This window comes from Flavobacterium sp. SOK18b, assembly GCF_014156605.1.
In the GTDB taxonomy this organism is placed as follows: Bacteria; Bacteroidota; Bacteroidia; order Flavobacteriales; family Flavobacteriaceae; genus Flavobacterium; species Flavobacterium tiangeerense.
Genome location: NZ_QKNZ01000030.1, coordinates 1 through 54,990, shown reverse-complemented (window position 1 = coordinate 54,990; position 54,990 = coordinate 1). Strand labels below are relative to the sequence as shown.

At 33.5% G+C, this 54,990-nt stretch carries 44 protein-coding genes; 17 read left to right on the top strand and 27 right to left on the bottom strand.

What is annotated here, in order from left to right:
* Positions 1 to 211 precede the first annotated feature (211 nt).
* The 6 genes from DNC80_RS06605 to htpG form a co-directional block, all read right to left on the bottom strand.
* Complete coding sequence (locus tag DNC80_RS06605; protein ID WP_182650290.1) at positions 212 to 985, bottom strand: DUF3667 domain-containing protein; 774 nt, start codon at positions 983 to 985, stop codon at positions 212 to 214.
* 211 nt (positions 986 to 1,196) lie between these two features.
* Positions 1,197 to 1,895, bottom strand: a complete 699-nt coding sequence (locus tag DNC80_RS06600) for a carboxypeptidase-like regulatory domain-containing protein (protein ID WP_182650288.1) — start codon at positions 1,893 to 1,895, stop codon at positions 1,197 to 1,199.
* Positions 1,896 to 2,027: 132 nt separating this feature from the next.
* Positions 2,028 to 2,696 (bottom strand): DUF6624 domain-containing protein, encoded by a 669-nt coding sequence (locus DNC80_RS06595; RefSeq protein ID WP_182650287.1) that lies wholly within the window; start codon positions 2,694 to 2,696, stop codon positions 2,028 to 2,030.
* A 141-nt stretch (positions 2,697 to 2,837) separates the two neighbouring features.
* Positions 2,838 to 3,503 (bottom strand): hypothetical protein, encoded by a 666-nt coding sequence (locus tag DNC80_RS06590; protein WP_182650285.1) that lies wholly within the window; start codon positions 3,501 to 3,503, stop codon positions 2,838 to 2,840.
* Positions 3,504 to 3,667: 164 nt separating this feature from the next.
* Positions 3,668 to 4,624, bottom strand: a complete 957-nt coding sequence (locus DNC80_RS06585; RefSeq protein ID WP_182650283.1) for a hypothetical protein — start codon at positions 4,622 to 4,624, stop codon at positions 3,668 to 3,670.
* Positions 4,625 to 5,034: 410 nt separating this feature from the next.
* Positions 5,035 to 6,921 (bottom strand): molecular chaperone HtpG, encoded by a 1,887-nt coding sequence (htpG, locus tag DNC80_RS06580; RefSeq protein WP_182650281.1) that lies wholly within the window; start codon positions 6,919 to 6,921, stop codon positions 5,035 to 5,037.
* Positions 6,922 to 7,102: 181 nt separating this feature from the next.
* Between htpG and DNC80_RS06575 the strand changes: the two genes are divergently transcribed.
* From DNC80_RS06575 to DNC80_RS06565, 3 genes are all read left to right on the top strand, one after another.
* Entirely contained in the window at positions 7,103 to 7,579 is a 477-nt protein-coding gene (locus DNC80_RS06575; protein WP_182650279.1) for a lipocalin family protein, read from the top strand.
* A gap of 13 nt (positions 7,580 to 7,592) precedes the next feature.
* Positions 7,593 to 8,288 carry an OmpA family protein gene (locus tag DNC80_RS06570; RefSeq protein ID WP_182650277.1) on the top strand — a complete coding sequence of 232 codons (696 nt, stop codon included), beginning with the start codon at positions 7,593 to 7,595 and terminating at the stop codon, positions 8,286 to 8,288.
* Between the two features lie 103 nt (positions 8,289 to 8,391).
* Positions 8,392 to 9,339, top strand: a complete 948-nt coding sequence (locus DNC80_RS06565) for an ABC transporter ATP-binding protein (RefSeq protein ID WP_182650291.1) — start codon at positions 8,392 to 8,394, stop codon at positions 9,337 to 9,339.
* Positions 9,340 to 9,440: 101 nt separating this feature from the next.
* On the opposite strand, the gene DNC80_RS06560 is transcribed toward DNC80_RS06565, so the two are convergent.
* The gene (locus DNC80_RS06560; protein ID WP_182650275.1) at positions 9,441 to 11,852 is read right to left on the bottom strand and encodes a S9 family peptidase; all 2,412 of its coding nucleotides are present in this window, start codon (positions 11,850 to 11,852) and stop codon (positions 9,441 to 9,443) included.
* 271 nt (positions 11,853 to 12,123) lie between these two features.
* On the opposite strand from DNC80_RS06560, the gene DNC80_RS06555 reads away from it, so the two are divergent.
* Together DNC80_RS06555 and DNC80_RS06550 are read left to right on the top strand one after the other, a co-directional pair.
* A complete protein-coding gene (locus DNC80_RS06555; protein WP_182650273.1) occupies positions 12,124 to 13,131 on the top strand; it encodes a 3-oxoacyl-ACP synthase III family protein in 1,008 nt (335 codons plus the stop codon).
* Between the two features lie 131 nt (positions 13,132 to 13,262).
* Positions 13,263 to 14,258, top strand: coding sequence for an isoaspartyl peptidase/L-asparaginase family protein (locus DNC80_RS06550; protein WP_182650271.1), 996 nt, complete (start codon positions 13,263 to 13,265; stop codon positions 14,256 to 14,258).
* Between the two features lie 203 nt (positions 14,259 to 14,461).
* Here DNC80_RS06550 and DNC80_RS06545 read toward each other — a convergent pair whose 3' ends face one another.
* Entirely contained in the window at positions 14,462 to 16,870 is a 2,409-nt protein-coding gene (locus DNC80_RS06545) for a TonB-dependent receptor domain-containing protein (protein WP_182650269.1), read from the bottom strand.
* A gap of 294 nt (positions 16,871 to 17,164) precedes the next feature.
* Here DNC80_RS06545 and argS point away from each other — a divergent pair, with 294 nt between their 5' ends.
* The 8 genes from argS to xrtN all read left to right on the top strand — a co-directional run bounded on the left by argS (position 17,165) and on the right by xrtN (position 27,336).
* Positions 17,165 to 18,943: an arginine--tRNA ligase gene (gene argS / locus DNC80_RS06540; protein WP_182650267.1), complete on the top strand. Its 1,779-nt coding sequence runs from the start codon at positions 17,165 to 17,167 to the stop codon at positions 18,941 to 18,943.
* Between the two features lie 135 nt (positions 18,944 to 19,078).
* Positions 19,079 to 20,440: a signal recognition particle protein gene (gene ffh / locus DNC80_RS06535; RefSeq protein ID WP_182650266.1), complete on the top strand. Its 1,362-nt coding sequence runs from the start codon at positions 19,079 to 19,081 to the stop codon at positions 20,438 to 20,440.
* A gap of 74 nt (positions 20,441 to 20,514) precedes the next feature.
* The gene (locus DNC80_RS06530) at positions 20,515 to 21,396 is read left to right on the top strand and encodes a bifunctional 5,10-methylenetetrahydrofolate dehydrogenase/5,10-methenyltetrahydrofolate cyclohydrolase (RefSeq protein WP_182650264.1); all 882 of its coding nucleotides are present in this window, start codon (positions 20,515 to 20,517) and stop codon (positions 21,394 to 21,396) included.
* 218 nt (positions 21,397 to 21,614) lie between these two features.
* Positions 21,615 to 22,541: a magnesium transporter CorA family protein gene (locus DNC80_RS06525; protein ID WP_182650262.1), complete on the top strand. Its 927-nt coding sequence runs from the start codon at positions 21,615 to 21,617 to the stop codon at positions 22,539 to 22,541.
* 92 nt (positions 22,542 to 22,633) lie between these two features.
* Positions 22,634 to 23,248 carry a hypothetical protein gene (locus DNC80_RS06520; RefSeq protein WP_182650260.1) on the top strand — a complete coding sequence of 205 codons (615 nt, stop codon included), beginning with the start codon at positions 22,634 to 22,636 and terminating at the stop codon, positions 23,246 to 23,248.
* A 2-nt stretch (positions 23,249 to 23,250) separates the two neighbouring features.
* Positions 23,251 to 23,544 (top strand): transcriptional regulator, encoded by a 294-nt coding sequence (locus tag DNC80_RS06515; RefSeq protein WP_182650258.1) that lies wholly within the window; start codon positions 23,251 to 23,253, stop codon positions 23,542 to 23,544.
* A gap of 61 nt (positions 23,545 to 23,605) precedes the next feature.
* Positions 23,606 to 26,104: an XrtN system VIT domain-containing protein gene (locus tag DNC80_RS06510; RefSeq protein ID WP_182650257.1), complete on the top strand. Its 2,499-nt coding sequence runs from the start codon at positions 23,606 to 23,608 to the stop codon at positions 26,102 to 26,104.
* Positions 26,035 to 27,336: an exosortase N gene (xrtN, locus tag DNC80_RS06505; RefSeq protein ID WP_370628710.1), complete on the top strand. Its 1,302-nt coding sequence runs from the start codon at positions 26,035 to 26,037 to the stop codon at positions 27,334 to 27,336. The genes DNC80_RS06510 and xrtN overlap by 70 nt, the downstream gene beginning before the upstream one ends.
* A gap of 64 nt (positions 27,337 to 27,400) precedes the next feature.
* Here xrtN and rluF read toward each other — a convergent pair whose 3' ends face one another.
* The 4 genes from rluF to DNC80_RS06485 form a co-directional block, all read right to left on the bottom strand.
* Positions 27,401 to 28,213, bottom strand: coding sequence for a 23S rRNA pseudouridine(2604) synthase RluF (gene rluF / locus DNC80_RS06500; protein ID WP_182650253.1), 813 nt, complete (start codon positions 28,211 to 28,213; stop codon positions 27,401 to 27,403).
* A 179-nt stretch (positions 28,214 to 28,392) separates the two neighbouring features.
* Positions 28,393 to 29,238, bottom strand: a complete 846-nt coding sequence (locus DNC80_RS06495; protein ID WP_182650251.1) for an alpha/beta fold hydrolase — start codon at positions 29,236 to 29,238, stop codon at positions 28,393 to 28,395.
* Between the two features lie 36 nt (positions 29,239 to 29,274).
* Positions 29,275 to 30,054, bottom strand: coding sequence for a zinc ribbon domain-containing protein (locus tag DNC80_RS06490; protein WP_144893198.1), 780 nt, complete (start codon positions 30,052 to 30,054; stop codon positions 29,275 to 29,277).
* A 3-nt stretch (positions 30,055 to 30,057) separates the two neighbouring features.
* Positions 30,058 to 31,152: a Nif3-like dinuclear metal center hexameric protein gene (locus DNC80_RS06485; protein WP_182650249.1), complete on the bottom strand. Its 1,095-nt coding sequence runs from the start codon at positions 31,150 to 31,152 to the stop codon at positions 30,058 to 30,060.
* Between the two features lie 117 nt (positions 31,153 to 31,269).
* Here DNC80_RS06485 and lpxK point away from each other — a divergent pair, with 117 nt between their 5' ends.
* Together lpxK and DNC80_RS06475 are read left to right on the top strand one after the other, a co-directional pair.
* A complete protein-coding gene (gene lpxK, locus DNC80_RS06480) occupies positions 31,270 to 32,295 on the top strand; it encodes a tetraacyldisaccharide 4'-kinase (RefSeq protein ID WP_182650247.1) in 1,026 nt (341 codons plus the stop codon).
* Positions 32,267 to 33,079, top strand: a complete 813-nt coding sequence (locus DNC80_RS06475) for a purine-nucleoside phosphorylase (protein ID WP_182650245.1) — start codon at positions 32,267 to 32,269, stop codon at positions 33,077 to 33,079. Before lpxK ends, DNC80_RS06475 begins: the two co-directional genes overlap by 29 nt.
* Here the strand turns inward: DNC80_RS06475 and DNC80_RS06470 are convergent, their stop codons facing one another.
* The 3 genes from DNC80_RS06470 to lipA all read right to left on the bottom strand — a co-directional run bounded on the left by DNC80_RS06470 (position 33,080) and on the right by lipA (position 37,241).
* Complete coding sequence (locus DNC80_RS06470) at positions 33,080 to 35,248, bottom strand: ATP-binding protein (RefSeq protein WP_182650243.1); 2,169 nt, start codon at positions 35,246 to 35,248, stop codon at positions 33,080 to 33,082. It lies immediately after the preceding gene.
* A 25-nt stretch (positions 35,249 to 35,273) separates the two neighbouring features.
* Positions 35,274 to 36,269, bottom strand: coding sequence for a type I glyceraldehyde-3-phosphate dehydrogenase (gap, locus tag DNC80_RS06465; protein ID WP_182650241.1), 996 nt, complete (start codon positions 36,267 to 36,269; stop codon positions 35,274 to 35,276).
* Positions 36,270 to 36,341: 72 nt separating this feature from the next.
* On the bottom strand, positions 36,342 to 37,241 hold the full coding sequence (gene lipA, locus DNC80_RS06460) for a lipoyl synthase (protein WP_182650240.1): 900 nt from the start codon (positions 37,239 to 37,241) through the stop codon (positions 36,342 to 36,344).
* Between the two features lie 260 nt (positions 37,242 to 37,501).
* Here lipA and DNC80_RS06455 point away from each other — a divergent pair, with 260 nt between their 5' ends.
* The gene (locus DNC80_RS06455; protein ID WP_182650238.1) at positions 37,502 to 38,338 is read left to right on the top strand and encodes a M48 family metalloprotease; all 837 of its coding nucleotides are present in this window, start codon (positions 37,502 to 37,504) and stop codon (positions 38,336 to 38,338) included.
* A 57-nt stretch (positions 38,339 to 38,395) separates the two neighbouring features.
* On the opposite strand, the gene DNC80_RS06450 is transcribed toward DNC80_RS06455, so the two are convergent.
* Entirely contained in the window at positions 38,396 to 39,214 is an 819-nt protein-coding gene (locus DNC80_RS06450; RefSeq protein ID WP_182650235.1) for an energy transducer TonB, read from the bottom strand.
* 222 nt (positions 39,215 to 39,436) lie between these two features.
* Positions 39,437 to 42,613: a TonB-dependent receptor gene (locus DNC80_RS06445; RefSeq protein WP_182650233.1), complete on the bottom strand. Its 3,177-nt coding sequence runs from the start codon at positions 42,611 to 42,613 to the stop codon at positions 39,437 to 39,439.
* Positions 42,614 to 42,872: 259 nt separating this feature from the next.
* Between DNC80_RS06445 and DNC80_RS06440 the strand changes: the two genes are divergently transcribed.
* Entirely contained in the window at positions 42,873 to 43,625 is a 753-nt protein-coding gene (locus tag DNC80_RS06440; protein ID WP_182650230.1) for a glycerophosphodiester phosphodiesterase family protein, read from the top strand.
* 75 nt (positions 43,626 to 43,700) lie between these two features.
* Here the strand turns inward: DNC80_RS06440 and DNC80_RS06435 are convergent, their stop codons facing one another.
* The 10 genes from DNC80_RS06435 to DNC80_RS06390 all read right to left on the bottom strand — a co-directional run bounded on the left by DNC80_RS06435 (position 43,701) and on the right by DNC80_RS06390 (position 54,843).
* Positions 43,701 to 44,249, bottom strand: coding sequence for a sigma-70 family RNA polymerase sigma factor (locus DNC80_RS06435; protein WP_182650229.1), 549 nt, complete (start codon positions 44,247 to 44,249; stop codon positions 43,701 to 43,703).
* Positions 44,240 to 45,346: a glycosyltransferase gene (locus DNC80_RS06430; protein ID WP_182650227.1), complete on the bottom strand. Its 1,107-nt coding sequence runs from the start codon at positions 45,344 to 45,346 to the stop codon at positions 44,240 to 44,242. The genes DNC80_RS06435 and DNC80_RS06430 overlap by 10 nt, the downstream gene beginning before the upstream one ends.
* A 109-nt stretch (positions 45,347 to 45,455) precedes the next feature.
* The gene (locus DNC80_RS06425) at positions 45,456 to 46,070 is read right to left on the bottom strand and encodes an FMN-binding negative transcriptional regulator (protein WP_182650225.1); all 615 of its coding nucleotides are present in this window, start codon (positions 46,068 to 46,070) and stop codon (positions 45,456 to 45,458) included.
* Between the two features lie 46 nt (positions 46,071 to 46,116).
* Entirely contained in the window at positions 46,117 to 47,130 is a 1,014-nt protein-coding gene (murB, locus tag DNC80_RS06420) for a UDP-N-acetylmuramate dehydrogenase (RefSeq protein ID WP_182650223.1), read from the bottom strand.
* Between the two features lie 47 nt (positions 47,131 to 47,177).
* Positions 47,178 to 49,025, bottom strand: a complete 1,848-nt coding sequence (asnB, locus tag DNC80_RS06415; RefSeq protein WP_182650221.1) for an asparagine synthase (glutamine-hydrolyzing) — start codon at positions 49,023 to 49,025, stop codon at positions 47,178 to 47,180.
* Positions 49,026 to 49,031: 6 nt separating this feature from the next.
* The gene (locus tag DNC80_RS06410; RefSeq protein WP_182650219.1) at positions 49,032 to 50,093 is read right to left on the bottom strand and encodes a glycosyltransferase family 4 protein; all 1,062 of its coding nucleotides are present in this window, start codon (positions 50,091 to 50,093) and stop codon (positions 49,032 to 49,034) included.
* Position 50,094: 1 nt separating this feature from the next.
* Positions 50,095 to 50,766, bottom strand: coding sequence for a DUF2461 domain-containing protein (locus tag DNC80_RS06405; RefSeq protein WP_182650217.1), 672 nt, complete (start codon positions 50,764 to 50,766; stop codon positions 50,095 to 50,097).
* A 5-nt stretch (positions 50,767 to 50,771) separates the two neighbouring features.
* Positions 50,772 to 51,473: a thioredoxin domain-containing protein gene (locus DNC80_RS06400; RefSeq protein WP_182650215.1), complete on the bottom strand. Its 702-nt coding sequence runs from the start codon at positions 51,471 to 51,473 to the stop codon at positions 50,772 to 50,774.
* A gap of 142 nt (positions 51,474 to 51,615) precedes the next feature.
* Positions 51,616 to 53,736, bottom strand: a complete 2,121-nt coding sequence (locus DNC80_RS06395) for a hybrid sensor histidine kinase/response regulator (protein ID WP_182650213.1) — start codon at positions 53,734 to 53,736, stop codon at positions 51,616 to 51,618.
* Positions 53,737 to 53,763: 27 nt separating this feature from the next.
* Complete coding sequence (locus DNC80_RS06390; RefSeq protein ID WP_182650211.1) at positions 53,764 to 54,843, bottom strand: DNA replication/repair protein RecF; 1,080 nt, start codon at positions 54,841 to 54,843, stop codon at positions 53,764 to 53,766.
* Between the last annotated feature and the right edge of the window lie 147 nt (positions 54,844 to 54,990).

Here is a 54,990-nt window from a genome sequence, read left to right as displayed (position 1 = left end):
ATTACAACTAATTATAACTAAAATTAAAAATAACAATGATTTTTTCATCTAAATCGATTTTTTTGGCAACATTGCCTGCAAATTGTAATTACTCGTAACAAACACTCCCAATCAACATCTAGTCTAACTACAAACATGTGTATAGCAGTTCAAAAATTAAAGAACGTTTTTTTTAACACTCCGAACATTAGCGACAATAGCAGAAATATTTTTATAAATTGAGATGTAAATTTATGGATGTAGTATTAGTAACGATTTTTGCAATAAGTGACATTATGACTACAATTTCAAAAAACAGAAGTGTATAAAACACAATTATTCTCCACATAAACCCTATCATGGAATACCTTTTATAGGCCGCATTGAAATACACCCAAAAAGGAAACAAAACAATCAAGAAAAAATATACAATTTTTAAAATATCTACAAAGGATTTAATGTCCTCAAAGACTCTCAAAAGTGACAACAAGTTGGCAAATAAACACAAAACCAATATTCCCAACAAATTTATTCCTGCAATGATGAAATGCTCCGCTAGGTTGATTTTCAATCTTTTGAAAATCAGAAAAGCATTAACCGCAATTAACGGGACGAATCCAAATAGAATCAATTTTACATTATTCGATAAGAAGTTCATTAATTGGATTCCCTCATTTGTATTTTTAGAAACTGATGGAGGATTCAGGTCATGATAATAATGCACCGTTAGAATATTCAAAGCGATTATTATTAAAGAGAGTGCAAAAACATTGTAGTAGTTTACTCTTTTGCCATGAATGTAATCCAAAGCTGCTTGCCCAGGTCTTGTAAATGTTTCTTTTAAAGTAAATAAGATTCCTCTTTCTAAATGGAACACACCGTGTATGATATCGTGGGCAAAAAAATGCTTTAAGGTTATGGCATGTGTATTGCTTTTTTGGCCGCAATTCTGACAATAATTACCAGAAACATCTTGTTCACAGTTTAGGCATTGTTTGTTCTCCATGGGTTACTATTTTGCTTTTTAGAATAGGTTATATTTTGTAAGTAAAAGTAATAATTTATTGTATCTAAATAAAAAAGCTTTCAAGTATATTACCTGAAAGCTTTATTAAAATTATTTTGTCTAGTCCTGAAATAGCGATACATAAAAAGTACTGTTATAGAAAATCATCAAGAAATAGCAGTGATTGCTAAAACAATAAATCATTTAAAAATTAACGAAATATACTTCTAATCCTATCAAAGATATTTCGCTTACGGACAATAACGACCTCTCCCATCATCATTTCAGTTGGAATCATTTCAATTTTAAGATTGTTTGTTGTTTTGATTACTTCAATTTCTTTACTTTCCATTCCGATGTAATGAACAAGTAGCAACTTCGATTTTGAATAATCTTGCACTGGTATCTTAATGGTAAATGTCCCGTTAAAATTAGTTGTTACGCTTGTTTTAGATTTTTTATGCTCAATCACTGCTCCGGGAAGTGGTGTGCTTGTTTTAGCATCAGCGGTTAATTTTTCTAAAACAATACCTGAAACGGTTATAAAAGAGGTTTCTGTTTGTTCTACAATAGCAGAGCTCAATTGTGAATCAATAACTTCTATTTTCGCTTTTTCTTTTTGAGCCACTACTGGCATTGCTGTCAAAAGAGACGTAATACTAAAAAGTACTCCCCAAAAAGGTGTTGGTGTAGGATTTGAATTTGTAAATTCTGTATTGATTTGATTTTTAGATAATCTACCGCAAACGGTAGTTTTACTCGAAATTTTACTCAAAATTTGAGCATTGGTGTGTAACTCAAAATTGATGACCTCTTTTTTACAGCTTGCGCAAAATTTACCTTGATTTGTAGCACTCATGGAATTCCAATTTGCGTGGCATGGTTTGGGTATTTCTAGTTTGTATTTCATCTTATACTACAAAGTTTAAAATTCAACAATTTGACGGTTTGACTTCTTAATTCTTCTTTTAGGTTTACGAATCTCTTTGACTGCGCATCGCAAGGTATAGCATATAGCTGAAGACATTCACACAGCAGCGCTTTATTGATATAGTTTTGGTTCTTTCATTCCTTGTTTTACATAATAATCTTTATTCATTTCAAAGTGACTTGTCGTCATCTCATTATAATATTCTTTAAATGAAGATAAATTATATTTTAATCTCAGATTATCAATATTTAATGAATCAAGTAATCCGTTTTTTGGAATTGCTTGTCCTACTTTATTGTATGTAACTTGCGAACCAAATCTCTGCTTTTGGTTAAGATTAATTGCAATTCTGTCCTCAAGCATTGCATAATTAGATTTTTCTGCATTATTTTTCTCGATTTCTTTTCCTAATGCTTTAAGCATTTTCTGTTGGAACTTAATATCATTGTCTGCGTGTTGGATAGTAATCCAGAATTTTTTCGAGTATTCTTGACCAATTTTATCATATCCCAAATAACCATATTCTGAATATATTTTTTTAATTTTTTTTTGATTATCAAGATCAACACTATCACTTTTTATCTCAAAAATTTTCCACGCTTCATTTTTTCCAAATTTTTTAAGGAGGTCTTCAGAAGGAGTTGCAAAGCTATATTTTTGGTCAATAGTAAATATGTAATCCAGTTTAGCAGTTATTTTTTCTTTCTCGGAATTCGACATTTCTTTAGTTGGATTACAACTAATTATAACTAATATTAAAAAAAATAATGATTTTTTCATCTATTTCGATTTTTTTGGTAACATGGTCTATAAATTGTATATTAGTAAAAAAACTTCCCAAACACGAACCAGTCTAGCTCGAGACATTCGCACAGCAGCTCAAAGTTTTTAAGAAAGTTTTTTTTTAAACACTTCGATTACCTAAGGTAAATTAGATTTATAATTAGATTCAATACTTTCGCTAAGTTTAAGAAGTTGTTTGTAAAAACTGTCATGTAGAGTATTGCTACTTGATATAAAAAGCATTTGCTCAACATGAGGAGATATTCTGGTAACATATAGCATATGGATTAATCTTAAAATATATTTTTTTTGTGTATTATCGACTTCTGCAGAATCAATTATTTCTAAAAAGATTTTAAGACTGCCAAGGAGAAAGATAAAGTCTTTAAAAAAAGAATTTTTCTTAAAGTCTGCACTTGTTTTTCTAGCTGAAAATGTTTCAACGAATACTGACAAAGCTTTTTGTCCTTGATACATGAATCCATTGTTAACTGATCTAGAAGCAAAAATTATGTTTCTAAAATCATCTTTCTGATCTTTGTATAATTCGTGCAATAATTCAAAATTATTTTGGTTAGTTTGAATCTTATTCGCCTTATTCTGCTCTAAAAAGCTAACATAAATTAGGATTGATCCTATGATGTTGATGATAGGTGAGGTTATACCTCCGATTGTATCACCAATTTCGCCGGTGTTAGATAAATCCCAACTTTGGAAAACATTTTCTCGTGTGAGCAAATATATTGACGCAAATAAAATAAGAATAAGCCCGATTGTAAGAAATGCAATATTTTTTAATTTCATTGTTGATTGTTGTTTCGAGTTTTTAGAATTTTTCTTCAACGTTACGGTGCCCGTAGAGGTTTGCGACTTACAAAGTTGAGTATTTTCGGCTAGATGAAATACGATATAAAACGGTAATTCCATAAAATCCACAAATCGCTACAGACTTATGTTATATGCCGTCTTTATTTTTTCCGTGTTTCCATTATTCCGGCAGGTTTGTAATGTTCACAATAAACATCTAAACCAAATCTTATTACCAAGGCTGCTGCAGTTACAATTAAGGCATGAAAACCTATACTTATAGAAGATAAAGCCGCAGCAACTGCACCAATAATATATTTTGAATTTACTACTGAACCTACAACTTTATCATTCCACATTTTATATACAGCACTATTTTGGTCGCAAATTGAATTATAAATAGTTCTTTTAAAAGATTTAAAAACCGTTTTTCCTGTTTCCTCGTCTTTTATGGCATCTTGTGGAGACGTTAAAAGTATTCTTTCTGCTGAAGGAAGTTGATTTTTCGCAAAGCTATCAACTTCAAATAATAAAGATTTTGTTGTTTCAGGGACATTATTTCCTAAAAGTTTAAATAATTCATCTTCAGTTTTTGTGCCAACTAGCAAACTTACTTCATTCTCTAAAGTTTCAAGCGTATAATCTGACTTAATATTATATTTATCTTTCAAACTATATAATGCAACTTCTTCATCAAAACGTTGAATTATATTTTTGTTAAAAAGTCGTCTTGTCCTTTCAGTTTTAATAACATGGTTGTTATTTAATACTTCTTTTATTAATGGTTTTGCTTTTTCTACGTTTGAAAACCTCAGATAACATATTGCAAGTAATGCACTAGCTTCTAAATGGATTCTTGTATTTTTACTAACTGATCTCCTTACACTGATAAATCCACTTTCAGCAAGAGCATATTGGTCAGTATCTAAAGCTAATTCGAAAAACCAATTTCTGTATTGCGCTAACAAAGTTGAATGATTATTTAAATTTAATGTAGATTGAATATCATTTAAAACAATTTTTGCGGTTTTCAAATCCTTACTAAAAATAGCTTTTTCGAATTGTGGTTTCAAAATTGACAATCTTCTTTTTTGTATATCGGTTAATTTTATTGACATAAATTATTATTTATTAGTTGTTGTCACAGCTAAAATGAGATACAACTTGTTCATTGATATAGCAAAACCTTCGCAAACACCACCCAATCAAGCGGAATTAAAAAAGTTTCATCTCACCATATTCATTTCTCAAATATATTAAAATAATCTTACAAATTGTGTTTTAAAAAAACGACCTTGTAAATATTATCCGTCTCAAATAGCCCCGATAGCAGCGGAAATCCTTTGCGATGGCGGCAGCCAAAAGCAAAGATTACAGCGTATAGCGGGAGTACACGCCTGCTGAAAACGGTTGATCTGCTTCAAAAAAAAAGCCGCCCCAATTGGGACAGCTTTTAGGAGGTAAGTTTCCGAAGCAAGTTCGGAATAAGCGATTCACGCCATTTTAGATTATAAAATGGGTTGGCTACTTATTTAATTAGCTCGAAACTTCTTTTTACAAATGCAGTTAAGGCTTCGCCTTTTAGCAAGTTTTGAGATAGTTTGGCTAAGTCTAGCGCTTGTTTTACTAGGCTTTCTTGAGCGTCTTTGTCTTTGTTGTTTAGGATGCTGCTGGCCAATTCAGAGTTAGTGTTTACTACTAAATTGTACATTTCTGGCATGTTGCCCATCCCGAACATTCCACCGCCACCGCTTTGACTCATTTCTTTCATACGGCGCATGAATTCTGGCTGTGTGATGATAAATGGTGCCGAGTTGCTGTCTAGCGCTTCTAGTTGTACGCTATACGTTTGTTTTGGTACAATGGTTTCTAGAACGGTTTTTAGGCTGGTTTGTTCTTCATCTGAAAGTTTTGAAATAGTAGTTTCGTCTTTCTTGATCAAATTGTCAATATGATCCGAGTCTACACGTACAAAAGTCAGGTTACTGTTGTCGCCTTCAATTTTCTGGATTAAGTGCGAGATAATTGGAGAGTCTAGCAATAATACTTCGTATCCTTTGTCTTTGGCTGTAGCAATGTATGAGTGCTGAGCATCCTTGTTTCCTGCGTACAAAATAACCAGTTTACCATCCTTATCAGTTTGTGTGGCAGCTAGTTTTTCTTTTAATTCTTCGAGCGTGTGGAATTTGCCATCTACGGTTGGGTAAAGTACAAAGGCGCCTGCTTTTTCATAAAACTTGTCTTCGGATAACATTCCGTATTCCAAGACAATTTTAATGTCGTTCCATTTTTGTTCAAAATCTTCACGGTTTTCTGTGAACAATGATTTTAATTTATCGGCAACTTTACGCGTGATGTAATTAGAGATTTTTTTAACGGCAGCGTCAGCTTGCAATCCTGAACGCGATACGTTCAACGGAATGTCTGGCGAGTCTACCACACCTTTTAACATCATTAAAAATTCAGGTACAATTCCTTCTACGTTATCGGTAACATAAACTTGGTTTTGGTACAACTGAATTTTGTCTTTCTGGATTTGCAAATCAGATCCTAGTTTTGGGAAATACAAAATACCAGTTAAGTTGAACGGGTAATCTACATTTAAATGAATGTGGAATAACGGCTCGTCAAACTGCATTGGGTACAACTCGTGGTAGAAGGTTTTGTAATCCTCAGCAGCCAATTCTGTTGGTTGTTTGGTCCAAGCTGGATTTGGGTTGTTGATGATGTTGTCTACGGTAATGGTTTCGGCAACGGCATCTTCTGGAGCATCTTCTGGCTTAGGAAGTGTTTGTGTTTTAGTTCCAAATTTAATTGGAATAGGCATGAATTTGTTGTACTTATTCAACAATTCTTTGATTTTGGCGTCTTCTAAAAATTCTAAAGAATCTTCAGCAACGTGCAAAATAATTTCAGTACCACGTGTGGTTTTATCAGCTGGTTCTAAAGTGAATTCTGGGCTACCATCACAAGTCCAGTGCGCAGCAGGCTCGTCTTTGAATGATTTGGTGATGATTTCTACTTTCTCAGCTACCATGAAAGCAGAGTAAAAACCAAGACCAAAATGTCCGATAATTCCAGAATCTTTAGCGGAGTCTTTGTACTTGTCCAAGAACTCTTCGGCTCCTGAAAAAGCGACTTGATTGATGTATTTTTCAACCTCATCAGCAGTCATTCCTAAACCTTGATCGATGATGTGGATTTTCTTTCCTTCTTTGTCAATTTTTACCTCGATCATTGGGTTGCCATATTCTACTTTGGCTTCGCCAATACTGATCAGATGCTTTAATTTTAAGGTGGCATCGGTACCGTTCGAAATCAATTCTCTCAAGAAAATTTCGTGGTCGCTGTATAAAAATTTCTTGATTAAGGGAAAGATGTTTTCTACTGAAACATTAATTTTACCTGTTGTCATATTTTTTAAATTTTAAAATTAAATTGGTTACCAATCAGGCTTTCAAATAGAATACCAATTGTAAAAAGGGTGACAAAATGGCGTAAGCGTTAATTATGATACAAAATGTTAAAATTGTGAAACATAATTTCAAAAATGCATAGTATCTTTGTGTAAGTATTAATTCATTAAATGTATCAAAATGAAAAAAATTATTTTAGTGTGCGCTATAGCCGTTTTGATGTTTGCTTGCAAGTCAACATCAGCTACGAGTACCAAAACAGATAGAAAATCGCAAGTTGCCATCAAAGGAGACTGGGTTATTAGCTCAGTAACATATCCAGGATCTCAATATGTAAAAGTAAATAGCTTTCAGTTGGCTGACTCGGAATGTTTTGTAGGTAGTACTTGGAAATTTGTATCAAACAATAACAAAGGAACTATGGCTTTGACCAAAGCAAATTGTGTTGCATTTAGTTCTCCAATTACTTGGTTTGTAAACAATGAAGGTCAGTTTGTTTTAAAAGTTTTAGACGCTGGCGAAAAAGCAAGAAAAGTGAGAGATGGTTATATTTTAGGTCTTGCTAATCAAACGGAAACTTCGTTTCAACTAGTAGATAAAATAGATGTAGCGGGAAAAATGACTGATGTAATATATCAGTTTCAAAAAACTAACTAAAAAATAAGATAACATGAAAAAGATTTCAGTAGTTGCTATAGCAACAATAATGGTTATAGGTTCAATTTTTACAAGCTGTGAGGCTGTAAAAAACACAAACAAAACTCAAAGAGGAGCAGGAATAGGTGCTGTTGCAGGTGCTGTTCTAGGTGGAGTTCTAGGTAACAATTTAGGAAAAGGTGGTAATGGTGCTATGGGTGCTGTACTAGGAGGAGTTATTGGTGGTGTTGCAGGTGGTGCTATCGGTAACAAAATGGACAAGCAAGCACGAGAAATTGATGCTGTTCTTCCAGGTGCTGAGGTAGTACGTGTTGGAGAAGGGATTAAACTAGTATTGAATGAAAATGCAGTACGTTTTGATACGAACAAATCTACATTGACTGCTGCTGCAAAAGCAAACCTTGATAAATTAGTTCCTGTTTTTGGAGAATATCCAGACACTAACATTACTATCTACGGATACACAGATAGTACAGGTCCAGCAGATTATAACTTGAAACTTTCAGGGGATAGAGCTGCGGCGGTACGTAATTACTTGTCAAGCAAAGGAGTTTCTTCTGCTAGATTTAAAGTAACAGGTATGGGTATTGCTGATCCTATTGCTTCTAATGAAACTAATGAAGGTAGAAGCCAAAACCGTCGTGTAGAGTTTGCTATTACGGCTAACGAAAAAATGATCAAAGATGCTGAAGCTGAAGTGAAAAAATAAGCTTAAAGTACTTTAAAAACAAGAGCTGTTTCTTTTTAGAAGCAGCTTTTTTTGTGCTTAAAATTGATTTAAAGATTGTAAATTTGCACTTTAATTTTTGATGATGCTAGAAATAAAAAATATACACTTTTCTTATAGTGATAAGCCTGTAATTACAGATATTAATTTTACTATTGAGAAAGGGCAAAACATTGCTATTATTGGGGAAAGCGGTTGCGGAAAAAGTACCCTGCTCAAACTTATTTATGGTTTACTAGATCTCAATAGTGGATCAATTAGTTACAACGAAAAACCAATACTGGGTCCCAAATACAACTTGATTCCTGGCGTTGCTTATGCTAAATACCTGGCTCAAGATTTTGATTTAATGCCCTATACTACCGTAGAGGAAAATGTGGGGAAATTTTTGTCGAGCGCTTTTTTACCTCTAAAAAAACTCCGAATTCAAGAGCTACTCGAAATGGTGGAGATGACGGAGTTTGCCAAAGTGAAAGCCAAAGATTTAAGTGGTGGGCAACAACAAAGGGTAGCCTTGGCCAAAGCTTTGGCCCTCGAGCCAGAAATTTTATTGCTAGACGAGCCCTTCAGCCATATTGATAATTTTAGAAAAAATGCTTTAAGACGCAACTTGTTTGCCTATTTAAAGAAAAAAGGAATTACCTGCATCATAGCCACACATGATAGTGTGGATTCCTTGTCATTTGCTGATGAAACTATTGTGTTGCAGCAAGGACAAGTAGTGATCAAAGGTGCTTCAAGAGCTTTGTATGAACTTCCGGCAAATAAATATGTAGCGTCTCTTTTTGGTGAAGTCAATGAGTTTATGCTGTCACAAATTATAGACATTGACCCCGCTGATGACGAATATTTATTGTTGTATCCGCACCAATTAAAAGTAGTAGACAATGCAAAAATGACAGCGGTTGTCAAGCAATGCTATTTTAGAGGCAGTCATTTTTTAGTTAAAGCTGCTTTTGACAGAAGAGCTATTTTCTTTGAGCATGACACGGAGTTAGACTTTAATCAAGAAGTCAATTTGATGTTAGCGTAAAGTTGGATTTCTTTCCCTTCAGATATAAAAAAACAATCCCCGAAACCAGATTTGATTTCGGGGATTTTTGTGTTTAAAAACTTCGCTTGAATAAGCTGCGTTTAGTTTTTCAAATATTTCTCTAAAAACTGATCTTGTTCCCATAGCAGGTGCAAAATATTTTCTTTGGCTGCATAACCATGACTTTCTTTTGGTAAAATAACCATTCTTGCTGGAGCTCCAAGCCCTTTTAGTGCTTGAAAGTAGCGTTCGGTTTGCAAGGTGAAAGTTCCTGGATTGTTATCCGCTTCACCGTGTACAAGTAACATTGGTGTTTTCATTTTTCCAGCATTCATAAACGGAGACATTGCAGTATACACTTCTGGACTTTCCCAGTAATTGCGTTGCTCACTTTGAAAACCAAAAGGAGTCAATGTTCTATTATAAGCGCCACTGCGGGCAATTCCGCAAGCAAATAAATTAGAATGTGTTAGTAAATTAGCTGTCATAAAAGCTCCGTACGAGTGTCCGCCCACAGCTACTTTTTTACGGTTAATGTATCCTAAAGCATCAACTGCATTAATAGCAGCCTCGGCATTATCAACAAGTTGTGTAATAAAATTGTCATTTGGTTCTGTAGTTCCTTCACCAATGATTGGGAAAGCAGCATCATCCAGCACCACATAACCTTTGGTTACCCAGTACACAAACGAACCGTAATTTGGAAAAGTGAATTCATTTGGGTTTTGCGTGCTTTGACCTGCTGAATTTTTGTCCTTGTATTCTGCTGGGTAAGCCCAAATCAACAAGGGCATTTTTTCTTTTTTAGCCTTGTCATATCCTAAAGGTAAATACAAGGTTCCAGATAATTGAACACCATCTTTACGAGTGTATTTGATAACTTCTTTACTCACGTTTTTAATACTTTCAAAAGGATTTTGAAAAGTGGTGATAGGTGTTAATTTGTTTTTTTGTTTGATGTTTCTCAAGTAGTAGTTTGGATATTCGTTTTTAGACTGAATTTGGACCAAAACCGTACCTTCTTTTAAGTTTTCAATTTCAAGAATATCTTCTTTTTTGTCCGTGTACGATGAGGTGTATAGTCTCTTAGTTTGCAATGTTTTTAAATCCATTTCACTAATAAAAGGGAATTGTCCGTTCTTAGTAAAACCAGCACCTATTAAAAAAGTTTTGTTGTTTTCTATAGCCAGTACATATCTGTTGAATTCGTTTTTGCGCGTTTCAAAATTTCCAGGATCTGCATACACATCTTGAGAATTTCGGTCAAAAATTACTTTAGGTGCTTGTTCAGGAGCTGCAGGATTGATGAGGTAGGTTTTTGTGTTTCTCGTATCATACCATTCATCCATAAGTACCGCTACATTTTCAGTACCCCACATGATGCCGCTAAAACGTTGCGGTGTTTTTACAAGCGTATTTGCAGGAGTGGTAAAAGGTGCGTTCCATAGCAGGACTTCATCTCTAAAATCAACTTTATTCGCTGGGTCACCACCATCAAGTGCTTCTACATAAACTAGTGTAGCTGGTTTATCTGCTCTCCAGCTCATGTTGCGTTTGCCTTTGCGAACTGCCATAAAACCTTTCGGGATAATTTCGGTCAACGGAACTTCGTTTACTGTTTTTACTTCATTTCCGTCTTTATCAAACACTACTGATTTTGATGGAAAACGGCTCAACGGAACTATATAAGAAAACGGTTTTTGAATAGTTGTTAGCATCAAGTAATTTCCATCAGGGGAGAAACTTTCACCCGCGTACATAGCTGCTTTTTTAAATAGAGTAGCTGTACCATCTAAATTAATTTTGTATAATTCGGATGTCATAATGTTCTCAAAATTGATCTCATCATTGGCGTTTTTTAACATGTCAGGATACGTTCTGTTTTGAGATTTAGATCCATCGGCATTAGAAATAATTGGTCCAGTAGGCAAATCTTTTTTAGAATCTAGCAAAGCTGCTCTATTTTTAGGAAGCATTTTTACAAGAAGTGTATTGTTATCTTTCATCCATACAAACGGACTTCCAATATTGGCGTTTAAGTTTGCCTCTGTGATTTTTTTGGCTGTAGCCAATGCCACATCGATAGTCCATAACTCAACACCAGTTGCGGCAGTATGCGTAAATGCAATTTTTGAATCATTAGGTGACCAAGAAATATTACTGATACGTGGGTTTTGAGGAAGCCCAGCAACTTGCACTTCATTTTGATCCTTTACTTTTCTAATTTTTAAGTTGTTCACATAGGTAACCGTACTTGAAATATTTGTAGTAGGATTGATACGTAAACCTCCTAGTCTAAGTTCGTCTTGATTCAAATCGTCAAGCGACTTGTAGGTATTGCGATAAGATAATAAAAGGTATTCTTTTTTAGTATCCATTGACACGGATGGAGCTCTTTCATAATCAGCAAGAGTCAAGATAGAGGGAGATGGTTTTTGGTAGGTTACGTTTTCCTGTGCAAAAGTCTGTAAACTCATGCCAAGGAAAAGGAGTAAGGACATTTTTAATTTCATAATTTTAATGATTTTAAATTAGCTTGAATAGTATCTATTTTTAGTCTGCTTAACTGCAATGTTGTTACATTTGTTGTGTAAAACTTTACAAGAAACTTCTTTTTTAATAGATACTGTCAATTTAAATTTCATTTATGATAATTGAGTTGACGGTTTGCAAGGCCTCAAAAAGCTTAAAACTTGTAATTTGCTAAAAAAGTGGTATTTTAGCACCCTGAATTTTAGAGTTAGTTCTAAATTTGCAATCTGATTTTAATAAAACAATAATTATATGTATCATTCAAGAATAGCAGGATTGGGTTATTATGTACCCGAAAACGTGGTTACAAATGACGATTTATCTAAGATTATCGATACCAATGATGAATGGATTCAAGAGCGTACCGGTATAGAAGAGAGACGCCACATCATAAAAGGAGAAGATACGACTACATCTATGGGTGTAAAAGCTGCTGAAATAGCTATTGAACGTGCTGGTGTTGCCAAGGAAGATATTGATTTTGTAGTTTTTGCAACGTTGAGTCCTGATTTTTATTTCCCTGGTCCAGGAGTTCTAGTACAGCGTGATTTAGGATTAAAAACAGTTGGTGCTCTTGATGTTCGTAATCAATGCTCTGGTTTTATTTATGGTTTGTCTGTTGCAGATCAATATATTAAAACGGGAATGTATAAAAACATTTTAGTAATTGGTTCAGAAGTACATTCTACTGGATTAGACATGACTACTCGTGGTCGTGGCGTTTCAGTAATTTTTGGAGATGGAGCAGGCGCCGCTGTATTAAGTAGAGAGGAAGATTTGACTAAAGGTATTTTGTCTACACATTTACACTCCGAAGGGCAACACGCAGAGGAGTTAATTGTAAAAGCACCCGGAATGGGAGGTCGCTGGGTAACAGATATTTTAGCAGATAATGATCCAGACGACGAAAGTTATTTCCCTTACATGAACGGACAGTTTGTGTTTAAAAATGCTGTAGTTCGTTTTAGCGAAGTGATTAATGAAGGATTGCAAGCGAATAACTTGCAAGTTTCTGATATTGATATGTTGATTCCTCATCAAGCAAATTTGAGAATCTCTCAATTCATTCAAAAGAAATTTGATCTTACGGATGACCAAGTGTACAACAACATTCAAAAATATGGTAACACAACCGCAGCTTCTATTCCAATTGCTTTAACTGAAGCATGGGAAAAAGGTAAAATAAAATCAGGAGATACCGTGGTTTTAGCGGCTTTTGGTAGTGGTTTTACTTGGGGAAGTGCTATTATAAAATGGTAAATAAACCCTATATTTATAAGGTGAATACATAATAAAGTAAAAAGTCTGTACAAATTTGTACAGACTTTTTTTTTGGAAAATAAAAGCTATTTTTATACACTAGTTATTTCAAATACTAAACCTTTTTAATTATGGCAAACCGCAGAAATTTTTTAAAAACAACAGCTCTTGCCTCAGCAGCTTTTGCGTTGCAAGCATTCAAAGGCAATGCGAAAACAGAAAATAGTATTGAACCCAAGAAAATCAACAAACCAATTGTACTTTCGACTTGGAATTTCGGTATGCAAGCGAATGTGGCTGCTTGGGAGGTTTTAAAAAATAATGGGAAAGCGCTGGATGCTGTTGAGGCTGGCGTAAAAATTCCCGAAGCTGATCCAAAAGAGCGAAGCGTAGGTTATGGCGGTAGACCAGATCGCGATGGCCGAGTAACTCTGGATGCTTGTATCATGGATGAAAATGCTAATATTGGATCTGTGGCGTGTTTAGAGTTTATTAAGCATCCTATTTCTGTGGCACGTGCAGTAATGGAAAAAACACCTCACGTAATGCTGGTAGGAGATGGTGCCCTTCAATTTGCTGTTTCGCAAGGGTTTGTCAAGGAAAATTTACTAGTAGCTGACTCAGAACGGGAGTGGAAAGAATGGCTAAAAACCAGTGATTACAAACCTATTGCTAATATTGAAAATCACGATACCATTGGCATGATTGCGCTTGACGCAAATGGAGATTTATCTGGGGCTTGCACTACAAGTGGCATGGCGTTTAAAATGCATGGCCGTTTAGGAGATTCGCCTATCATAGGCGCAGGTCTATACGTAGATAACGAAATTGGCGCTGCCACTGCTACAGGTCATGGGGAAGAAGTAATACGTATTACAGGTTGTCACTTGGTGGTAGAACTAATGCGACAAGGGAAGTCTCCACAAAAAGCATGTGAAGAGGCAGTCATGCGTATTGTCAATTTGACCCAAAAAAGAAATAAAAATCTAAAAGATATTCAAGTTGGTTTTATAGCCTTGAACAAAAAAGGGGAGTACGGATCATATTGTATTCAAGGTGGTTTTAATTATGCGGTACATGATGCAACAGGAAATCGCTTGATTGATGCGTCCTATTTTTTAAAATAATAACACTTACTGAAAATAAAAAATTCGGAGTGGCATGCTCCGAATTTTTTGGGTAACAAACTATTAAAACTAATTTTTTAGAATTGGAAAAGCATTTTCGAATTCAAAAAAAAACTAGACAATTGAGTTGATAAAATATGCAACTGACTCATCATGTTTTTTATATACTATCAAAAATTAAAATTTTGTAACACTATTTTTTTCTAGAACAAACCTCCGCCTTGTTTGGTATTGTCTTCTCTTTGTTTGCGCTGCAGGTTTTTAGTTTTACCTCCGCCAAAAGCATAATTGAAACCTACAAATACGGATTGACTTTCCCATCTAAATTGACCTCTTTGTGGATACGGATTTTCACCGTCAAAACCTGCTTTCATGGTGTTGAAAATATCATTGAATCGGATGCTTAATGTAGCCTTGTCTTTCAAGAAAGAGTAGCGTCCACCAGCGTCAATTTTGTACATTTCTTTGTTGTTAAATTGAACACCATCAACTCCAGATCTATAAAAACCAAATAATAGAAAACGTAGACTTTTACTAGCTTTGAAATTGCTATTAAAACGAGCATTAAATGCTGCTGCAGCAACTTGTTTGGTAACCAAATCGAATGAATTTGTAGCAGTGTTTATTTGCGATACAAGTCCTTTCTGGTTGATGTTTGAGTAATCTATTGCAGGTTGAATATCCCACCAACTATTAATTTTATAATTCATAGAAACTTCAAATCCATAGGCAGTATTGTTGTCAAAGTTGTCAAAACTTAAAATTTGTTGGTCTTGATTTTGAGGATCAGGATAAATGATTCGGTTAATTTCGTTTTGAATGCTTCTTACAAACAATCCGGTGGTTAATGATCCCTTTGAAAGTGTCTTCGTGTAATTAAATTCTATTGAGTTTGTAAATTGCGGGTCTAATTCCGGATTTCCGATAGAGGTTAATCTAGGCGAACTAAATTCTCTCAGGGGTTTTGTTTGATCTATTCCAGGTCTGTCTACACGTCTACTAAAACTGATTTGGAGTTGGTTTTTCTCAGATGGGGAGTAGGTCATAGACGCTGATGGATACACTGTAAAATAATCATCTTTGTAAGCAACGGTGCCGTTTAGCACTGCTTTTACATGATAGCTTTCAAAACGTGCACCCAATTGGTAACCAATTTTTTTGAATTTTTGTCCATAGGTTGCATAAGCCGAATAAATGTCTAAATCATACGTGTATTTTGAATTTGTCAAAGCAGCGTTGTTAGTAGCATAATCGTTATCGGTGCGTAAATTTCTACTTTCTGCACCAAGCTCTAAATTTGTTTTTTCGTCAAGCGGATTTGTGTAATCAAGATTTACAATCGTGCTTTTTCTTTTTTCGCCAAGGGAATCATCGTAAGCGCTACTTGGGATGCTTGGATTGGTATACGTGGTGCGAAAACGTGCTATTTGATCTTCAGAGAAAATGCTGTGATTCACCTCTAAATCAAGTGTTTCTCCTTCTTTACTTGTTAGGTGTTTTAGCGCAACATTATAAGTTCCATCGGTATTGTCAGTGAGGTAGTTCGATTTTAATCCAATATTTTGAGAAGCGTTAGGATTAACGACACTAATATCAATTATACCATCACTCTTAAAAATATTTTGATTGGTATAAGCAGACAATGTGTTTTTATCGTTGATGTAATAATCCATTCCAAATTTCACAAGATGTGACTTGTTATCATTCTTTATTTCAAAAATTTGATTGGAATTATCATCTAATCGTGATATCATGCCTTCATTAAATCGGATGCCAAAATTATTTCCATAAGTCGAGAAAAAATTCACTTTTCCTGTTCTGTAGTTCATGTTCAGGGTGTTGGAAATCTTTGGAGTTTGGGCAAATGTTAATCCAGAATTGATGCTGGCATTCAGGCCGTCATTTGCATTTTTATGTAAAACAATGTTGATAATCCCAGACATTCCCTCAGGATTGTATTTTGCGCTTGGGTTTGTAATCAGTTCAATTTTTTTGATAGAGGCTGATGGGATTTGTTTTAATAATTGCGAAGCCTCAATGTTACTGGGTCTGCCGTCAACTAAAACACGTACATTTTCATTACCTCTCAAGGAAATTTTGCCATCTTGATCTACATTTACAGAGGGGATGTTACTCATAATCTCTGATGCGGTGGCTCCTGCGGTAGTCAAGTCTTTACCCACATTAATCACTTTTCGATCTATTTTTTGTTCAATGGTTGAGCGTTCCGCTATAATTTCTACTCCTTTAAGTTGTATAGCGTCTTCTTCTAGAATTATGGTATTGAGATTGGCCGATTTTTGATCTGTAGAAAGTACAACTGGTTTAGAAACAGTTTTATATCCCATAAATTGAATTTCAACGGTATACTTTTTTAGAGGTAAATTTTTAATGCTAAAAAGTCCTTTCTCTGAAGTAATTTCTCCGGTTAGCACTTTGCCGTCTTCCTTAACAACTACATTTACATATCCAAGCGGTTCATTAGTTTGCTTGTCGATTATTTTTCCGGTGATTAGTCCAGAGTTTTCAAGTGGCGAGATTTTACTTGAAGTTTGTGCTTGTACAGTAAACAGCGTTACCATAAAGCAGATAATTGATAGTTTCAATTTCATGATTAATTTGATTTGATTGATTTGATTGATGAGGCAAATGTATTCTTTTAAATAATACTATGTTAAACATAATACTGTTTTATGTGTTATTTAACATTTAATTAATATTTGGAACACAGTAACCTTAATAATAGACTGTTTTGAAGTATAATTGTTACATTAATTTCTAAGTAATTTTGATTTGTTTTGTATTTTTTACTTTATCAGTCTGATTGTGAGTTGTAAATTATGTTGGTATCCAATTTTCAATTTCCTTGATTATGACTATATTTGCTGTCTCAAAAAAAATATAAAATGACTTTACCACAAGTTCTTACACCCGCAATAGAAAACGCAATAAAAACCTTGTTTGACGTGACCATTGAAAAGGTGGAGTTTCAAACCACTCGTAAAGAGTTTGAGGGAGATATTACCATGGTTATTTTTCCGTTGTTGAAACTAGTAAAGAGTAATCCTGTAGAATTAGGAAATAAAATTGGAAATTATTTAGTCGAAAACCTAGCTGAAGTAAGTCGTTTCAATGTAGTTTCGGGTTTCTTGAATATTGTAATTGCCGATCAATATTACTTAAATCTATTTGCAGGAATAAAAGATAATGCTACCTATGGTTTTGTGACGCCTTCGGCAAATGATAAAGCCGTTATGGTCGAATATTCCTCTCCAAATACCAATAAACCTTTGCATTTAGGACACGTTCGTAATAATTTGCTAGGATATTCAGTAGCTGAAATCATCAAAGCTTCGGGTAAAAAAGTATATAAAACTCAAATCATTAATGATAGAGGAATTCATATTTGTAAGTCCATGTTGGCTTGGCAAAAATTTGGTGAAAATCAAACTCCTGAAACATCAGGCTTAAAAGGAGATAAGTTAGTTGGTAACTTTTATGTGGCATTTGATAAGGCCTACAAAGAAGAAATTAATCAACTAATGCAAGCAGGTAAAACAGAAGAAGAGGCTAAAAAACAAGCTCCTATTATTCTTGAAGCCCAAGAAATGCTCCAAAAATGGGAAGCTGGTGATGCTGAAGTGAAAGCTTTGTGGGCTAAAATGAACCAATGGGTTTACGATGGTTTTGCCATTACATACAAGAATTTAGGAGTCGATTTTGATCGTTATTACTATGAGAGTGATACCTATTTACTAGGGAAAGATGTTGTCCAAATTGGTTTAGAAAAAGGAATTTTCGAAAAAGATCCAGACGGTTCTGTTTGGATTGACTTAACTGACGAAGGTCTTGATCGTAAAATTGTGTTGCGTTCAGATGGTACGGCTGTGTATATGACTCAGGATATTGGTACGGCAATTCAACGTGTGAAAGACATGCAAGATGTTGGCGGAATGGTTTACACTGTAGGAAATGAGCAAGACTACCATTTTAAAGTATTGTTTTTGATTCTGAAAAAATTAGGTTTTGATTGGGCAAAAAACTTATACCACTTGTCATACGGAATGGTAGATTTACCATCAGGAAAGATGAAATCTCGTGAGGGAACTGTTGTAGATGCCGATGATTTAATGCAGGAAATGACCGCTACGGCTCAAAAAATTGCAGAAGATTTAGGGAAATTGGATTCGTATTCACCTGAAGAAAAAGCTAATTTGTACAGCACCATCGGTTTGGGAGCATTGAAATACTATATTTTGAAAGTAGATCCTAAGAAACGAATCCTTTTTAATCCAGAAGAGTCTGTTGATTTTGCTGGAAATACGGGACCGTTTATTCAATATACCTATGCACGTATTCAATCTATAATTCGTAAAGCAAATTTTGATTATTCAACTAATGCGCAAATAGATATTTTACATGAAAAAGAGAAAGAATTGGTCAAACAATTGGAGCTTTTTCCTGAAGTAATTCAAAATGCAGCCCAGCATCACAGTCCGGCGCTTTTGGCAAATTTCACTTATGATTTAGTTCGCGAGTACAATTCGTTTTACCAAGCCGTTCCTATTTTAGGGGAAGAGGATTTAGAAAAGAAAAAATTCAGAGTACAACTGTCTAAAAAAGTAGCCGAGGTTATTGCTTCATCATTTAAGTTACTGGGAATTAATGTTCCTGATAGAATGTAAATAGTAGAAAACGGCTTCAAAATGAAGTCGTTTTTTTGTTGGAATATACAACAAAAAGAGGTGCCAATAATCTAATTATCTAATTGCCTAATTTCCTAATTAGTTTATCTTTGCATTTCAAAATAAATCAATACTATGTTCGATAATTTAAGCGAAAAACTAGATAAAGCCTTCCATATACTAAAAGGTCACGGAAAAATAACTGAAGTAAACGTAGCAGATACTTTAAAAGAAGTTCGACGTGCTTTACTTGACGCCGATGTTAACTTTAAAATTGCCAAAGATTTTACTACAAAAGTTAAAGAAAAAGCAATTGGTCAGGATGTACTAACAACGCTTCAACCAGGGCAATTATTAGTTAAGTTAGTCAAAGATGAATTGACTGAATTAATGGGTGGCGATGTTGCCGGAATTAATTTATCGGGTAATCCATCTGTTATTTTGATGTCTGGATTGCAAGGTTCTGGAAAAACTACTTTCTCTGGAAAATTAGCCAATTATCTATTAACTAAGAAAAACAAAAAACCATTATTAGTTGCCTGTGATATTTACCGTCCTGCAGCGATCCAGCAATTATATGTAGTTGGAGATTCTATTGGTGTTGAGGTATATTCAGAACCAGAAAATAAAAATCCAGTTGAAATTGCTCAAAACGCAATCAAACATGCTAAAGCAAATGGGTTTAATGTTGTCATTGTCGATACCGCTGGTCGTTTGGCTGTGGATGAAGAAATGATGAACGAGATTGAACGCGTGCACAAAGCAATTCAACCACAAGAAACCTTGTTTGTTGTTGATGCGATGACGGGTCAAGATGCCGTAAATACAGCAAAAGCATTCAACGACAGATTGAATTTTGATGGTGTTATCTTAACAAAATTAGATGGTGATACCCGTGGTGGAGCTGCTTTATCTATTAAAACAGTTGTAAATAAGCCTATTAAGTTTGTAGGTACTGGAGAGAAAATGGAAGCTATTGATGTTTTCTATCCTGTACGTATGGCGGAGCGTATTTTAGGAATGGGTGACGTTGTTTCCCTTGTGGAGAGAGCTCAGGAGCAATTTGATGAAGAAGAAGCAAGAAAAATCCAAAAGAAAATTGCTAAAAATGAATTTGGTTTTGATGATTTTCTTTCTCAAATTCAGCAAGTAAAGAAAATGGGTAACATGAAAGACTTGGTAGGAATGATACCGGGTGCTTCAAAAGCGATGAAAGATGTTGAAATTGAAGACGACGCTTTCAAACACATTGAAGCTATTATTTACTCAATGACCCCAATGGAAAGAAGTAAGCCAGCTGTGATTGACGTGAAAAGAAAGGCAAGAATTGCAAAAGGTTCTGGAACCAAAATTGAGCAAGTAAATCAGCTAATGAAGCAGTTTGACCAAATGAGCAAAATGATGAAAATGATGCAAGGTCCGGGTGGAAAAAACCTAATGAAAATGATGGGCGGAATGAAAGGCGGAATGCCTGGTGGAATGCCAGGAATGAAATAAAGAATTTAAAAAGAGAGTCTTAAAGTCGTTATGATTTTAAGACTTTTGTCTTTACTATATTAAACAAAACAACAATGCAACTACTAGACGGAAAAAAAACAGCAGAAGACATTAAAAGCGAAATTGCTGTTGAAGTACAAAAAATGAAAGCCAATGGTGAGAAAGTTCCTCATTTGGCAGCCCTAATCGTAGGGAATGATGGCGCAAGTTTAACTTATGTGGGTAGTAAAGTAAAAGCCTGTGAAAGAGTAGGATTTGAGTCTACTTTGATTAAAATGCCCAACACAACTACAGAAATTGAATTGCTTAAAAAGATCAAAGAATTAAACGAAGACGATCAAATTGACGGTTTTATTGTGCAATTGCCACTTCCCAAACAAATTGACGAGCAAAAAGTTTTAATGGCAGTTGACCCAAGCAAAGATGTAGATGGTTTTCATCCTGAGAACTTTGGGAAAATGGCACTTGATATGACTACTTTTATTCCTGCCACTCCATTTGGTATTCTAGAATTGCTAGATCGCTACGGAGTAGAAACAAAAGGAAAACACACGGTAGTTATTGGCCGCAGCCATATTGTGGGTAGACCAATGAGTATTTTGATGGGACGCAAAGGTTTTCCAGGGAACTCAACAGTGACACTTACGCATAGTTACACCAAAAATATAGAAGAAATTACCATTCAGGCTGATATTATAATCACAGCTTTGGGTGTTCCCAATTATTTAAAAGCAGAAATGGTGAAGGATGGAGCAGTTGTTATTGATGTGGGTATTACTCGCGTTCCTGACGAAAATCACGAAAAAGGATATGTGATCACCGGTGATGTCGATTTTGATCAAGTAAGCAAAAAAGCATCTTTTATTACCCCAGTTCCTGGTGGAGTGGGACCAATGACCATTGCTATGTTGTTAAAAAACACACTCTTGGCAAGGGAAATGAAGAGAAATAAATAAAAATTTTTATATAGAAAGCCTCAAATTTATTTTTGAGGCTTTTTTGTCTTAAGATGCTCCTAAAATATAACTAGCAAAAGCTTAGAATCTAAATTTAAAGAATACTTTTGCAACACTAAAAAAAAACGGTAATGGACGATTATTATTCGGAAATGTTAAACTGATATAGCGCTTGAACAATTTTCAAGATGCTATACATAAACCTATAGAATTTTGAAATGAGAGCTTTTTACAAAAACAATAACGGATTAAGTGCTACTACTAATTGGACTCCAAACTGCTGGATCAATATTGAATGCCCTACCGAAGCAGAAAAAAAATATTTACTCGAAGAATTACAAATTCCCGAAGCATTTTACAATGACATCGAAGATATTGACGAAAGACCAAGGATAGAAATTGAAAATAGTTGGACTTTAATTATCATGCGAATTCCTGTGAAAAGCAACGATGTAAAGTTGCCTTTTCATACGATTCCTGTTGGTGTTGTTTTTAAAGGTGAAGTTTGTATCACTATTAGTTTTCATAAGACAGAAATGCTTTCTGATTTTGTGACTTATACCCAACGTAAAAAAATCGACATTAAGGACAACTTTGATTTGGTACTCAAGCTTTTATTATCCTCTAGTGTTTGGTTTTTAAAATACTTGAAACAAGTCAATCAAAAGATAAAATTAGCCGAGGATAATTTAGAAAAATCAATCAAAAACGAAGAATTACAGGCTTTACTCCAAATAGAAAAATGTTTGGTGTTCTTTATGACTTCCTTGAAAGGCAATGATATTTTGCTGCATCGAATCAAAAATATCAAATCCCAAAAAGAGCATTTTGATTTGGAATTATTGGAAGATGTAGAGATAGAATTGCGCCAAGCCCAAGAAACTACCAATATATATAGTGACATCTTAACCGGTACAATGGATGCATACGCCTCTGTGATATCAAATAATATGAATACGATTATGAAGCAAATGACTTCAATTTCGATTATTTTGATGATTCCCACCTTGATTGCCAGTTTATACGGAATGAATGTTCCCAACGATTTAGAGAACAATCGCTATGGCATCTGGATTGTAATTGCAGTATCTATTATGCTTTCGTGCTTTGGAGTATTTTTGTTCAAAAAGAAAAGATGGTTTTAAGAAACATTATTTAAAAAAAAATATTTTTTCTTCTTCCTTTTCTTGGATTATACATTAAAAACAATAACTTTGTAAATCAAAGTACTTTTAATATGAGTCACAATATTCAAGAAGATCTAGTTCACATTCGTTCCATGATGGAACGTTCTTCAAGGTTTATTTCCCTTAGCGGATTGTCAGGTGTTTTTGCAGGAGTCTTTGCGCTACTTGGTGCGGGTTATGCTGCTTTTTTGTTTGAGTCAAATGAGATGTCTTATTTTGATGGATTGGAGAAAGTGTACAGTGTTGATTTGATTTATAAACTAATTGTAGTGGGGATTGTAATTTTAGTTCTTGCTCTTCTTTCTGGATTTCTATTCACTTTTAAAAAGAGTAAAAAAAATAATTTGCTAATCTGGACTTCTACCACAAAAGTGATGCTTTTGCAATTAGCAATTCCTTTAGCAGTCGGAGGCGTCTTTTGTCTAGCTTTAATATATCATGGTCTTTTCGCTTTTTTAGCACCAGCTACTTTACTTTTTTACGGATTAGCATTGGTAAATGCGGGTAAGTATACGTATTCAGATATTCAGTATTTAGGATATTTTCAATTATTTCTTGGGTGTGTATCTTTATTTTTTCTAGGATATGGATTGATTTTTTGGACCCTTGGTTTTGGAATTCTACACATAGTTTACGGAACGATTATGTTTAAAAAATACAGATAATCATGGGTATTATCGATAAATTAAATAAAGATTTCGAAAGTCGAATCCGATTAGGATTAATGTCTGTATTGATGGTAAACGATTGGATCGATTTTACAGAGATGAAGGCATTATTAAATACTACTGATGGGAATTTAGCAAGCCACTCTACTTCTTTAGAGAAATCAGGCTATATCGAAATCAAAAAAGAATTTGTAGGTAAAAAACCAAAAACCTCGTACCGAGTGACCAATATGGGCAGAGCTGCTTTTGTTTCGCATTTAAATAGTCTTGAAAAATTATTCAAATCTAAATAAACCTTTTTTTAGCTAATAACTTTGAAAAACAAAGTACTTTATAAATTTAAAACGTAAAATAATGAAAATTGAAACTAAAGTTAATGATTTTACCAAAAAAATTGGTGTGAAAGTGAGTATCGTTGTCACTTTGTTGAGTTTTATACTGCTCATAAGCTCACTAGTAGGAAGCGAATTTGATTTTGAAAATTTTGAAGCCTTTTGTTTTTGTAATATTATAATTGAATTACTTTATAGTGTGATTGTTATTTTTAAAGTATTAAAAGACAAAGCAAAACACCAACATCTTATTCCTTTTTTATTTGTTAATTGGTTTATCGGTTGCTTCTCCACTAATGTTTTTATCAATATTTTTGAAAACTTACCGATATGGGTTTATGTGGTTACTTTCTTGTTTTGCTTATCCAATTTTGCTATTTACAGCAACTTCAAACATAAGTATTTAAATACAGCGTTGTATTTTTCGAACGGATGTTCGTATTTACTTATTTTATATTATGCCATTTATCTCATTCCTTTTGCGCCAATTTCAATCATGGGAATTTTGGCTTTGGGGCTAGGTTTTTATGGACTTGTACCTATGATTGTACTTATATGTCACACCGTAATTTTGATTCATAAGTTCCAAGAAAATAGAAAAAACGGATTTGCTTTTGGAATCGGAAGTGGAATAGTTTGTATTGGTTTTGCAATTTTTGCAGTAGGATTAAATAGGGAAAGTCAGAAGATTTCAAAAAATACCGTTGCCACTTCTTTTGAGAAAATAAATACAGATTTACCTCAATACATTACCATATCACAGAATCTAAAACCTAATTTTTTTAATGAAATTCTCCTCAAAAAGGATATAGTTTACATTGCTTCTGATAATTTCTTTCATTTTAGAGGTTTTAATTCATTTGGAAATAACAAACAATTTAATGAGAGAAAAACACATGATCCGATTATAAATCTTGCCTATTTATTTACGTCAAGACTTTATCTAAGTGCAGATGACAGAATAAATATTCTAAAATCTAATTTTGATAAACGATTGGAAACCGAGGAACAATTGTGGGATGGGAAAGATTTGTTTACAAAAAATATCAAAGAAGACGTAAAAATTTATGCAAATGATCGTTTAGCATATACCGAAATTACTATGGATATTGCTTGTTCAGAAAAAACTTGGGGTGATAAAGAGGCTATATATTCGTTTCAACTTCCCGAAGGAGCAGTAGCAACTTCCTTGTCATTATGGGTAAATGGAATCGAGAGAAAGGGAGTTTTGACAACCAAAGAAAAAGCAAAAAAAGCTTATAATCAAATTGTAGGAGTAGAATATCGAGACCCTTCATTGATGCAATGGAGAGAAGGAAATAAAGTTGTAGTTCGTGTTTTTCCAATACGATATGATTTGCCAAGAACTTTTAAATGCGGTTTTACAACACCATTAAAAGTGGAAAATAATACTATGAAATATGTGAGTTTGGACATCAAAGGACCTAATACAAATGGTGCCAAAACCATTTCAAGAATTCAAATGGTGGGAAACGAAAAATTTGAAGCTAGTAAATATTTTGAATTAGAAAATGGTTTTTATATCAACGAATCAACAGGGATAGATGCATGGGAAGCCGAAGTACCAATAACCAACAAAGTATTTTCGACTGCTTTTATCTGGAAAAATAAAGCGTATAAAATCAACGAAATTCAAAAACAAAAGATAGCTTTCAAACCAAGTGAAATTATTTTGGATTTGAACAGCAGCTGGACAAAAAGTGAAATTGAAAAGATAGTAAATCTATCAAATGGCAACTATTTTGTTTGGAACAACAATCAAAAACAATTGGTAAACAGATCCAATTATGAAACAGTTTTTTTTCAATTCGAAGATTTGACTTATTCGTTATTGCCACTTTATAATTTAAAAGAAAATAGTTTGGTCATCACAAAATCTGGCACTATTTCTGCCAATTTTGAAGAATTAGAGACATCGGATTACCTAAAAAAATTAAAAGCAACTACTCACCTAAAAAATATAAAGGTGATTAATATTTCAGATAATTTGAATCCATTTTGGCAAACTGTAAAGGAGCAGAAAATGGTTTCTTATTTGAAAGCTGATTTGAATAATAGTTTAAAATTAATTCAACAAAATCAATTTTTGGAATTTAAGACATTAGAAAACACTATTAATGTGGAACCTGCAAATATTTCCATTCAGGAAACGGAATTAGATTCAAAAATTCAAAATAATGGATCTAATCATATTTATAGAATGTATGCATTTGGTAAAGTTTTACAAGAACAAGTAACTATGCAAAACGACTCTTTGAAGGAAAATAAATTTGTAGGTTTAGCTAAAGATGCCAATATAGTTACTCCAATTTCATCCCTTATTGTTCTAGAAACAGATGAAGATTACAAGAAAAATGGTATCGAAAAAAATGTAAATACGCTTGGAAATGCTTCAATTAATAATGATGGAGCTGTTCCAGAACCACACGAATGGCTATTGATTATCATTGGGCTAACGACACTTTTCTTTTATTACAGAAAACAAAAAAGGTTGAACTAATGTACAATTTGTTAACTGAATATAAAATTGGAATAGGGATTTTTGCAATTTGCTTTCTCTTTGCAATAAATTATAATGTACTCTTTTTGGGTTTGGACAATGATTTTTTCGGAATCGTTTTTTCTGCTTTTTTATTTTTTTTTGGAAGCAGAAAAACGAATTTCAAAATTAATTATTTGTTGATTGCATTGATTTTTGTTTTGGAGTTTGTAAGCTATAGGCTCCATACACAATCATTACATTTCTTATCCTTAATTCTATTTTTATGTTTGATTTTTTACAGCTTTACTGGAAAATTTTCCTTCGTTGCGTTTATTTGTATTTTGTTGTTTTCAACAATTTTCAATAAGTTTTTTGAGCATCTAACTTCTGAAATCAAACAAGGATTGTGTTATGCGGTTTTTTTAACTTTAAAAAATTTTATGACACTGGATAGGATTGAAGGAGTTAATTTTTATAGCAACAATACCAAAATTACAATTGATACCGCTTGTATGGGATTGTCAATGTTTAAGACGGGTTTGTTAACTGGAGCAATTTTATTAACGTTAGAAGAAAAAAAGCAAAAAAAATATTTTGGAATTATTCCGATTGTTACTTTTTGTTTTGTTGTGGTCGCATTGAATATTATTTCAAATTATTTTAGGATTGTGACATTGGTTATTTTAGGCTGTACTCAAGAAAACACCTTACATCATTTGGTTGGTTTACTGTGTTTTGGGTTATATCAAGTGATTCCAATGGTGTTTATTATCAACTATTTTAAACCTAAAATGACTGAAATTGAAGTAGCCAATTTCCAGTCGAAAAGTATTCCAATTATCTTGACTTTTGTAATACTATTTATAACTAGTCTGGAAATAAAAAGCCCCAAAAAAGATCATTTATTGACAAACCTGAATCCAGAATACAATATTAAAAATGGAATTTGGGTAAATGATGAGGTATTTAAAATAGCTACGTCAAATAAACTCATTTATATCAAAACGGCATCCCATAAGCCATTAATTTGCTGGACAGGGAATGGTTATACCATTACAGAATCCAAAGAAATTTTAGTAAAAAATGAAAAAATATGGTTCAATAAAATGGAAAAAAATGATATAAAATACAAATCCTTATGGTGGTATGAATGTGGAGGGAAAAAATACACCTCATTTCTAGAAGTGATGTTTATGAAGTTGATCTATAACCAGCCGATTCGATTGATAAATGTAACGAGTAGATTGTAATAATGTTCTTGGAGTAAAATAGAGGTTGTCTCAAATATATTTTTTGAGACAGCCTCTTTTCTTTTTAATAATCCCCGCGTTTCTTATACCTAGGATCATCTCTTTTTATAAACTCAGTTCTTTTTCTTGGTGTTTCTACTTTTGGTAAACTAGCTTCTTCAGTTTTGCTAGATGGTTCAATAAGCGCGTTGAGTTCTTTTATTTCGGCATCAGTCAAATCACGATATCGTCCCACTGGAACATCTAAAGAAATATTAATGATTCGTATGCGTTTTAAGGCGGTTACGTCATAGCCTAGATATTCAGTCATTCTACGGATTTGGCGGTTTAAACCTTGTGTTAGGATGATCTTAAATGTAAATTTACTGATTTGCTCTACTTTACATTTTCTAGTTACGGTATCTAAAATAGGTACACCATTTCCCATTCTTTCAATAAAACGATCAGTGATGGGTTTGTTTACGGTAACGGTATATTCTTTTTCGTGATTGTTGCGCGCACGTAATATTTTATTAACAATGTCGCCGTCATTTGTCATGAAAATCAAGCCTTCACTGGCTTTGTCTAAACGCCCAATTGGGAAGATACGCTTTGGATAATTAATATAATCTACAATATTGTTGTGTACATCAAGGTTTGTGGTACACTCTATACCTACTGGTTTGTAAAAGGCAAGATATACTGATTTTTCTGTTTTTTCACGAATTAATTTGCCGTCAATACGTACTTCGTCATGAGGTGCTACTTTGGTCCCTAATTCGGGTACAACACCATTGATTGTTACTCGTCCTTCTTCGATGATTTTATCAGCTTCGCGGCGGCTGCAAAAGCCTGTTTCGCCAATGAATTTATTGAGGCGTTTTAATTGATCTTCCATCTTGCAAAAGTAATCAATTTGCAAATTATAATAGCTATTGATTTTGAGATTGCTTGTAAAACGAACTTATCAACTTTACGACGGATTTGCGTGAAGGATAGCAGCGGAAATCCTTTTTTAGGGCTTTTTTTGCCCAAAAAAGATTGCAGCGAATAGCCTGGTCGCCGCGGCGGCACGCCCTAATTTTGAATGAACTGACTAATTTTTTCGTATAAATTGTGGTCGTGCATGCTGTGGCCGAGGCCAGTTGTGGTGATGAAAGTAGCGTTTTTCCAGGTTGCGGCGATTTTGTTGCCTTCATGAATGAGCACTACTTGGTCTTGCTCATCATGGGCAAGAAAGCCTTGGGTTAGTATGTTTTTTGCAAAATGTTGTCCTGCAAACTCATCTGTATTGAGTTGAAAAACATCACGATAATATTTTTTTAGGCCAGTAAAAATTCTTGAATTGAGGCTTAGCAGCGCGATATAATTGTCTAATATTATTTTGAAATCGCTTGGTGCGCCAAGGATAACCATTTTTTTTAAGTCGTCGCTTTGGTAAACGGACTGGTAGTACAAGCAGGTTTTGCCACCTAGGGAGTGTCCGATCAAAGTTTGTGGTTGAAAATGCTGTACCACTTGGTGTAAAAATTCTGCATAATGCGGAATATTGAATGTGGTGCCGCTGGAGAGTCCATGTGCGGGCCCGTCAAGTGCTACGATGGTACTGCCGGATTTAGTGAGGTAAGGCAAGAGTTTTTCCCAGCGCGAGGCGTTGCTTTCCCAACCGTGTACCAATAAAATCACATGACTGTTGCCAGGCCACGTATAGGTTTGTATTTTTTGATCTTGAAAAGAGAGTGTTTGCGTTTGGGCTTGTTGCAGTACTTTGGGTAATCGGTCAACTTGTAGCTTTCCATCGCGAGGTTTACTGAATAAGTTGTATGCGAGTTGTATTGCTTTTGTTGGGGCAAGGTAGCTGAGTAGGTTGATGTAGGTACCCACTGACTTGGTAAAAAGAGTATAGAATATCTGCTTGATCATAAAAAAAGTCCCGATGTTATCGGGACTTTAAAGGTATTATATTTTTGAGAACAATTGTTCCATTTTCTCTTTTTCTTCTTCTGCAAGAACGCTATCTACTAGTATTCTTCCAGAGTGCTCATCAGTAATGATTTTTTTTCTAGAAGCAATTTCAACTTGCGTTTGTGGTGGAATAGTAAAGAAAGAACCTGCTGATGCACCTCTTTCTATTGAAACTACTGCTAAACCATTACGAACGCTTCCTCTTATTCTTTTGTAAGCATTTAACAAACGCTCCTCGATTAAGTTTTGGAATTCGATAGATTTTTCAGATAAGAATGCTTCCTCTTTTGCCGTTTCAGCTAAGATTGCATCTAATTCTGATTTTTTATGTTTTAAATGATTCGATTTAGATTCTAATCTTTCTTTTGAGCCTGCAATTACTTCTTTCTTGTGCTCAATTGAAGCTTTCATTTCTTTGATTTGCTTTTCAGCCAATTGAATTTCAAGTTCTTGAAACTCTACTTCCTTTGTCAAAGAGTTAAATTCTCTATTGTTACGAACCGTTTCCTGTTGTTTTGTATATTTTTTGATAGACTCTTTGTGTTCATCAATAGCTATTTTTTTAGCTTTGATAAGGTCTTCAATAACTTCAAGTTCTCCTTTTAATTTTTCTGAACGTGTGCTTAAACCAGCCACTTCATCTTCAAGATCTTCTACCTCTAAAGGCAATTCACCTCTTACGTTTCTGATTTCGTCAATTCTAGAGTCAATAAGTTGTAAATCGTAAATTGCTCTTAACTTGTCCTCAACACTTAATTCTTTTGTATTCGCCATATTCTATAAGTACTTAACTGGATTTGAATTTTCTTCTGATAAAATAACTGCAAAATTAAGGATTTTTTTTCGAAGATACTCTACAATATAATTTTTTGTATAGCGTTCGCTTTCAAAATGTCCAATATCTGCTAAAAGGAGCTTATTTTCCGCTTCGTAAAACTGATGGTATTTCAAATCAGCTGTTAAATAGGCATCTGCTCCAGCTTGAATTGCATTTGAGATAGCAAAACTTCCAGCTCCGCCAAGAACGGCAACTTTTTTTATTTTATTACCTGTAAAGCTAGAATGTCTGATGCCACCACATTGCATTTTGTCTTTTACGAATTCTAAAAATTCTTTTTCTGGCAAGGGATTAGGAAGTTCACCAATCATACCTAAACCAATGTTTTGATGCTTATTGTTTAAATTATAGATTTCATGTGCAACTTCTTCATAAATGTGGCTGTTAAATAGAGCAGTAAGGATTTTGCGTTCCAAATGTTTCTCATAAGTCACTTCTATTTTGACTTCAGTGGTTTGAACAAGTTCATAGCGTTCTCCTACTACAGGATTGCTGTTTTGATTGCCTCTGAAAGTTCCTGTTCCTGTAGAGCTAAAACTACAGTTGTCATAATTACCAATGTTGCCAGCGCCAGCTGCAAATAAAGCATTTCGAACGATTTCGGCATTGTCAAGCGGGACGTAAGTCACTAGTTTTCGAATAAACTGTTCTTTAGGAATCAGGATTTTTGTATTGATTAGCCCTAGAGCATCACTAAATATTTTATTGACACCTTCTTGATGATTGTCTAGAGCAGTATGAACGGCATATATAGCGATATCATTTTTTATAGCTTTGATAACAGCACGCTCTACATAATTTTTTCCGGTTATCTTTTTTAATCCAGAAAATAAAATGGGATGAAAACACACTACAAGATTGCATTTTTTTGCAATAGCTTCATCGATAATAGTCTCGAGAGCATCATGACAAACCAATATTCCTCTGGCTTCGTTCTCTTGATCACCTACAAGTAATCCTACATTATCAAAATCCTCGGCATAGGCTGTGGGAGCCATTTCTTCGAGTACGTAAATTATTTCTTTGATTTTCATGTTTTTGATACAGATTGACACAGATTTTATTGGTACAAAAATTTAAGGATTATTTTATAATTGCGTAAATCAGTGCTAGATTTTTATTTCAAAGATAATTTATTCTACTTTCGTAAAATGAAATTACTCCGAAAAATACTGTTTCCGTTTGCCGTTTTGTATGGCTTGGTCACTAGTATTCGTAATTTTTTATATGATAATGGAATACTTAACGCTACTTTTTTTGATGTACCAGTTATTGTCGTTGGAAATTTAAGTGTTGGAGGTACTGGTAAATCACCTCAAATAGAATATTTAATCCGTTTACTTAATAATAATTATAAGGTAGCTACATTGAGTAGAGGATATAAAAGACAGTCCTCAGGATACATTTTGGCGCAAGCCGGAACCACTGCAAAAATTTTGGGTGATGAACCGTTTCAATTTTTTAGTAAATTCCCAACAATTCAAGTGGCTGTAGATGCCGATAGAAAAAACGGAATAGAGCAGTTAATGCAATCATATCAAAAGCCCGATGTTATTTTGTTAGATGATGCTTACCAACACCGAAAGGTAAAAGCGGGGTTTTATATTTTACTAACAGCCTACGGAGATTTGTATGCTGATGATTGTATGTTGCCCACAGGGAATTTAAGAGAACTAAAAGTTGGTGCGAAAAGAGCATCCATAGTAATTGTTACAAAATGTCCTGTAAACTTGAGTTTAGAGGAACAAAGTAGATTGCGAACTAGACTTAAAGTTAATGATCATCAAGAATTATTTTTCACTTATATTAATTATGATTCTTGTTTTTTGGGTCATAATTGTAAGATCAATAGAGATACGTTAAAAGGTGTAAAGAAAGTTTTGATTGCGGGTATTGCAAAGCCTGATTCATTTTTTGATGCCATTAAAGAAGAGGGTGATGTTTGCTTAGCATACCCTGACCATCATGATTTTACAGATAGTGAAGTTTTAGAAATAAAAAAAATAGCGCAAAACAATAAAATTATTACCACCGAAAAGGATTATGTGCGTTTGAAGGAACATTTCTCAGGGGAACAGCTGTTTTACTTGGGTATAACATGTTCATTTATATCAGGTGGTGAGAATTTTAATAAAACAATTTTAGATTATGTGGGAAGAAGTACAAGAAACAGTTAGTTTCATACAAGAGAGAGTTAATTTCACTCCAGAATACGGTGTTATTCTAGGTTCAGGTTTAGGAAGTTTTACTAATGATATGCAGGTTGATTTTACTTTACCGTATCATGAAATTCCTAATTTTCCTGTTTCAACAGTTCAAGGTCATAAAGGGGCTCTTGTTTTTGGGACTATTGGGAGTAAAAAAGTAGTCGCCATGCAAGGCCGTTTTCATTATTACGAAGGCTATTCTATGACTGAAGTTACTTTTCCGGTACGTGTAATGAAGTTCTTGGGTGTTGATAAGCTTATTGTATCTAATGCATCAGGAGGAGTGAACCCGAGTTATAAAGTAGGATCTATTGTGATGATTACGGATCATATTAATATGACTCCAGAGCATCCTTTGAGAGGGGAAAATGATGAACGTTTTGGCCCTCGTTTTGTTAATATGAGTGAGCCTTATTCCCGCAAAATGATTGCAAAAGCAACCGAAATAGCTAAAGAATTGAATATTGTAACACATGAAGGCATTTACCTTGGTTTGCAAGGACCTACATTTGAAACTCTAGCAGAATATAAAATGGTAAAAATTTTAGGTGCTGATTGTGTTGGGATGTCTACTGTTCCAGAGGTTATTGTGGCTAGACACATGGATTTAGAAACTTTTGGGATTTCTGTAATTACAGATATGGGTGATGCTGAAAGTATAGGAACGATTTCTCATGATGAAGTTCTAGAAGCAGCAAAAGAAGCCGAACCACAAGTTCGTAGTTTAATAAAAGAACTGATTTTGAATTATTAATTACTTCAAGTGATCAGCAATTATAGAATAAAAAACTTCGGGTATGAACGGTTTAGTAATAACATCGTTCATGCCAAAAGACAATAGCATTTCCCGGTTTTCATCAAGAGAGATAGCGGTAAGAGCTATAATGGGTGTAATATTGTCAAATTTTCTAATCGTTTCTGTTGCTATCGTACCATTAATTCCGGGTAAATGAACATCCATTAAAATCAAGTCAAATTTTGAAATTTTTAAAAGTTCAATAGCTTCTTCGCCATTGTCAATCACTTCGCAAATTACTTTTTTATTAAAAAGCATTTTTGTGGTGATCATTTGGTTGATTTTATTGTCCTCTACTAGTAATATTTTCTTATTGATAAGTTTGGATTCATAATTTTGCTTGCTTGTAGAAACGATATCTATGGGTTTTTTTCCTATTTCAAATTTTAATTGAAATGAGAATGTAGATCCTTTATTTACAGTACTTTTAAGGTGTATTTCACCTCCTAGAATGGTTATTAATTTTTTTACAATTGTTAGCCCAAGTCCAGTACCTCCATATTTTCTATTAACTTCAATAGAGCCTTGTGAAAAACTATCAAAAACACTTTCTAGTTTTTCTGCTGGTATGCCTATTCCAGTATCAATAATTTCAAAATCCAATGTAGCATAATTATCCTCTAGATTATTGAGTTTTGCTACCACATTTACTACTCCATTTTTTGTAAATTTTAGCGCATTATTAATCAGGTTTAAAATGATTTGAGAGAGTTTAGTTGGGTCTCCAATGAGAAAATCTGGAATGGTATAGTCAACATCTAATTTGAAATCATTGTTATTTACGATGGCTAACTCCTTGAGAGATTGCTTGATGTTGATGAGTAGTTGTTTTAAGTTAAAGGGAATTTCTTCTATTTCCGTTTTATTAGATTCTATTTTGTTAATTTCTAAAATTTCATTGATAAACTTAGTCAGGTAATCACCAGAAAATTTTAAGGAGGAAAGGTAATCTATTTGGTTTTTTTTAGGATCTTCTTCAAGAAGTAAATGGGTGATTCCATTGATTGCATTGAGCGGAGTTCTGAGTTCATGACTTACCGTAGAAAGGAACTCAGATCTGGCTTGAGATGCTTTTTCAACTTTGTTTTTAGCAATCTCTAGTTCTTTGTTTTTATCTTTTAAGAGCTGGTTTGATTTGGTTCTAATTTTATTGTTTTTGTAAAGAGAAAGGCTTAATAATGATAAGATAGTAATTAAAGCAATAGCAAGTATACTAATGATTTTTGATATTTTTTTGGATTTTAGTTCTTCTTCTTTTTGAATTTTGAATTGATTTTGTTCTTTAAGACGTTCCGCTTCTTTAAATTTAGCGTAATCATCAACTCCAAGTCTTTTATTGTTGAGAAAAGTTAACTCTTCTTTTAGTTTTAAATATTGTTTTAAATATTGGTATGCTAAATTTTTATCTAATGTTTTGTCATAAAGCGTACTTAGCGCTAGTACTATAGATGTCTTTAGTTCAATATTATTGATATTATTATTAGCGTTAAGAGCCTTTTTTAGATAGGCTATTGCCAAATTATTTCTATTGTATTGTGATTCTATAGTCCCTATTTGATACAAAGTCTTTGCTTTTAAATCCTCTAAAATAGAAGATTCTGGCATATAAATAATAGATTTAAAAATAGTCATAGCCTCTTGAGTTTTTCCAGTGAACCGATTAATAAGTCCTTTTTGGAGTTTTACTTCAAGAATTTTATTTGTGGTTTTTAAATCTTTGTATAAATTTTCGGCTTTGTTAAAATAGGGGGATGCTTCTTTATAATTCTCCTTGGCCATGTAACAAAGGCCAATATGGTAGTAACTTTCGGCTTTCGCTTTATTCGAAATAGTAGTATTGTTGAGTGTGGCACTTTTTAAAAAACTAACTAGCGCATCATCATATTTTTTTAAATCATAAAGAATTTTACCTAAATTGAATTCATGAAGTGCTTGCTCCATGTTTTTGTTGTTTTTTTTTGCAAATTGTATTGCTTTTTGTGTAAAAAACAAGGCATTTCTATAATTATCGTCCTTGATGTTTTGATTGCTGAGCGTGTAATAATAGGTCAAGCTATCTGCTTTCACTGTGGAGTGTGAGGCAAGTATACCAGTAAAAAACAATACAGAAAAGAAAAAACATTTCATTTGCCATGTTTTTTTTGAAAAATTACTATTTTGATGTTAAAAGAATCAAATCAATAAGCCTTGATGAATATCCTATTTCATTATCATACCAACCTACTACTTTTACCATTTTATCAATTACAGAAGTAAGTTGTGCATCAAATATACATGAATTTTTATTCCCTATTACATCTACAGATACAATTGGGTCCTCCGTATAATCTAATATTCCTTTTAGAGTGTTTTGCGAAGCGTGTTTAAAGGCTTCGTTTATTTGATTGATACTGACTGCTTTTTTTACATTAAAGGTAATATCTGTTAAAGAACCATCCGGAACAGGAACTCTAATACCACATCCACCTATCTTACCTTCAAATTCTGGGAATATTTTTGTTAATGCTTTTGCTGCACCTGTTGTTGTAGGAACTATAGATTGACTTGCACCGCGAGCTCTTCTTAAATCTTTATGAGGTTGATCGTGTAAGCTTTGATCTGTTGTGTAAGAGTGAATTGTGGTAATGTAAGCTTGTTCTATGCCGCAAAGATCATTGATCACTTTGATCATTGGGGCAGCATTATTTGTAGTGCAACTTGCATTCGAAATTATTGTTTCTGTACCGTCAAGAATTTCCTCATTAACCCCTAATACAACGGTTTTTATTGCATCTGTCTCTGAGGGTGCAGATAAAATTACTTTTTTGGCACCAGCCAGAATGTGCGTGTGTAATTCCTCAAAAGTCTTGTATTTTCCTGTTGATTCAATAACATAATCAATGGAGCAACTTTTCCAGTCTAGGTTTTTTAAATTTTTTTCGTGAAAAAAAAGAAAATGAGATTCGCCAACAAGTATACCTGTTTCATTATAGCTCACGGCATGCGGTAACACACCGTGTATGCTATCATACTTTACCAGATGTGCCATAGTTTTTTTGTCGGCTATATCATTTATGGCAACAACTTCAATTGTTGGGTGGTTTAAAAGTAAGCGGAAAATATTCCTTCCAATTCTTCCAAAACCGTTTATCGCAATTCTAGTTTTCAATATTTTTTTGTTTAAAGTGTCAAATTTCAGTTTTAAAATGAAATTTTGTTGTACCAATACCTTGTTACAATTTTAAAGAATGTGTTTCTGAGCTTTATAAGAAGAGCGAACAAGAGGCCCACTTTCTACATGACGAAAACCTAATGACAAACCATATTCCTCATATTTTGCAAACTGATCAGGAGTTATGAATTCTTTAACAGGTAAATGTTTTTTACTCGGTTGAAGATATTGTCCTATAGTAACTACATCTACATTTGCGTCTCTAAGATCTCTTAATGTTTGATATACTTCTTCTTCAAGTTCACCCAAACCTAACATGATACCAGATTTAGTTCTGTTGATGCCTTTTTCTTTTAAATAACGCAATACTTCAAGTGTACGATCGTATTTTGCTTGTATGCGCACCTCTCTAGTCAAGCGTCTCACTGTTTCTACATTATGCGAAACAACTTCGGGATTAGCAGCAACTATTCGATCTAAATGGGTTTCGTTTCCTTGAAAATCAGGAATTAATGTTTCAAGTGTTGTATTTGGATTCATTCTGCGAATGGCTTTTACTGTTTCAATCCAAATTATTGAGCCACCATCTTTCAAATCATCACGATCAACACTTGTAATCACGGCGTGTTTGATATTCATAATCTTTATGGATCTCGCTACTTTTTCAGGTTCTTCCCAGTCAACAGTTTCTGGTCTACCTGTTTTTACACCGCAAAATCCGCAAGAGCGCGTGCAAATATTTCCCAAAATCATAAAGGTAGCAGTACCCTCGCCCCAGCATTCTCCCATGTTAGGACAACTTCCAGATGTGCAAATAGTGTTTAAACTGTATTTGTCAACTAATCCTCTAAGTTCTGTATATTTTTGACCAATGGGTAGTTTCACTTTTAACCATTTTGGTTTTCCAGTGATATGTTCTGCCTTGGTTTGGGTTTTTTCTAGTAAATTGTTTTCTACAACGTTTTCCATATCTCAATTTTCTGAGTGCAAAGATAACTAAAGTTGAATTATAAAAGGGTAAAACCAAATCGTGAATTAGACTTATACAAAGCATAAAATTTTACTTAACATATTTTTTGGACGATATTGTTTGGGTTGGAAATTATAAAATAATTCTTTGGTATTGTCTTTGTAAGAGATGATGAAGTATCTCAACGTTTAAAAAAACAATGTTGATGTGTTTTATTTTTTTTAACATAAATTAGTACATTTGTTTAAAATTAGAAATCATGAAAAATAAATCAATAATTTTAGGAGCTTTGTTCGTTTTACTAGGAGTTTCAACCGCTAACGCGCAAATAAATTTTGGTGAGAAAGCTCTTGGAGCTGTTCAAAAAGGGGTGGCAGGTTTTACATTTAGTGATGCTGATGCAGCTTCATTATCAAAAGCAGCAGTAGATAAAATGGATGCTGAGCATGTTATTACAGGTGCTAAAGATCCGTATACTCTTCGTTTAAATAAGCTTTTTGGAAAACATAAGACTACAGAAGGAGTTGCACTTAATTATAAAGTATATAAATTAAACGAGGTAAATGCATTTGCTACCGCAGACGGAAGTGTTCGTGTCTATTCTGGATTAATGGATATTATGGATGACAATGAGTTACTTGCCGTAATAGGGCATGAAATAGGTCACGTGGTTAATACTGATTCCAGAGATGCTATTAAGGCTGCTTATAAAAAAGAAGCTGCTTTAGGTTTAATAGCATCTCAATCTGATAAAGTTGCAGCTATAACTGACAGTCAGTTAGCTAAAGTGGGTAGCCAAATGATTGATAGTAAACACAGCAGAAAACAAGAGTCTGAGGCTGATGAGTTCTCATATAATTTCATGAAAAACAATGGTTATAATGTTAATGCAGTTTCTTCAGCCTTTGGTATCTTAGCTAAAATGAGTGAAGGAGCTGAATCTTCTTTCTTGGAGAAAATGATGAGTTCTCATCCTGATCCAAAAGAAAGAGCAGAAAACGCCAAATTAAGAGCAGAAAAAGACGGTTTGTATAAGCCTTATGTGAAGCAAAAGCCAGTTGTTGCAAAAAAAGCACCTGTTAAAAAGAAAAAATAATTTTTGATACTAAAAAAGGCAGAACTCTATGTTCTGCCTTTTTTTTATATTGTAGTTTTAGTTCATTTGAACCGTAATAGGTAAGGTGTAGGCGGTACGTACTGGTTTTCCGCTAATCATGCCTGGAGCCCACTTGGTTCGTAAAGATTTCAAAACTCTAACCGCTTCTTTTCCTAGTCCGTAACCAGGATCTCTTCTAACTTGTATGTCAGTCATGCTACCATCTCTTTCTATTACAAAAGAAACAAAGATTTTTACTGTTCCATTGAGTTCAGTTTCTTGTTTTTCAAAATTATTACCTACATACGTGTAAAACTTGTTGATACCTCCTGGAAATTCTGGAAGTTTATCTAGCGCTAGACTGTTAATGATGGCGTTTCCGGTTTCAGGTGTTTCCACTGTGTTTTGAACAGTTGTACTTTGACCGGTGTTAACAGCCACTATGCCAGTTCCGTCAGATGGCGTTGTATTTACAACTGGTAGATCAGTGTTTTTAGCAATATTTTGCTCTGCTTGTTCAGTAGATACAATAATAGGATTAATTAATGCTTTACTTTTTACTGGATTAGCAATACTTTTTGTTTTTAAGGGAGGTAATGCTTTTTGAGGTTGTGTTTTATTTGGATAGACATCGGTTATTTGGACAATTTTATCTGTCGAATCTGGCTCAATAGGGGTAAAGGTTGTCTCAGGATTAAAAATTGAGACTAGTGTAGGAATGCTAATGGCACCCACTAATAATGTTACTCCCATGAAAAGTGCTGTAAGTGACGTTTTTGTGCTCTCTTGACGAAGTTTGTACGCACCATACTCTTTATTTCTGTTTTGAAAAACAAGTTCAATCCAGCCGGTCTCGTAAATGCTTAATTTAGACATAATATGTGGTTTTTATGGTTAAGTACATTTACATCATAAGCAAGGTTATTTTTTATTAATAACGAACCTATTGTGTTATTATTGTAATTAATTTTTAAAATTTTTAAAAATTTATTGAATTATATTTTATTATTTAGCTAAATTAATTTTATTAAAATACTGCGCAAAAAAAAGCGCATCACTGTATCAGGATGCGCTTGTATTTTTGTAAAAAAGAATTACTTAGAATGCATATTTAAAACCTATCTGAATTTGAAATGGATTACCAGATAAAGCAGGTAAACCAGCATTGTTTACACGGTAGTTAAACTGTTGTCTAGTACTATCAAATCCTGGAACTGCAGCATTACCGCCAGATGCAGGTGTTCCTAGTGCATAGAGAGACTGGCTATTCAATGATTTATTAACTCCCCTTTCTTTGTTTAGTAAATTCGCAACATTAAAAATATCAACAGTAAATTCTATGAATTGCTTTTTTGGAATACTGATTTTTTTATTAATTCTAATGTCAACAAGACCATAAAACTCATTTATACCACCGTTACGCTCTGCAATTTTACCAGAGTAAGAGTTGATATAATTTTTTAAGCTTGAACTTGCTGCAGGATTATTTAAAATAGTTTGTAAACCAGTTTTGATATTTTGTGGAACGGTTGGGCTGTTGATGTCAAAAATGTACGCTAAATCATTTGAAGCTGTTACAAAATCTCCATTTGTATTTCCTCCAGATAATAAACTATATCGTGTACCACCAATTCCTGAATAGCGAATTCCTACACTAAACCCGTAAAAAGTTGGTAATGATCCATAAAACACCACCTTGTGTCGAAAATGATTATCAGAATATGTCATTTTACTTAAATTTCTAGGATCATCCTCTACAGGTAATACAAGTGTAGCTGTGTTAGCCACATTTCCGTTAAAGGAAGTGTTGTCTTTGGTGTCATTTAGGGTGTAACTAGCCGTAATTTCTCCATCTTTAAAATATTTGTAAGTAGCATCAACAACTAGCGCAAATTGATTTACTTTTCCTTCACTGTTAAGTTCTAAAACTCTCCCTAATTTATTACTTATTCTACCTTGCATCCAGTCTGCAGCTCCATTTGCAGGTATTGAACTTGCTGGTACAAATACGCCGCGATTTCCTTCGTTTGCCAAATTAAAAAACGGATTGCTAACCATATTTCTATCTACATACACATAATTATTACGTCCTAGAGTAGCATAACCAGCAATTCCCATTTTTAAATGATCTGTAAAAAAATGTGTGTAAGATACATTAGCTTTATAAACCACAGGTACTTTAGCATCGGTACCAGTATAATTTATAGTTGGTAATTGAAAAGCATCTAGCGTAGGAATGCTAGAAAAGTTGTTTCGGTAACCAGTGAAGTTAGGTACAGGAACATTGGGTGCTCTAACATCTACAGTTGCAGTTTTCTTTCCGTCAAAATATAAATTGTTAATGATGGCATAGTTATTTAAATCTGATGCAAAAATTCCTGCTCCTGCGCGTATGTAATCTTTGTGGTTTTCCTTTACATCCCATGTCAATTGGACCCTTGGCTGTAAAATAGCCGATTGTAATTTGTTATCGGTTCTAATGCCTAATTCATCAAAAACCAATTGGTTGAAAGTTGCAGTTGGATACTTTGCATAATCAAAACGTAATCCTAAAGTTAGGTCAACACCCAGTGCTACTTTTGTTTGTAATTGTCCATATATCCCTGCATTTAATATATTCGAATTAACAGTAGGATCAGCCACTAATGGTACTTCTCTAAAGTAACGATAAGGAGTACCATTATCAAAATTTGCTACACTATTAAAGTGAAAACGACCATTTACTTCACTACCATACACTGATTTTGAATTGGTTTGCATGATGTCAAATCCAAAAGTGTATTTTATTTTATCGGTATTGTAGTATAGATTGTCTACAATTTGAAAAACATTATTGGTGAATTTTTCTTGTGCAAATCGGTGTCCTCCTATTTGAATATTGGTAGTTCTCACAGCGCCATTAATTGTGGAGGCTACATTTTCTACAATAGCTCTAGGAATGTTATAAGAAGGCAATTGATCACCAGGGTTACTGTCTTGAAAAGTGTAAAGATGTTGCACTTTTAATTCGTTTGTGATTTTAGGATTTACGGTTGTTCTCAATGAAGCTAAAATACTGTTATCAATATTATAGTCATCACCAAAAGACTCATATAAATTAATTGTTGTATTGTCTTGCAATCCCAGTTTATTGTCATCAAACGTAAAGTTGTTTCGAATGGTAAGCAGGTTTTTACTGTTTAATTGCCAGTCAAGACGAGCAAATGCTGCATCCGAATTTCTTTTTTTATCAAATGATCCATATTGAGGTGAACTTGAAACGCCGTATTTATTTCTGGCAATGGTTACAAAGTTATCCAGCGTTGCTCTAGTTACATTAAACCTAAGCTCATCCTCTGGTGATTGAACATCAGCAATGACCAATGGTCTTGAATCTTGTTGATGATCCCATGCTATAAAAAAGTGTAGTTTGTCTTTGATAATAGGTCCGCCCAAGGTAAAACCATATTGAGTCGTTGTAAAATCATTTTGACGTCTGTTTCCTCTAATGTCATAAGCACTAGAAAGCCAGTCTGCTCTATTGTAAGCAAACATACTTCCAGAAAAATCATTCGTTCCAGACTTAGTAACGGCACTTACAGTTCCACCACCACTTCGACCATAACCTACATCATATTGATTTGTGACTACTTTAAATTCTCTTACAGCCTCAATAGAGATGGAGTAGGGTGCGCCACTTCTGCTGGTGGTAGCTCCTGCCGAAGTTGGGTTTTTTGCATTCATTCCATCTAATGTATAATTAGTAGACGATGCTAGTTGTCCTGAGATGTTTCCGCCACGTGTTAATGGAGACAAATCCATTAAGTTGGTAAAATTTCTTCCGTTTACGGGTAAAGAATTAATGAGTTTGGCTGTAATTGCAGTTGCCGCACCTAGATTTCCTGTTTTATTTTTTAATCCTCGGCCTACCACTTCTACCACCTCTAGAGTTTGCATATCGGTTTGCATTTCGATGTTAATCGTAATTAAATCACCTTGATTGAGCGTGTATCCAGATCGTTGTTGTGCACCATATCCAGATGTTTTTACAGTAATAGTGTAAGGACCACCGAGAGGCAATTCTTTAAAAGTATAAACGCCTTTATAGTTAGTAAGTGTAGTAGTATTAAATCCAGTAGATTCATTTTTTAAGCTAACATTTGCTTCTTTTATAGTTTCATTATTTGTACCTGAAATGGTTCCAGAAATAGAAGCTTGTGTGGTTTGTGCATGACTTGTAGTGCTTATTACGATAATCCACACCATCGTAAATAAGAACATTTTAATATTTTTCATGAGTTTAGTGTTTAGTTTCATGCTGGCAAAGGAATCTAGAAATAGAAAAAAAGGTGTTACATTAATACTATTAGAAAAATAATTTTTTGTAACCAAAGTTCTGATTTTCGCCCTTTTTTAGTGTTTATTTCTATTTTTGGGTAAACTTTATGAAACATTGCATCACAAAAAGTAGCTTTAATTTAGTTTATTCGTAATGATTAGGTAATGGTATTTGACGAGTTTAAATATAATTTTATGAAAAATATATAAGGTATTTATGAAAGCAAAAACGATAACTATTGCGACTGCATTGTCGCTACTTTTTTTCAATTGTAGTTCAAATAAATTTATTGTTTGTGGCCACAGAGGCGCAATGGGACATGAAGTCGAAAATACAATAGCTTCTATAAAAAAAGGAATTGATCTCAAAGCCGATATGCTTGAGATAGATGTGTTTAAAATAAAAACGGGTGAAATTGTAGTTTTTCACGATGATGATTTAGACCGATTGACAAATGCTAAAGGAAAGATTGAGAGTTACACTTTTGACGAATTAAGAAAAGTACTAGTTGCAGGTAAACATCAAATTCCAACTCTTGAGGAAGTCATAACAACTATGAATAGAAAAGCAGTGCTCAACATTGAATTGAAGGGAGAAAATACGGCGGCAGATACGTACGCCATTATGGAAAACTTTAAAAAGCGTGGCTGGAGCAATAAAGATTTTTTTGTATCTAGTTTTAAAGTAAATGAATTAAGAAAAATGAGAAGTTTGAGTAAGGATGTTTCTATAGGATTACTGACTTACAAAGATCCTATTGAAACTGTGATTCAGTTAGGAAAAGAATTAAATGCGCAAGCAATAAACCCTTATTTTAAAACCTTGACGCTAGAAAATGTTGCGATCATGAAAACTAATAATTTCAAGATTCTTCCTTGGACAGCAAACGAACCTGCTGATATCAAGATGCTACAAGATTTAAAAGTAAGTGGAATAATTACTGATTTTCCAGAAAGGATTGTACGTTAAACCGAAATTTATAAATGTAAAAGAAAGTCTGTTTTTTCAGGCTTTTTTTGTGCCCATTCAAAAAAGATAAAGGAATTATTTTTTCTGAATTATTTCGGCTAGCAACTTCTTGGCACGTAAAAGTTTAATTTTTACATTACTTAGTGGTTCATTCATTTTTAAAGCTATTTCTTGATAGCTCATTTCTTGAAAATAACGCAGCTGAATCACCTCTTGGTAATGAGGTTTTAATTCTTTAATGCATTGTAATAAACGGGATAAGTTTTGTTCAGTAATCAATACATCCTCAGCAGACGGAGTAGTGTCAGCAATATTGTAAGCTTGATGATTTTCGTCTTCTGTAATTTCAACAAAAAGACTTAGTTTTTTCTTTCGTAATAAATCAATATGCACATTTTTTGCAATAGCTATTAACCAAGTATTGAATTGAAATTCAGCATTATAAGTGGCTAGTTTGTCAAATGCTTTAGAAAAAGTTTCAATCGTAATGTCCTCGGCTGTAGTTTCATTTTCGGTTCTTTTTAGCATGAACCCATACACCTCATTCCAGTAGTGATTCAATAGAAAAGTAAAGGCAACTTGATCACCTTGTTTTGCTTTTTCTATTTGATTGTTTATTTCCACTGTGCTGGTTTTGAGAATAGATTAATGATAAAGATATTGATTTGGATTAAGATTAAGACAATTTCAACAATTGGAAACCAAAATTTTAAATCATGCTCCTCAAGTTTCCTTGCAGATGAACCTATCATAATCCATGCCACGAGATAACGAAAGGCTATTAAACTGGTGACAATAATCCATTCAAATTGAAACGCAAGCAAAACAGCTGGTAATAAGATGAATAATAATTGTGAACTATAAAAAACACCCAGTTGAAATTGATCAAAAAAAGTATAATGGTTAGCAGTTGCAACATGCCTCCTTTTTTGTGATACCCAATCATTAAAGGAAGTTTTAGGTTTAGAAAGCGTAAAACTATCTGGCTCAAAAGCTATTGTAGTGTTTTTTGCTGTTGCAGCTTGATTTACAAATAAATCATCATCTCCTGAGCGAATGCGCATGTGCTCAATAAATCCGTTTACTTTAAAGAATTCATCTTTTTTATACGCTAAATTTCTACCAACTCCCATGTACGGCTTGCCTAACTTTGCCCATGAAAAATATTGAACTGCTGTTAAAAGAGTTTCGTATCGAATTATTTTATTCAGAAAGGAATTTGAAATTCGTTCGTATTTTCCATAACCCAAAACGATAGTTTTTTGCATGGTAAATTGTGCTGTCATGGTAGCTATCCAGTTTGTTGAGGTAGGATAACAATCCGCATCTGTAAATAATAAATAGTCTTTTGAAGCTGCTTTGATGCCTAACGTTAAAGCGTATTTTTTATTTCCCCAAAAGGCTTCGTTGTTTTCTACTTTTACAAGTCGAATGTTTGAATATTGCTTTTCAAATTCTTCAAAAATATCTAGTGTTTTATCACTTGATGCATCATCAATTAGAACTATTTCAAAGTCAGGGTATTCTTGTGCTGCTAATAAGGGTATAAATTGTGCTACGTTTTCTTCTTCATTTTTAGCACAAACTATTACAGATACTGGAATTTTTTTTGGAGTACTTTTTTGATCTTTGGCGAAAGCAAAAAACCTGAAAACCCCTAAATAATAGAGTATTTGAACGGCTACAATAAAAATAAAAAAGTAAAATAGTAATATAAGCATTTGTGTTTTATGAGTATTAATATTCGTTACAAGGCGTGTATAAATATGGCTGCAAAGGTATGAATAGAATCTCTAAATGTTAAATACTAATTGTAATTTTCCAAAGAAATTAAATAGGACATTTTTTCATTTCAGTTGCAGTTGCAATGGCTTGTGGAGTATTTACTTTTTCTAACGCTTCAATAATGTTTTGATAATTTTTTTGGTCTCTATTTTGAGACATTTTCTTAGTAGCATTAATTTCTGTAATTTCAATCTCAAAGGCTACAATTCCCTTTGCTTGGCGCATTGTTTTTGCTGATAAATCTTCAATACGAATTGGGTTTTCTGAACCTTTTTCATATTTGTCTACTAATTTTTTTAAGGATTCTACAGCTGCTTCGTGATCAATTATTTTGATTTTCCCATGTATTTGAACTGCAATATAATTCCAAGTTGGCACATTTTCATGATCGTACCATGAAGAAGATATGTAACTGTGAGGTCCTGAAAATACTGCTAAAACTTCGTCATTTTCTAAGAATCCTTTCCATTGTGGATTTTCTTTTGAAATATGACCGCACAAAATTTCTTTTCCTTCACTGTTAGTTTCTAGCTCTAATGGAATATGAGTAGCACACAGTTTACTATTAGACTGATTGATGAGTATACCAAAACTGTTTTCGTAAAGAAATTTTTTTATTTCTGCTGCATTTTCGTTTCTGTAAATATCAGGAATGTACATGGATTGATTTTATTTTATAGTTGATACTAATAGAGGAATTCGTGCATCATATAATGTTAACTTCTGCTTCAATACGAATTCCAAAAAGTTTAAATACGGTATCTTGAATTTCATGCGCTACATTTAATATCTCTTTTCCTGTAGCATTGCCATAATTTACAAGAACTAAAGCCTGGTTTTTATGCACACCTGCATCACCAAAACGTTTGCCTTTAAAACCTGCTTGCTCAATCAGCCAACCCGCGGGAACTTTAACCTCAGTATCTGAAATTTCATAGAATTTCATTTCTGGAAAGCGTTGGTGTATTTTTTCAAAATCAGATTTTAAAACTATTGGGTTTTTAAAAAAACTACCACTGTTGCCCAATTCTTTAGGGTCGGGTAGTTTACTTTTTCGGATCGTAATAACAGCATTACTAACGTCTACAAGAGTAGGATTTGTGATGTTTTTTTTGGCTAATTCACCTGAAATATCTCCGTAGGAAGTGTTTATTTTGTGGTTTTTCTTGGTGAGTTTAAAAACTACGGATGTAATTACGAATTGATTTTTCACCTCATGTTTAAAAATACTTTCTCGATAACCAAAGTTACATTCATCCTTAGTGAACGTTTTAATTTCTTGGTTTTCAATGTTCATTGCTTCGCAATAAGCAAAAGTATCTTTTATTTCGGCACCATAAGCCCCAATATTCTGAACAGGAGTTGTGCCCACATTTCCCGGAATAAGGGACATGTTTTCTAATCCTCCAAAATCTTGATTGATAGTCCATAGTACAAATTCATGCCAATTTTCTCCCGCTTGACTCTCAACCCACACAAAGTCATCATTTTCATTGATGATTTTTTTGCCTTTTAAATCTACATGAATTACAAGAGCGTCAATGTCTTGTGTTAGTAGCATGTTGCTGCCCCCACCTAAAATAAATAGTTCAGTATTTTGATTCTGGTTTAATACTATTTCTAATTCTGCGACGGTATGTACGGCTATAAATTTTTTTGCGAAAGCATCAATGCCAAAAGTGTTGTGTTTTTTTAGTGAAAAGTGGGGTAGTATGTTCATGATGGTATGCTTTTTTCAAGTATTGTAACGAATGTCAAAAGTAAGTATTAAAATTTAGATGTGTATGTTCTCATCCAGATATGCATCATAAAAAGCGGCATTACATATGGTGTCATTCTCATATCTCCTTTTTGTAAATTAGAGATCAATTTTTGAATATTGATGTGATTAAAATAAGGCATTTGAAAGAGGTCACTTTTAGCAAAAAGTTCTATTTCTTCCTTAAAAGCATCACTGCTTGCCATGTATTTACCCCAAGGTGCACTTAAACCTACTTTTTTAAAGTTTAGAATTTCTTGTGGCAACTTTTTTTCCATTGATTTTTTTAAAATGAATTTCCATTTTTTTCCTGAAAACAACCATTTATCCTCTAATGAACCTAATCCAATGATAAGTCTTGGATCCAAAAAAGGTTCTCTACATTCAATTGATTCGCCCATTGTACAGCGGTCATTTCGATCCAATAGGGAGCACAAATAAGTATGCTGGTCAAAATAGAGTGCCTGTCTTCTAAGATTATTAGGGTAAATTGATTTTGCTTCCTCAAAAATTTTCATTCTGTATTCGTTTATTGGAGGGTTTTTTATGCCGAAATTTTTTGCAATGTCATTTGGATATATATTTGATCCATTAAAAATAACTAAATCTGAATTTGTATTAATTTGAGAATATCGACCCAGTTTTTCCAGCCTTGGTTTGTTATTAAAAAGCTCAAAATTGCTAATCATTGATATTGCATTTAACAAGGATGGATATTTTAAAGTTTTATAGCGTACATAACCTCCCATTAGTTCATCTGCTCCTTCACCAGATAAAAGTACTTTTACCTTGGGTTTTGCCATTTTAGACAGCGCTAAAATATGAGGTTCACTCAAATGTACAATGGGCTCATCTTGGTAATATGTAGCTTTAATAAGGTTTTCATATAGATTTTCATCTTTTAATTTCATCGTGTGAAATTCATAATCAAACTTTGAGGCTAAACTTTTGGCTAGATGGGACTCGTTATGCTCTGCTTCTTCAAAACCCATATTAAAGGTTTGTATTTTTTGATATTTTTGATCGTGTAAAGAAGCTAAAATTGATGATGAGTCTAGACCTCCACTTAATAATACACCCACGGGTACATCACTCACCATTCGTAAATTTATAGAATCGTTAAATGTTTCTTGAAACCATTCTAAAGGTTTTTTAATTTGGTCTTGATTTTGAATTTCTGTCTTCAAGTCCCACCATTTTAAAATCTCTTTCTTACCGTTTTGATGTATAGTTAAGGAGTGACCTGGTAAAACTTTGTTCACATTCTGGTATAAGGTATTTTCACCAGCTACAAAACGATTGAATATATATTCCTCTAATCCGTCAGAAGCAATTTTAAGTGGTACACCAGCAGTAAACAATGCTTTTTGTTCTGATGCAAAATATAATGATTCATTATGAAACGAATAGTATAGCGGTTTGACGCCCATCCTGTCTCGTGCAAGTGTCAATTTTTTTTCTAATTTATCCCAAATAGCGAAGGCAAATATACCATTGAGTTTATTCAGCATTTTCAAGCCATACAACTGAAATAGTTTCATTAACACCTCTGTGTCAGATGTGTTTTTTATGCTAAGCCCATTGTTTTTTAATTCGTTATAAAAGGATTTGTAATTATAAATTTCACCGTTATATACCATTATGTATCTTCCGTCTTCGGAAATGTAGGGTTGGTGTCCTGCGATAGTTAAATCTATAATGGATAATCTTCTATGTCCTAATCCGATATTTTTATCAATAAAAATTCCTTTGTCATCAGGTCCTCTATGTTCTAGTGAGTCTCTCATTCTAAGTAAGAGACGCTCATCTACCTTTTTTTGATTTTGTAAATGAAAGATTCCATTAATTCCACACATAATGAGTTATTTTCTGGCGTTTATTAGAGTATGGTATTTATTGGCAATTTCCTTCATGTTTATTTTGTAATTAGCTTTTTGAGAGCAAAAATTGTAATTAATTTCGGTAGCGTTTTTAATGCTATTTGTGTTGTTGATGGTCCATAGAATTTCTTGAGCAAGCTTGTTGTAATCTCCCACAGGTACTAGTTGTCCATTTTCTTTATGTTCAATATAACTTTTATTTCCAGGAATATCACTTACAATAGGATAGCAACGTGTGGCCATTGCTTCAAAAAGTGATGCTGAAACTCCTTCTGTAACAGGCATGCTAATATACAGATTCGCTTTTTTAAGGTAGTTAGGTAACTGTGTATTTAAAATTCTTCCAGTAAAATGTACTTTAGGAGCTATGTTTAAATTTTGAGCTAGTTTTTTTAAATTTAAAAGCTCTTTGCCGTCACCTACAAATGTCAATTCAAAATCTATTTCTTTTTTATGTAAGATTCCAAAAGCTTTCAAAATGACATCATGCCCATACTCAGGACATAAGGAACGGGTGACAATAGCATTTATTTTGCCCGAAAAGGTTTTTTGTGGACAATTGAACTTTTCGAGATCAATACCCTTTGGTAAAACCAAAACTTTTTGCATGTCAATATTTGCTTTTTGCATGGATTGTGACATCACAGGACCCCAAGCATGTATTAACGTTGCATGTTTAAAAGCGTATTTTTGCATTCTTTTTTTTACAGGGTACAAGATGGAATTTTTCGGCCATAAATCAGTGTATCCTTGTTGCGCAATTGCTACGGGTTTAATCCCGCATAAAACAGCCAAAAAACCATAGCTAGTAGTTCTTTCAGCAATAATCATATCTGGTTTTTCAAGACGAATAATTTTTTTTACGTGTGGTAGTGCATAAGTGTATTCTAAAAGTCTTAGTAGTCTGTTTTTTATATTGTTACTAGGTTTTTTTAATTCCCAAGTAATGATTTCAAAGTCGCCAAATTCTTGTAGACCTCTAATCCAAGTGATAGCATCTGCGCGGTAGGTTTCACCTAAAAAAAGGATCTTTCGCTTTTTCATTTTATTCGGTCGTTAAGGCACGATTGATAAAATCATTTAGCGGTTTCAAAAGAATTAATTTTTGACAAATGGTTTCGGTAAAGTTCTCTTTTGCAGCGTCATCATAATCAATTTTATGTGATGATTCAAAACTTTTGAGTTTTAATAAATCAATTGCAGGATGGTCTTTATCGTATCCACGTGGCGGATTTTTTAACAGGTCTTTTTCATTCCTGTCAAGGTCACCAAATTCTTTTTTGAATTTTTTCTCTGCCAGTATGGCTTCTAAATCTTCATGAAAAAATGCAATTTCTCTTCGTATTTTTTTGACATCTTCAGCCTCTGGGCAGTACAAGCCTCCTGCTATAAAGCTACCGCTTTTTTCTAGATGAATGTAATAACCGGATCTATTATGACCTTTGGCACCAGATGAAATCCAGATGCCTAAATGGGATTTATAAGGTGTTTTGTCTTTAGAAAAACGAATGTCTCTATTGATTCTAAAAGTGCAATTTTTAACTTCAAGTAGTTCTAGACTTGGGTCTAATGGTTTTAGAGTGTCTAGCAAGTCAGCAACAAATCTTTTATAATCTGTCTTAAAAGCTTCGTATCGTTTTTTTTGATCCAAAAACCAATCTCTGTTATTATTGGCCTTTAAATCTTCTAGAAATTGAAGTGATTCTTTTGTGAGCATATACGTTATTGTATTTGTTTTTTTAGATCAACTTCCGTTATGTAGCCTGATTGTTGCCATTTTATTTTGGTTCCTTCATATAACAATAAAGTAGGGAGCTCACTAATTTTCAATTCACTCATTAGTGTTTTGTTTTTATCCGCGTCCAGCCTAATTATGGTAACTTCATTAGCAAGTTCAGTTTGCATAGTTTTAATATATGGCTCCATTTTTTTACATGGAGCGCACCACTCAGCATAGAAATTTATGAGTACTTTTTTATCACTATTGGTGATTTTGTTGTACTCATCTCTAGTCATGCCTATCGCTTTATTACTTGTTTTTGCAAGTCCAGCGGCTTCCCATTTTAAGATCCCACCTTTCATTTCGTAGACTGTTGTAAATCCTAACTCATTTAGTTTTTCATGAGCGCTTTGACTTCGACCTCCAGCTTTGCAGTAAATAAAAACAGGTTTTTTAGGGTCTAACTTGGCTACTTCTTTTTCAAAACTGGTACCAAGCCAATCAATGTTGATGGCATTATCTAAATGATAAGATGAAAATTCTTGGGGTGTGCGCACATCTATAATTTGAGCGTTTGGCGTTTGTTTTATTTTGTCACTAAAAACTTGAGCTTCAATGGTTTTTGTTTTAATTGCTTCTTGTCCGTTGCAAGAGGTAATTAATGTGGTACATGCCAGAATTACTAGGGTTTTAAATAGATTCATTTTATTTGGGGTAATTTGTGTTCTTCAAAAATACTTAATTTCTATTGGTTTTTGGGCTTTCGTAGCTATATTTTATAGTTTACCATGCACCAGATTTTTAAAATGAATAGGACATGATTTAATGATTCATAAAAGAATCGTATTACTTATTTAAAAGTGTATGAATTTTAAAAAATAGTTCTTCCTTGTTTATTGGTTTTATCAAAATGTCATCTATTTGCAGCTCTTTCAGGTTTTCAGTATTCATATATGAGTCACCTGTAATCACTAGGATTGGTACTTCGGCATTTTTATTAGGTATTTTTTTGATGTCTTCTACAAAATCAAATCCAGAATATTCACTTATTTGTAAATCGGTAAGAATTAAGTCAGCTTCATTTGTTTTTAAATACGTTTTTGCCGACTCTACATCTTGAAAAGTAGTAGCTTTAAAGTGTAATTTTTCAATTAATTTTTTCAAAAGTAATAATGTCATCGTATCATCATCAACTACAACTACCTCAAGGTTTTTGTCTTTAAATTGGTTTAACAACTTAGTTTGACTCGTTTCTTGCTCCTCATTTGATGGTTCTAGCATCAGGAAAAATGAAATTTCGGTTCCTACATTGAGTTCGCTTTTTACTGATATTTCTCCTTTAAAAAGTGAAATGATATTTTTGCATAATGTGAGTCCAAGACCTGCTCCAAAACTGATTTGCTCTTGATGGGCTTTACTTTGGTAAAACTTATCAAAAATTTTATCTACTTCCTCTGCAGGAATTCCTGCTCCTGTATCGGTTATTTTTACATCAAATCTATAATTTTCACCTATTTTTTGGAGGGCTGTAACTACTGTAATAGAACCTTTTTTGGTAAACTTTATTGCATTGCCTATAATATTGTAAAACAACTGGTGAATTTTAACATTATCTGCCCAAACACTTTCGTCTAGCTCAGTGGGGATAGTGTATTTGATTTCGAGTTGCTTCAATTCAGCCAGCGCTTTTAAAGATTCTAAAATAGCACTGACCTCTGTTTTTAAGTTCATCTTGGTATTGTACAGGAGTAATGTATTGTTCTCATTTTTAAAAAAATCCAAAATTTGACTTACTGTTATTTGTAAGGAGTTAGCAGTAAAATAAAGGGAATCAATGGGTGAGTTTAATGATGGGTCTGTGTTTGAATTTTTAATTTTTCTAGAAAAGTTTGAAATAATATTTAGTGGCGCTCTCATTTCATGACTGATCATTCCAATCAACTGATTCTTTTTGTCTAGATTAATTTCGGCATTTTGTCTTAGGATGTTCAAATTCTTTTCAAGTATGAAAGAGTAGATGGTGTACAGCAGCAATAGAAAAGTGATGATGCTTATGGCAATTAATAAGTTAAAAATAAATTGTTTCTTTTCAACTAGTTTAGAATTGTATTCCTTTATTTTCTGCAAGTATTCTATTTTATTCAACTCTTGAGCTGAACTAGAATAAATCAAGACAATTTCTTGACTTTTTGTTAATATGTTTTTATTAATTTTAATGAGTTCGTTGTCTTTTTCTTTGAGTGCAAAATGAACTTTTTGCAATTTAGACACTTCGTTTTTGTAATAATTCTCAGTAACCTGAAAAATATTTTTCAATTGCTCTTCAAAGGAACCTGCTTTTTCCTGGTTGTTAAAAACCATTTTTATCACAGATTTCACTTCCTCTTTGTCAACATCATTTTTACCAGCAATAGCATTGCCAAGTCTGCCAAAAAAACCTTTCTTTTTTGTTACAACGGCTGTTTTTGTAGTATCGTAACTGATAGAACTTAGAACTTTTTCATAATTGTATGATTTTAATTTGAAGTTTAAATCATTTGGAGATGTTTTATTAAGATTTGAATTCATGATGGCGTCAAACTCATTACTCAGTTTGCCCATATCACTTTCTAATCCTAATTTTGATTTAATGATGGTTTTGAAAGCAACATTTTTTTGAGTCAAGTTGCTTAGCTTTTCAAGATCATTAATCATCTTTTTTATCGCTTCTTGATATTTTATATACCGTTCTGTTGAATTGGTATTTAAATATTCATTGAAGGTATTATTAGCTTCAAAATAACTTTTTATAGCTTCATTAGACAAGGTCAAAGCTTCATTGGGCTTTGCAAGAGCATCAATTGAGTTGTAAATATTATTTTGAATTTTTGTTTCATAATACCAAAAATTAAATGCTACAATTTGCAAAGCAATGATAGAAATAAAAAGAAATATGTGGACTATTTTTCTATTTTTAATATGAATCATTTCGTTTGATTTTGGTTCGTAATAAGTTTATAGATTAAAAATTTTATAAGACTGATGCGTAGACTTTACAATGGCCTCTGTACGGTCTGAATGTGTGTCTGTTATGAATAATTGTCCAAAAGTAGCACTATTTACCATTTCGATAATTTTACTAACCCTACTTTCATCAAGTTTGTCAAAAATATCATCAAAAAGTAAAATGGGTTTCACACCACTTTGTTTTTTTAAAAATTCAAACTGAGCCAGTTTTAAGGCAATCAAAAATGATTTTTGCTGTCCTTGTGACCCAAATTTTTTAATGGGATGCTCGTCAATTTGAAAAACTAAATCGTCTTTATGGATGCCCACACTCGTATATTGTAGCGCTCGGTCTTTTGTAATGTTTTCTTCTAGCAAGGATAAAAAACCTTTTTGAGATAAGTGACTTTCATAGAGCAACTGTACTGTTTCCTCTGATCCAGTAATAGCTTTGTGATGAGCAATAAAAATAGGTAGAAATTGAGCCGCAAAATCTTTTCGTTTTTCAAAAATAGAATTCCCTAATCCTGTCAGTTGTTCATTATATATAGAAAGGGTGTCTGCATCGTAGACATGATTGAGAGCAAAATATTTAAGCAAAGCATTGCGTTGGCTTATTACCTTATTATAATGTATTAATTCCTGAAGGTAGTGCGCATCCAGTTGAGATATCACACTGTCCATAAATTTCCTCCTAGTTTCACTACCTTCAACAATCAAATCTCTATCTGCGGGTGAAATGATAACAAGTGGTATAAAACCGATGTGGTCTGAAAATTTATCGTAATTCTTACCGTTGCGTTTAAGGATTTTTTTTTGCCCTTTTTTTAGGCTACAAACTATTTGCTCCGTTCTTTCATTTTTTTCAAATTCAGCATCAATGACAAAAAAATCCTCACCGTGTTTGATATTTTGAACCGCTAGTGGGTTAAAATAACTTTTACCATAAGACAAATGATAAATAGCATCCAGAACATTGGTTTTACCAATGCCGTTTTTACCTACAAAACAATTTATTTTATGGTCAAAATCAAAGCTGGCCTCTGAGAAATTTTTATAATTGAAGAGCGAAATTTTTTTTAAATACATGAGAAAGTCTTGCTACAAAGGCGATCAAGGTTTTTGGAAAGGAGTTTTTTATAAGGGTGCAAATTATTGAAAAATATCCACATAACCCGCTTTTGTAGTTTTTCAATTTTGAAATATTTTATCAAAAGTGAAGCGTACCATTACAAC

What these genes read in the sequence shown, in the direction of transcription:
- DNC80_RS06550 (WP_182650271.1), top strand. Translation starts at nt 13,263, where the DNA reads ATGGCAAACCGCAGAAATTTTTTAAAAACAACAGCTCTTGCCTCAGCA.
- DNC80_RS06430 (WP_182650227.1), bottom strand. Translation starts at nt 45,346, where the DNA reads ATGCTTATATTACTATTTTACTTTTTTATTTTTATTGTAGCCGTTCAA.
- DNC80_RS06560 (WP_182650275.1), bottom strand. Translation starts at nt 11,852, where the DNA reads ATGAAATTAAAAATGTCCTTACTCCTTTTCCTTGGCATGAGTTTACAG.
- rluF (WP_182650253.1), bottom strand. Translation starts at nt 28,213, where the DNA reads ATGGAAGATCAATTAAAACGCCTCAATAAATTCATTGGCGAAACAGGC.
- DNC80_RS06520 (WP_182650260.1), top strand. Translation starts at nt 22,634, where the DNA reads ATGAGTCACAATATTCAAGAAGATCTAGTTCACATTCGTTCCATGATG.
- DNC80_RS06445 (WP_182650233.1), bottom strand. Translation starts at nt 42,613, where the DNA reads ATGAAAAATATTAAAATGTTCTTATTTACGATGGTGTGGATTATCGTA.
- DNC80_RS06475 (WP_182650245.1), top strand. Translation starts at nt 32,267, where the DNA reads ATGTGGGAAGAAGTACAAGAAACAGTTAGTTTCATACAAGAGAGAGTT.
- murB (WP_182650223.1), bottom strand. Translation starts at nt 47,130, where the DNA reads ATGAACATACTACCCCACTTTTCACTAAAAAAACACAACACTTTTGGC.
- htpG (WP_182650281.1), bottom strand. Translation starts at nt 6,921, where the DNA reads ATGACAACAGGTAAAATTAATGTTTCAGTAGAAAACATCTTTCCCTTA.
- DNC80_RS06525 (WP_182650262.1), top strand. Translation starts at nt 21,615, where the DNA reads ATGAGAGCTTTTTACAAAAACAATAACGGATTAAGTGCTACTACTAAT.
- DNC80_RS06595 (WP_182650287.1), bottom strand. Translation starts at nt 2,696, where the DNA reads ATGAAAAAATCATTATTTTTTTTAATATTAGTTATAATTAGTTGTAAT.
- DNC80_RS06585 (WP_182650283.1), bottom strand. Translation starts at nt 4,624, where the DNA reads ATGTCAATAAAATTAACCGATATACAAAAAAGAAGATTGTCAATTTTG.
- DNC80_RS06450 (WP_182650235.1), bottom strand. Translation starts at nt 39,214, where the DNA reads ATGTCTAAATTAAGCATTTACGAGACCGGCTGGATTGAACTTGTTTTT.
- DNC80_RS06590 (WP_182650285.1), bottom strand. Translation starts at nt 3,503, where the DNA reads ATGAAATTAAAAAATATTGCATTTCTTACAATCGGGCTTATTCTTATT.
- xrtN (WP_370628710.1), top strand. Translation starts at nt 26,035, where the DNA reads ATGGCTATTGATTATCATTGGGCTAACGACACTTTTCTTTTATTACAG.
- DNC80_RS06510 (WP_182650257.1), top strand. Translation starts at nt 23,606, where the DNA reads ATGAAAATTGAAACTAAAGTTAATGATTTTACCAAAAAAATTGGTGTG.
- DNC80_RS06490 (WP_144893198.1), bottom strand. Translation starts at nt 30,054, where the DNA reads ATGGCGAATACAAAAGAATTAAGTGTTGAGGACAAGTTAAGAGCAATT.
- DNC80_RS06530 (WP_182650264.1), top strand. Translation starts at nt 20,515, where the DNA reads ATGCAACTACTAGACGGAAAAAAAACAGCAGAAGACATTAAAAGCGAA.
- lpxK (WP_182650247.1), top strand. Translation starts at nt 31,270, where the DNA reads ATGAAATTACTCCGAAAAATACTGTTTCCGTTTGCCGTTTTGTATGGC.
- DNC80_RS06565 (WP_182650291.1), top strand. Translation starts at nt 8,392, where the DNA reads ATGCTAGAAATAAAAAATATACACTTTTCTTATAGTGATAAGCCTGTA.
- DNC80_RS06605 (WP_182650290.1), bottom strand. Translation starts at nt 985, where the DNA reads ATGGAGAACAAACAATGCCTAAACTGTGAACAAGATGTTTCTGGTAAT.
- DNC80_RS06485 (WP_182650249.1), bottom strand. Translation starts at nt 31,152, where the DNA reads ATGAAAATCAAAGAAATAATTTACGTACTCGAAGAAATGGCTCCCACA.
- DNC80_RS06555 (WP_182650273.1), top strand. Translation starts at nt 12,124, where the DNA reads ATGTATCATTCAAGAATAGCAGGATTGGGTTATTATGTACCCGAAAAC.
- DNC80_RS06395 (WP_182650213.1), bottom strand. Translation starts at nt 53,736, where the DNA reads ATGATTCATATTAAAAATAGAAAAATAGTCCACATATTTCTTTTTATT.
- DNC80_RS06495 (WP_182650251.1), bottom strand. Translation starts at nt 29,238, where the DNA reads ATGATCAAGCAGATATTCTATACTCTTTTTACCAAGTCAGTGGGTACC.
- DNC80_RS06575 (WP_182650279.1), top strand. Translation starts at nt 7,103, where the DNA reads ATGAAAAAAATTATTTTAGTGTGCGCTATAGCCGTTTTGATGTTTGCT.
- ffh (WP_182650266.1), top strand. Translation starts at nt 19,079, where the DNA reads ATGTTCGATAATTTAAGCGAAAAACTAGATAAAGCCTTCCATATACTA.
- DNC80_RS06515 (WP_182650258.1), top strand. Translation starts at nt 23,251, where the DNA reads ATGGGTATTATCGATAAATTAAATAAAGATTTCGAAAGTCGAATCCGA.
- DNC80_RS06570 (WP_182650277.1), top strand. Translation starts at nt 7,593, where the DNA reads ATGAAAAAGATTTCAGTAGTTGCTATAGCAACAATAATGGTTATAGGT.
- DNC80_RS06600 (WP_182650288.1), bottom strand. Translation starts at nt 1,895, where the DNA reads ATGAAATACAAACTAGAAATACCCAAACCATGCCACGCAAATTGGAAT.
- DNC80_RS06455 (WP_182650238.1), top strand. Translation starts at nt 37,502, where the DNA reads ATGAAAAATAAATCAATAATTTTAGGAGCTTTGTTCGTTTTACTAGGA.
- lipA (WP_182650240.1), bottom strand. Translation starts at nt 37,241, where the DNA reads ATGGAAAACGTTGTAGAAAACAATTTACTAGAAAAAACCCAAACCAAG.
- DNC80_RS06400 (WP_182650215.1), bottom strand. Translation starts at nt 51,473, where the DNA reads ATGAATCTATTTAAAACCCTAGTAATTCTGGCATGTACCACATTAATT.
- DNC80_RS06440 (WP_182650230.1), top strand. Translation starts at nt 42,873, where the DNA reads ATGAAAGCAAAAACGATAACTATTGCGACTGCATTGTCGCTACTTTTT.
- argS (WP_182650267.1), top strand. Translation starts at nt 17,165, where the DNA reads ATGACTTTACCACAAGTTCTTACACCCGCAATAGAAAACGCAATAAAA.
- DNC80_RS06545 (WP_182650269.1), bottom strand. Translation starts at nt 16,870, where the DNA reads ATGAAATTGAAACTATCAATTATCTGCTTTATGGTAACGCTGTTTACT.
- asnB (WP_182650221.1), bottom strand. Translation starts at nt 49,025, where the DNA reads ATGTGTGGAATTAATGGAATCTTTCATTTACAAAATCAAAAAAAGGTA.
- DNC80_RS06405 (WP_182650217.1), bottom strand. Translation starts at nt 50,766, where the DNA reads ATGCTCACAAAAGAATCACTTCAATTTCTAGAAGATTTAAAGGCCAAT.
- DNC80_RS06470 (WP_182650243.1), bottom strand. Translation starts at nt 35,248, where the DNA reads ATGAAATGTTTTTTCTTTTCTGTATTGTTTTTTACTGGTATACTTGCC.
- DNC80_RS06425 (WP_182650225.1), bottom strand. Translation starts at nt 46,070, where the DNA reads ATGTACATTCCTGATATTTACAGAAACGAAAATGCAGCAGAAATAAAA.
- DNC80_RS06390 (WP_182650211.1), bottom strand. Translation starts at nt 54,843, where the DNA reads ATGTATTTAAAAAAAATTTCGCTCTTCAATTATAAAAATTTCTCAGAG.
- DNC80_RS06410 (WP_182650219.1), bottom strand. Translation starts at nt 50,093, where the DNA reads ATGAAAAAGCGAAAGATCCTTTTTTTAGGTGAAACCTACCGCGCAGAT.